This is a genomic window from Paenibacillus sp. ACRRY, from assembly GCF_022346995.1.
Lineage (GTDB): Bacteria > Bacillota > Bacilli > Paenibacillales > Paenibacillaceae > Paenibacillus.
This window is the reverse complement of record NZ_JAKRNM010000014.1, coordinates 1-57,671: the sequence shown is the minus strand read 5'-3', so window position 1 is coordinate 57,671 and position 57,671 is coordinate 1. Positions and strand designations below refer to the sequence as shown.

The 57,671-nt window shown below is 45.6% G+C and carries 51 protein-coding genes and 1 tRNA gene (1 of these 52 running past the window's edge); 13 read left to right on the top strand and 39 right to left on the bottom strand.

Going from position 1 to position 57,671, the window contains the following annotated elements; translation table 11 throughout:
* The 22 genes from MH144_RS27575 to rpsF form a co-directional block, all read right to left on the bottom strand.
* On the bottom strand, positions 1-939 hold the 5' portion of the coding sequence (locus MH144_RS27575) for a peptidoglycan DD-metalloendopeptidase family protein (protein WP_239305430.1). The gene continues 594 nt to the left of window position 1, outside the view; 939 of the gene's 1,533 nt are visible here — the first part of the coding sequence; the start codon lies at positions 937-939; its stop codon lies off the left edge, out of view.
* A gap of 536 nt (positions 940-1,475) precedes the next feature.
* Entirely contained in the window at positions 1,476-2,237 is a 762-nt protein-coding gene (locus MH144_RS27570) for a hypothetical protein (protein ID WP_239305429.1), read from the bottom strand.
* A gap of 173 nt (positions 2,238-2,410) precedes the next feature.
* Positions 2,411-3,697: an adenylosuccinate synthase gene (locus tag MH144_RS27565; RefSeq protein ID WP_127537596.1), complete on the bottom strand. Its 1,287-nt coding sequence runs from the start codon at positions 3,695-3,697 to the stop codon at positions 2,411-2,413.
* Between the two features lie 440 nt (positions 3,698-4,137).
* Positions 4,138-5,499, bottom strand: a complete 1,362-nt coding sequence (gene dnaB / locus MH144_RS27560; RefSeq protein ID WP_095362200.1) for a replicative DNA helicase — start codon at positions 5,497-5,499, stop codon at positions 4,138-4,140.
* A gap of 1 nt (position 5,500) precedes the next feature.
* On the bottom strand, positions 5,501-5,944 hold the full coding sequence (gene rplI, locus MH144_RS27555) for a 50S ribosomal protein L9 (RefSeq protein ID WP_239305428.1): 444 nt from the start codon (positions 5,942-5,944) through the stop codon (positions 5,501-5,503).
* Entirely contained in the window at positions 5,941-7,929 is a 1,989-nt protein-coding gene (locus tag MH144_RS27550) for a DHH family phosphoesterase (protein WP_239305427.1), read from the bottom strand. The genes rplI and MH144_RS27550 overlap by 4 nt, the downstream gene beginning before the upstream one ends.
* Positions 7,930-7,940: 11 nt before the next feature.
* The gene (locus tag MH144_RS27545) at positions 7,941-8,861 is read right to left on the bottom strand and encodes a DUF2232 domain-containing protein (protein WP_239305426.1); all 921 of its coding nucleotides are present in this window, start codon (positions 8,859-8,861) and stop codon (positions 7,941-7,943) included.
* Positions 8,858-9,160: a MazG-like family protein gene (locus tag MH144_RS27540; RefSeq protein WP_095290575.1), complete on the bottom strand. Its 303-nt coding sequence runs from the start codon at positions 9,158-9,160 to the stop codon at positions 8,858-8,860. The genes MH144_RS27545 and MH144_RS27540 overlap by 4 nt, the downstream gene beginning before the upstream one ends.
* 184 nt (positions 9,161-9,344) lie before the next feature.
* Positions 9,345-9,770, bottom strand: a complete 426-nt coding sequence (locus MH144_RS27535; protein ID WP_095362198.1) for a CBS domain-containing protein — start codon at positions 9,768-9,770, stop codon at positions 9,345-9,347.
* 179 nt (positions 9,771-9,949) lie between these two features.
* On the bottom strand, positions 9,950-10,984 hold the full coding sequence (locus MH144_RS27530) for an LCP family protein (RefSeq protein ID WP_239305425.1): 1,035 nt from the start codon (positions 10,982-10,984) through the stop codon (positions 9,950-9,952).
* Positions 10,985-11,241: 257 nt separating this feature from the next.
* Entirely contained in the window at positions 11,242-12,834 is a 1,593-nt protein-coding gene (locus MH144_RS27525) for an MFS transporter (protein ID WP_239305424.1), read from the bottom strand.
* Positions 12,835-13,118: 284 nt separating this feature from the next.
* Positions 13,119-15,548, bottom strand: a complete 2,430-nt coding sequence (locus MH144_RS27520; RefSeq protein WP_239305423.1) for a S9 family peptidase — start codon at positions 15,546-15,548, stop codon at positions 13,119-13,121.
* A gap of 105 nt (positions 15,549-15,653) precedes the next feature.
* Positions 15,654-16,547 carry a D-alanyl-D-alanine carboxypeptidase family protein gene (locus MH144_RS27515; protein ID WP_239305422.1) on the bottom strand — a complete coding sequence of 298 codons (894 nt, stop codon included), beginning with the start codon at positions 16,545-16,547 and terminating at the stop codon, positions 15,654-15,656.
* 301 nt (positions 16,548-16,848) lie between these two features.
* Positions 16,849-18,675: an oligopeptide ABC transporter substrate-binding protein gene (locus MH144_RS27510; protein WP_239305421.1), complete on the bottom strand. Its 1,827-nt coding sequence runs from the start codon at positions 18,673-18,675 to the stop codon at positions 16,849-16,851.
* Positions 18,676-18,692: 17 nt separating this feature from the next.
* A complete protein-coding gene (locus MH144_RS27505) occupies positions 18,693-19,598 on the bottom strand; it encodes an ABC transporter permease (RefSeq protein WP_239305420.1) in 906 nt (301 codons plus the stop codon).
* Positions 19,599-19,625: 27 nt separating this feature from the next.
* Positions 19,626-20,588, bottom strand: coding sequence for an oligopeptide ABC transporter permease (gene opp4B, locus MH144_RS27500; protein WP_239305419.1), 963 nt, complete (start codon positions 20,586-20,588; stop codon positions 19,626-19,628).
* 7 nt (positions 20,589-20,595) lie between these two features.
* Positions 20,596-21,528 carry an ABC transporter ATP-binding protein gene (locus tag MH144_RS27495; protein WP_275440333.1) on the bottom strand — a complete coding sequence of 311 codons (933 nt, stop codon included), beginning with the start codon at positions 21,526-21,528 and terminating at the stop codon, positions 20,596-20,598.
* A gap of 4 nt (positions 21,529-21,532) precedes the next feature.
* Complete coding sequence (locus tag MH144_RS27490) at positions 21,533-22,531, bottom strand: ABC transporter ATP-binding protein (RefSeq protein WP_275440332.1); 999 nt, start codon at positions 22,529-22,531, stop codon at positions 21,533-21,535.
* A 726-nt stretch (positions 22,532-23,257) separates the two neighbouring features.
* Positions 23,258-23,848: a M15 family metallopeptidase gene (locus MH144_RS27485; protein ID WP_481857399.1), complete on the bottom strand. Its 591-nt coding sequence runs from the start codon at positions 23,846-23,848 to the stop codon at positions 23,258-23,260.
* Between the two features lie 196 nt (positions 23,849-24,044).
* Positions 24,045-24,317, bottom strand: a complete 273-nt coding sequence (gene rpsR, locus MH144_RS27480; protein ID WP_062327715.1) for a 30S ribosomal protein S18 — start codon at positions 24,315-24,317, stop codon at positions 24,045-24,047.
* 54 nt (positions 24,318-24,371) lie between these two features.
* The gene (gene ssb / locus MH144_RS27475; RefSeq protein WP_024629535.1) at positions 24,372-24,857 is read right to left on the bottom strand and encodes a single-stranded DNA-binding protein; all 486 of its coding nucleotides are present in this window, start codon (positions 24,855-24,857) and stop codon (positions 24,372-24,374) included.
* A gap of 49 nt (positions 24,858-24,906) precedes the next feature.
* A complete protein-coding gene (gene rpsF, locus MH144_RS27470) occupies positions 24,907-25,200 on the bottom strand; it encodes a 30S ribosomal protein S6 (RefSeq protein WP_024629534.1) in 294 nt (97 codons plus the stop codon).
* 200 nt (positions 25,201-25,400) lie between these two features.
* Between rpsF and MH144_RS27465 the strand changes: the two genes are divergently transcribed.
* The gene (locus MH144_RS27465) at positions 25,401-25,595 is read left to right on the top strand and encodes a YjzC family protein (RefSeq protein ID WP_095362189.1); all 195 of its coding nucleotides are present in this window, start codon (positions 25,401-25,403) and stop codon (positions 25,593-25,595) included.
* A 408-nt stretch (positions 25,596-26,003) separates the two neighbouring features.
* On the opposite strand, the gene MH144_RS27460 is transcribed toward MH144_RS27465, so the two are convergent.
* From MH144_RS27460 to MH144_RS27445, 4 genes are all read right to left on the bottom strand, one after another.
* Positions 26,004-26,094 (bottom strand) — tRNA-Ser (locus MH144_RS27460).
* Positions 26,095-26,195: 101 nt separating this feature from the next.
* On the bottom strand, positions 26,196-26,405 hold the full coding sequence (locus tag MH144_RS27455) for a DUF951 domain-containing protein (protein ID WP_095362223.1): 210 nt from the start codon (positions 26,403-26,405) through the stop codon (positions 26,196-26,198).
* Positions 26,395-27,360: a mechanosensitive ion channel family protein gene (locus MH144_RS27450; RefSeq protein WP_239305417.1), complete on the bottom strand. Its 966-nt coding sequence runs from the start codon at positions 27,358-27,360 to the stop codon at positions 26,395-26,397. Before MH144_RS27450 ends, MH144_RS27455 begins: the two co-directional genes overlap by 11 nt.
* 15 nt (positions 27,361-27,375) lie before the next feature.
* Positions 27,376-27,639: a putative Se/S carrier protein gene (locus tag MH144_RS27445; protein WP_239305416.1), complete on the bottom strand. Its 264-nt coding sequence runs from the start codon at positions 27,637-27,639 to the stop codon at positions 27,376-27,378.
* A gap of 149 nt (positions 27,640-27,788) precedes the next feature.
* On the opposite strand from MH144_RS27445, the gene yyaC reads away from it, so the two are divergent.
* On the top strand, positions 27,789-28,394 hold the full coding sequence (yyaC, locus tag MH144_RS27440; protein ID WP_239305415.1) for a spore protease YyaC: 606 nt from the start codon (positions 27,789-27,791) through the stop codon (positions 28,392-28,394).
* Here the strand turns inward: yyaC and MH144_RS27435 are convergent.
* The 12 genes from MH144_RS27435 to rpmH all read right to left on the bottom strand — a co-directional run bounded on the left by MH144_RS27435 (position 28,369) and on the right by rpmH (position 40,269).
* Positions 28,369-28,869, bottom strand: coding sequence for a DUF4446 family protein (locus tag MH144_RS27435; RefSeq protein WP_239305414.1), 501 nt, complete (start codon positions 28,867-28,869; stop codon positions 28,369-28,371). The genes yyaC and MH144_RS27435 overlap by 26 nt on opposite strands.
* A gap of 186 nt (positions 28,870-29,055) precedes the next feature.
* The gene (locus MH144_RS27430; protein ID WP_239305413.1) at positions 29,056-30,210 is read right to left on the bottom strand and encodes an aminotransferase class V-fold PLP-dependent enzyme; all 1,155 of its coding nucleotides are present in this window, start codon (positions 30,208-30,210) and stop codon (positions 29,056-29,058) included.
* Positions 30,211-30,392: 182 nt separating this feature from the next.
* Positions 30,393-31,238 carry a ParB/RepB/Spo0J family partition protein gene (locus tag MH144_RS27425; protein ID WP_239305412.1) on the bottom strand — a complete coding sequence of 282 codons (846 nt, stop codon included), beginning with the start codon at positions 31,236-31,238 and terminating at the stop codon, positions 30,393-30,395.
* The gene (locus MH144_RS27420; RefSeq protein WP_095293506.1) at positions 31,231-31,992 is read right to left on the bottom strand and encodes a ParA family protein; all 762 of its coding nucleotides are present in this window, start codon (positions 31,990-31,992) and stop codon (positions 31,231-31,233) included. The genes MH144_RS27425 and MH144_RS27420 overlap by 8 nt, the downstream gene beginning before the upstream one ends.
* A gap of 186 nt (positions 31,993-32,178) precedes the next feature.
* A complete protein-coding gene (gene noc / locus MH144_RS27415; RefSeq protein ID WP_239305411.1) occupies positions 32,179-32,997 on the bottom strand; it encodes a nucleoid occlusion protein in 819 nt (272 codons plus the stop codon).
* Positions 32,998-33,498: 501 nt separating this feature from the next.
* Positions 33,499-34,224, bottom strand: coding sequence for a 16S rRNA (guanine(527)-N(7))-methyltransferase RsmG (rsmG, locus tag MH144_RS27410; protein WP_239305410.1), 726 nt, complete (start codon positions 34,222-34,224; stop codon positions 33,499-33,501).
* The gene (mnmG, locus tag MH144_RS27405; RefSeq protein ID WP_239305409.1) at positions 34,224-36,113 is read right to left on the bottom strand and encodes a tRNA uridine-5-carboxymethylaminomethyl(34) synthesis enzyme MnmG; all 1,890 of its coding nucleotides are present in this window, start codon (positions 36,111-36,113) and stop codon (positions 34,224-34,226) included. Before mnmG ends, rsmG begins: the two co-directional genes overlap by 1 nt.
* Positions 36,114-36,327: 214 nt before the next feature.
* Entirely contained in the window at positions 36,328-37,704 is a 1,377-nt protein-coding gene (gene mnmE / locus MH144_RS27400; RefSeq protein WP_239305408.1) for a tRNA uridine-5-carboxymethylaminomethyl(34) synthesis GTPase MnmE, read from the bottom strand.
* Positions 37,705-37,853: 149 nt separating this feature from the next.
* Positions 37,854-38,555, bottom strand: a complete 702-nt coding sequence (gene jag / locus MH144_RS27395) for an RNA-binding cell elongation regulator Jag/EloR (protein WP_239305407.1) — start codon at positions 38,553-38,555, stop codon at positions 37,854-37,856.
* A complete protein-coding gene (locus MH144_RS27390) occupies positions 38,552-39,430 on the bottom strand; it encodes a YidC/Oxa1 family membrane protein insertase (RefSeq protein ID WP_127537615.1) in 879 nt (292 codons plus the stop codon). Before MH144_RS27390 ends, jag begins: the two co-directional genes overlap by 4 nt.
* Positions 39,431-39,504: 74 nt before the next feature.
* A complete protein-coding gene (gene rnpA, locus MH144_RS27385; protein WP_175394208.1) occupies positions 39,505-39,855 on the bottom strand; it encodes a ribonuclease P protein component in 351 nt (116 codons plus the stop codon).
* Positions 39,856-40,134: 279 nt separating this feature from the next.
* Positions 40,135-40,269: a 50S ribosomal protein L34 gene (rpmH, locus tag MH144_RS27380; protein WP_024629517.1), complete on the bottom strand. Its 135-nt coding sequence runs from the start codon at positions 40,267-40,269 to the stop codon at positions 40,135-40,137.
* 803 nt (positions 40,270-41,072) lie between these two features.
* Here rpmH and MH144_RS27375 point away from each other — a divergent pair.
* From MH144_RS27375 to gyrB, 9 genes are all read left to right on the top strand, one after another.
* Positions 41,073-41,747, top strand: coding sequence for a GntR family transcriptional regulator (locus MH144_RS27375; RefSeq protein ID WP_239305406.1), 675 nt, complete (start codon positions 41,073-41,075; stop codon positions 41,745-41,747).
* 214 nt (positions 41,748-41,961) lie between these two features.
* Positions 41,962-43,323 carry a GntT/GntP/DsdX family permease gene (locus tag MH144_RS27370; RefSeq protein WP_239305405.1) on the top strand — a complete coding sequence of 454 codons (1,362 nt, stop codon included), beginning with the start codon at positions 41,962-41,964 and terminating at the stop codon, positions 43,321-43,323.
* A 66-nt stretch (positions 43,324-43,389) separates the two neighbouring features.
* A complete protein-coding gene (gene gntK / locus MH144_RS27365) occupies positions 43,390-44,937 on the top strand; it encodes a gluconokinase (protein ID WP_239305404.1) in 1,548 nt (515 codons plus the stop codon).
* A gap of 743 nt (positions 44,938-45,680) precedes the next feature.
* Positions 45,681-47,027, top strand: coding sequence for a chromosomal replication initiator protein DnaA (gene dnaA / locus MH144_RS27360; RefSeq protein WP_095362173.1), 1,347 nt, complete (start codon positions 45,681-45,683; stop codon positions 47,025-47,027).
* Positions 47,028-47,247: 220 nt separating this feature from the next.
* Positions 47,248-48,390: a DNA polymerase III subunit beta gene (dnaN, locus tag MH144_RS27355; protein WP_127537619.1), complete on the top strand. Its 1,143-nt coding sequence runs from the start codon at positions 47,248-47,250 to the stop codon at positions 48,388-48,390.
* A 16-nt stretch (positions 48,391-48,406) separates the two neighbouring features.
* On the top strand, positions 48,407-48,622 hold the full coding sequence (gene yaaA, locus MH144_RS27350) for a S4 domain-containing protein YaaA (protein ID WP_056697580.1): 216 nt from the start codon (positions 48,407-48,409) through the stop codon (positions 48,620-48,622).
* Positions 48,623-48,676: 54 nt separating this feature from the next.
* Positions 48,677-49,789 carry a DNA replication/repair protein RecF gene (recF, locus tag MH144_RS27345; protein WP_095293519.1) on the top strand — a complete coding sequence of 371 codons (1,113 nt, stop codon included), beginning with the start codon at positions 48,677-48,679 and terminating at the stop codon, positions 49,787-49,789.
* A 13-nt stretch (positions 49,790-49,802) separates the two neighbouring features.
* Positions 49,803-50,051 carry an extracellular matrix regulator RemB gene (remB, locus tag MH144_RS27340; protein WP_095293520.1) on the top strand — a complete coding sequence of 83 codons (249 nt, stop codon included), beginning with the start codon at positions 49,803-49,805 and terminating at the stop codon, positions 50,049-50,051.
* Positions 50,052-50,197: 146 nt separating this feature from the next.
* Positions 50,198-52,108, top strand: a complete 1,911-nt coding sequence (gyrB, locus tag MH144_RS27335) for a DNA topoisomerase (ATP-hydrolyzing) subunit B (protein ID WP_095293521.1) — start codon at positions 50,198-50,200, stop codon at positions 52,106-52,108.
* Positions 52,109-52,180: 72 nt separating this feature from the next.
* Here the strand turns inward: gyrB and MH144_RS27330 are convergent, their stop codons facing one another.
* Positions 52,181-53,116, bottom strand: a complete 936-nt coding sequence (locus MH144_RS27330) for a YheC/YheD family protein (RefSeq protein ID WP_239305403.1) — start codon at positions 53,114-53,116, stop codon at positions 52,181-52,183.
* Between the two features lie 423 nt (positions 53,117-53,539).
* Here MH144_RS27330 and gyrA point away from each other — a divergent pair, with 423 nt between their 5' ends.
* Both gyrA and MH144_RS27320 read left to right on the top strand, forming a co-directional pair.
* Positions 53,540-56,092, top strand: a complete 2,553-nt coding sequence (gyrA, locus tag MH144_RS27325; RefSeq protein ID WP_239305402.1) for a DNA gyrase subunit A — start codon at positions 53,540-53,542, stop codon at positions 56,090-56,092.
* A 225-nt stretch (positions 56,093-56,317) separates the two neighbouring features.
* Complete coding sequence (locus MH144_RS27320; RefSeq protein WP_239305401.1) at positions 56,318-57,424, top strand: HD-GYP domain-containing protein; 1,107 nt, start codon at positions 56,318-56,320, stop codon at positions 57,422-57,424.
* Positions 57,425-57,671 lie beyond the last annotated feature (247 nt).

Here is a 57,671-nt window from a genome sequence, read left to right as displayed (position 1 = left end):
AACCTGCTCAACCGACTTCACCGTAACTGCCGGTTTAGGTACTGTCAGCGTAAGCTCGTCCCCGATCTGCAGTGACGTTTCCTTGATACCTGGATTGTTCTTGCGAATCTCGCTTTGCGTAATCTCATATTTGGCGGCGATTGAAGAGATCGTATCTCCTTCACGCACCACGTAGGTTACAGGTGCATCTTTACCAACGGTTAATGCTTTAACCGCCTCGGACACATCCCATATTTTGTTCGGATCTGCCTTCACTGACTCTGTCGCCACATCTTCCTTGATGTCTACGGACTTCAGCGTTGTGCTTGGCCCTTCCGCTTTGCTTGACGAGTTAGCCGATACTGCCTTCGTTTTGAGCGAACTACGCACAGCTGATGCCGATATGTATTTGCTCTGCACTTGTTCCAGAATGGCATCAGCTGTTGCCTGATCCTTCACAATGCCAATCACTTCGCCATCCACTTTGAGTTCCACGCCTTTGGCATATGCCGTCAGCATGTCATCCAGCTTGTCCAGCGTTTCTTCGCTGTTCACTTCAGGTTTGTACGCTTTTACCGTTTCGGTCGTGATGCCATCCGTGTTCAGCACCATTTCCGCGTCAGGATATTTATTTTGGTATTCCTCGGTTTTGTCTGCAAATAGTTTTTGTAATTGCGCTTCATCCGTGATGCTGCCAATCTCATTCCCTTTTACCATGACCTTGTAATATGGAACGGTGTTTGCAGCAACGTATTGCTTGCCTGCGAATCCAACCGATGCAGCGATGAACACTCCGCATGCTGCTGTAATGATCCATTTACGCGAGGCCAGAACGCGCTTTTTATTTACACTGAAGTTGGACATGCTCATGTTGTTTTTGTCTTCGGCCGTCCGGTGTTCTCCGGATTGTTCGTGTACCCGGTTTTTGCCCGGTTGGCGTATGCCTCTGAAACCTTTCATGATTCTCTCCTTTTCAGTACTTCTCAGTTCGCATTTCTGTCAAGACACACCCATCGTGTCTGTCTCAAGTTTGTTGATATTTGGTTCTGGGTGTCCGCAAATCAGGACTTTAGCTGCGCTCTTAAAAGTGTCAAAATTTTAACCTTTTATCACACCCGTATACTTTAACACAGGTTTTACACTCATTTCAACTCCAGGCATCACAGCCCAAAGCCGCGCCCCGCTTGGTTTTCCTGTATTATCCATAACATGGCAGACGAATATTCTTAACCATTATGCCTCAGGTTCAGGTATACTATGTAGTTTCGGTCTAGTTTTAAGACTAGGTGCTAAGACCCACAACTATGCGAAATTATTTTCATAAAAACACAATCAAAAAATCCCTCGCCAGATGATCTCAGACAAGGGATGTTTATATGAATAGAACATGCTATCCTACTATATTTCTCGGTTGCTCTCAGGCTTTAAAGAGTGAAATCCTGAATCCATAGATATGTCAAGCACCTTACACTTCATGCGTATTTATAACCTGTTACTTATTCAGCCTGAAGCACTTCCATAAGATTGTCGTATTCCTCACTCGTCAGATATTTTGATATCACCTGTTCAATGTCACGTAATTCCTGTTCGGTCAGACCATCTTCCATCGCGCCCGAGATCTGCTGCATTTCATTTTGGGGAAGCTTCGCCATCAGCAGACTGAAGATCTTCTCTTTTTCCTCCAGAGGCAGCTTGTCCTTTGTTCCGGTAATATCATCTGGTGATACCACAATAGCATCATTACCTGAACCAGCAGAATGACCAGAGGCTCCAGCCGTACCATTGCCAGCTGCTGTCCCGTTTCCATTTCCGGCAGCACCTTCTGTAGCCTTATTGGGGTTTGTGTCTATGCTGCCTGTTTCACCATTGCTGCTCTCATCTCCACCAGCAGAACCCGTCTGGTCGGTTTCACCTGACCCGCTACCTGCATTGCCAGTACCATTATTAGAGCTTGTCTCCGATTGGTCTGTTCCATTCCCCATGACCGATATGGCGTCCTCTGGAACTTGTTCCTCTTCAGCACCAGCCGGATTATCTGTTGTTCCTGCCCCCGGTTTATTCTCCTCGCTCGCCTTACCACCGAGTGCTCCCTGGAACATGGATGTTAACCCCAGCGGTTGACCTTCCCACTCAATATTAAAGCTCGCCAGCAGCGATTTCACATATGACTGTACAATTAATCCGGTTGTCAGTAGGGTCAATGAACTAACCAGCATGACAGTAAGTACAATTTTGGCAAACCATTGAAGCAACTTCATCCCTGTTCTCCTCCTCCGATTATCCAACCTGTCTGTAGCAGTCAGCACATCAGGTCTGTGATTCTACTGTTATTCAGTATTGACGGAAATCTCGGGATTATATCAGGAGATAAGCGAAAAACCCCAGTCATCGCTTATGAGGCGATAACTGGGGGTCTATGATTCAACTTCAATTATACGTAGATTGGAAGAACTTGATTCGTTTGCTCACGGTTACGACCTACGGAGAAGATCGCAATTGGAATACCTGTCAGCTCAGAGACACGTTTCACATAGTTCTGTGTATTCACAGGCAGGTCTTCAAGTTTCTTCGCTCCCGTGATATCCTCGCTCCAGCCTGGCATCTCTTCGTATACCGCTTCACATTCTGCCAGCATTTTCAGACTAGCTGGGTAGTGTGTGATGATCTCTCCACGGTATTTGTATCCTGTACAAATTTTCACCGTTTCAAGACCTGTCATCACATCCAGAGAGTTCAGGGACAGTCCTGTAATGCCGCTGACACGACGAGCGTGACGCACGACAACACTGTCGAACCATCCCACACGACGCGGACGTCCGGTTACGGTACCATACTCATGTCCAGTCTCACGGATCTGATCACCAACTGCATCATGCAGCTCAGTAGGGAATGGGCCATCTCCTACACGTGTGGTGTAGGCTTTAGCTACTCCAATGACCTGTTGAATGCGAGCAGGACCAACGCCGGAACCGATACATACACCGCCCGCAGAAGGATTGGATGAAGTCACATATGGATATGTTCCTTGGTCAAGGTCCAACATCACACCTTGTGCACCTTCAAACAATACTTTTTTGTTCTCATCAATGGAATCATTGAGTACAACGGATGTATCACGCACGTAAGGACGCAGAATTTCTGCATATCCCAGGTAATCTTTCAGAATTTCTTCTACATCTACTGGCTGACCGCCATAGACTTGCTCAATCACACGGTTCTTCTCTTTTACCAGATGACGCAATTTGAGTTCGAACTCTTCCGCATCAAGCAGGTCAACCATCCGAATACCGATTCGAGCTGATTTATCCATGTAAGCTGGACCAATCCCTTTACCGGTCGTACCGATCTTGTTTGGACCTTTGCTCTCTTCTTCCAGTGCATCCAGAACCATGTGGTATGGCAGGATGATATGTGCGCGTTCACTGATAAACAGGTTTTTGGTCGTAAAATCATTATCATGAATATAGTTAATTTCTTCAATAAGTGCCTTCGGGTTGATAACCATACCGTTACCAATTACACAAGCTTTATCCGTGTAGAAAATGCCCGATGGAATCATCGTCAGTTTATATTTTTTGTTGTCGATCAGAATCGTGTGTCCTGCGTTGTTACCACCTTGGTAACGAGCGACCACGTCTGCGCTTTCAGCCAAATAATCCGTAATCTTACCTTTACCTTCGTCTCCCCATTGCGTTCCCACTACAACTACCGTTGACATCGTACATACCTCCGTGGGTGCCTTGCGCACCTTTGTATTGGTCTGTCCGTCCTCTATCTCGGCAGGAATTCGAAGTGAAAATACCGGCGGAGAAGCGTGCTAACGGACAGTGAAAATCCCCCTCGTGTTACATATCAAGGAAGGTTTTCGCTGCTTTAACGCAGCAATTCTAGTGTACCAGTCCCCTTTTTTAAAGTCAAATGAAATGGCGAACAATTGGTAATTACACTACTTTAATGTTCGGAATTAACCCCGTATTTCCACGCGAAAAACCGGGGCAGCCTATCAAAACTAGCTTGACGGCTAACCCCGGTTTAATTGCACGATAGAATTGCGGCTCTACATATCGTATTTAAAATCTATTTATAAGTTCATATTAACTAGTAGTTGATGAGCAACGAATCTTCTCTATTAACTAGCGAATATATCGTAACTATCATCTACATGGCAAAGGCATCATTATGGGCCCGCTCATAGTTAACGAACTTATTGAAGTTTTTGAGGAACACCAGCTCAACCGTACCTACCGGACCATTACGCTGCTTGGCGATAATAATCTCGATAATATTTTTCTTCTCGGTCTCCTGGTTATAGTAGTCATCCCGGTACAGGAAGGCTACGATATCCGCATCTTGCTCGATCGAACCTGATTCCCGCAAGTCACTCATCATCGGACGTTTATCCTGACGCTGCTCTACACCCCGGCTCAGCTGGGACAAGGCAATAACCGGAACCTCAAGTTCCCGGCCAATCTGTTTCAGTGTACGCGAGATCTCCGACACTTCCTGCTGACGGTTCTCGCCCGCTTTACCGCGGCCACTGATCAGCTGAAGGTAGTCGATCAGAATCATGCCAAGACCTTTTTCTTTTTTGAGACGACGGCATTTGGCACGAATATCGGCTACAGTAATCCCTGGCGTATCATCGATATAGATATCTGCTTCGTTTAATGCAGCGATCCCCATCGTCAGCTTCTGCCAGTCCTCATCACCTTTGAATTCACCAGTACGAAGAACCCCTGCATCTAGATTGGCCTCCGCACAGATCATACGTTGTACCAGCTGTGCGGCTGACATCTCCAGACTGAAGATGGCTACTGTCTCTTGCGCCCGAATACCAACATTCTGAGCAATATTCAAGGCAAAGGCTGTCTTACCTACCGAAGGACGCGCAGCTACAATAATCAAGTCACTACGCTGGAATCCGGCAGTCATCTTGTCCAGATCGATAAATCCGGACGGAATGCCCGTTGTGGTTCCTCGGTTCTGATGCAGCGTCTCGACCTTGTCGAACACCTCCATCAGTACATCCTGAATGGCGATAAAACCGCTACTGGAACGTCGGTTGGAAATTTCCAAAATGCGCCGCTCTGCTTCGCCGAGCATTGCAGCAACATCTTCGCCGCCAGTATAGCCTTCACTGACAATCTGCGTAGCTGTACGGATCAAGCGCCGCAGCATCGATTTTTCTTCGATAATCTGTGCGTAATAATCCACATTGGCAGCTGTAGGTACACCATGAGCAAGCTTCGCCAAATAACTGACGCCGCCAATGTCCTCAAGCTCGCCTTTATCCTTCAGACGCGAAGTCAGCGTGACAAGGTCAATCGGTTGATTTTCCTCTCCAAGCTGAATCATCGCTTCAAATATCAATTGATGGGGCTTATCATAGAAATCCTCGGTTTGCACCCGTTCCATCGCTGTAATCAGGGCTTCGCCCTGCAACAGGATTGCACCCAGCACAGCCTGTTCGGCTTCCAGGTTCTGTGGGGGAATCCGGTCGAATAACATTTCGCCGCCCATCTTACTCCTCCGTTACCTGTACCTTCAAGGTAGCCTTCACTTCAGGGTGAACCTTGACGGTTACTTGCGTTACGCCGAGTGTGCGAATAGGCTCGTCCAGCTCAATTTTGCGTTTGTCGACTTTCAGACCTTTTGCAGCCAGAGCTTCAGCGATTTGTTTGCTGGTAATTGCACCGAACAATCGGCCGCCTTCGCCGGATTTTGCTTTCAGTTCAGTTACTTCTGCTTCCAGTTTTTTGCAGAGTACTTCCGCTTCAGCTTTCTCTTCCTGCTTGCGTCTTTCCTCAGCTGCATTCTGGTTATCCAGAGTCTTCATGTTACCGTCTGTTGCCAAGCGTGCCATTCCCCGTGGCAGAAGGAAATTATGTGCGTATCCCTCGGATACTTCCTTCACTTGTCCTTTTTTCCCTTGACCTTTTACATCTTTTATAAAAATGACTTTCATTCGAACAGCCCCTCTTCCTTTTCGATTTCAGCCAGTACGTTCATCAGCCGTTTTTCTGCCTCTCCAAGCGTTCCTTCCAATTGCACGGCAGCATTCGTCAAATGTCCGCCACCGCCCAGTCTTTCCATGACGACCTGAACATTCATGCGGCCCAGTGACCTTGCACTAATGCCAATCAGTCCATCCGGACGCTCACTAATAACAAAAGAAGCGACCACATCCGTCATATTCAGCAATGTGTCTGCCACCTGGGCAATCATCATCTGTGAAATCTTGCTGCCGGGATCCGTGACCGCCAGCGCAATATTCCCATATACCATTTTAGCATGCTTTATGATTTCTGCCTTAGCAATATATTCTGACAAATCCTCTTTCATGAGACGCTGGATCATAATGGTGTCTGCACCACTGCGGCGCAGGAAACCTGCGGCTTCGAATGTCCTTGAACCTGTATGCAGTGCAAAATGCTTCGTATCCAGCGTAATCCCGGCCAGCAGGGCCGTTGCTTCAAGCGGAGTGAATTGTACCTTGTCGTGAATATATTGCAGGAGCTCAGTCACTAGCTCTGCAGCCGATGAAGCATATGGTTCCAGATAGATCAGTACCGCATCGTTAATAAATTCCTCTCCGCGGCGGTGGTGATCCACCACCACGACACGATTTGCCGATAGTACAAGCTTCGGTTCCATCGTCATCGATGCCTTATGGGTATCCACCACAACGAGCAACGTATGCTCCGTCATCATTTGTGTCGCTTGTTCAGGTGAGACGAAGGCCTTGGATAATTTCTCATCCTTGTTCACCTGCTCCATTAATCGTTCGATGGACGGGTTGATTCCATCCAGCACGATTCTTGCTTCTACATTGTATAAACTTGCTGCCTTCCATACGCCGATTGAAGCTCCGATTGCATCCATGTCAGGCATCTTGTGACCCATGATCAGCACTCGGTCGCTCTCCTGCATCAAATCACGCAAGGCGTGTGCAATTACCCGGGCTCTGACCCGTGTACGTTTCTCCACAGCATTGGATTTTCCGCCATAGAAGGACAGGCGTTGTCCGGACTTCACAGCAGCCTGATCCCCGCCGCGTCCAAGTGCCATATCCAAACTTGACTGTGCCAGTTCACCCATCTCACTGATCGTATCCGAACCAAATGCGAGTCCAATACTGAGTGTCATCGGAACTTTAAGATCTGCCGTCATCTCTCGCACTTCATCCAGGATGACGAAACGGCTCTGTTCGAGCTCCTGCAGAGACTTATGATTCAGCATCATCAGATAGCGGTCAGAAGAGAGACGGCGTAAGTAAACTTCATATCTCTTCGCCCAGGATGTAATCTCGCTTGTTACCCGCGCAATGAGCGCAGTCCGCTGCTGATCGTCCATCCCTTGTGCTGCCTCATCCAGATTATCCAACACCAGAATACCCAGTGCAATGCGTTCATTCTCATATTTATCGCGCAGAATGGCAAGCTCTGTAATCTCGTAAACATATACATACCGCTCCTGCGGATTATGAATAACGCCATAGAACCGGTCATCCAACTGGAACTCATCATGAAGTTCCTTGGCCGGTTCTTTGGTTCCATCCTTTTTTTCTTTCGGCTGAGGCAGTTTCGGAAAAAGGTTAAGCAGTGGATTGCCCACCATCGTCTTTTCCTGAAACATCTCCCCGACGAAGCGGTTGTGCCACTCTACCGTACGATCCTCGCTGTACAGCACAATCCCGAATGGGAGCATGCTGATTGCTTCGCCCTCCATTCGTTTGATACGAATGGACAGGCCGTTAATATAGTCGTTAAGCTCGCGGCGGAACGCCATCTCCGCCTTAATCATGACAATTCCCAGCGCTGAGGCCAGTATCAGACTAATCAAACCAAGCGCCCAGTTATAGATGGTCACGAACATAACAAGCAGAAGCAGCAGTATGAACGCCCATACGGTATAGTAGCCGTGCCAGCGTTTCTTCAGAAATTTAGGCATGACTCATCACCCTAACGTTTTGGTTTCGATATTGCCTCGCGAAGCGGGAACGCCAGATCGATAATCCCGATAATCCGAAGCGGCCCAATGAAGAAGACCGCAACCGCCAGCAAATACGGTATAACCGGATTCCACTTCTTCGCATGTGCCAAGAAGAAGAAGAAACCGATGGCTTGAATCATGAAGCCCAGATTAATCAAAGGCGACAAGTTCATCGCAATCATGGTCCAGTATGTCCCATCGCTCTGTCTGGAAATGACCTCGAAGAGCAGTGCCAGGAAGTAATACCAGATCAAGGCACGTGGCATACGCCATTCGCGCGCTGGTGGCAGCTTCGAGACGGATACACCCATCACATTCAAAATAGGACGAGCAATCACGTGTGTGATAAGCGACATCACCATGGATGTCACGACCAAAGCGAATGGAATCATGAGCTGTGTCTGCCTTGCGACATCCTGAGTCATTTCAGGTGTCCATGCAAATCCATTTACCATTTGATTAGACGTATTCGTTAGTGGTTCAATGGTTAATCTCACCACATCATCAATATAACTCGACAGATCGAATTGGAAGATGACACTTCCAATCAGCAAGAGCAGCAAGTATTCTGCGAGCATGGCTCCAGTTCCCGCCAATAAGGCGAACAGGGCCGACTTCCTTTTCTTGTAGGCATTACCCATAATGATCGCAGGCAGCGTGAACAGCAGCAGCAGTAATAGATAGATCGGATGAAACAAGACTAATATGACCGCTACCGGAACAAGGTGCCATATAAATGATTTTACAGATAAGGAAGCAAACAAAATAACTCCGGGTACCATCATGAAAAATATGGCGAGAACCGATAAAGGAGTTAACAGCGAAAGCAGCAAGAGCAGGTATACTGCGCTCCAGACGGCTGACTTCAAGCTAAATTTCAACAAATTCACCTCTTACGCATATGATCTTCTAGCGCGGATATATCCTGGTACCAGTCTTCAAGCTGGTGACCTTCCGATTTGTGCTTTCTCAACTTCTCAATTAACAATGCATCCAGATCCTTGAAAGGAATACCGAGCCTGCGGCCCAATATGTAACTACTCATCATCAGACTGGCGAGACTGTCCCCGATTCGGGAGGTACTGCCTTCCCATAACGCTTTGAACAATCGGGATACTTGGTCAAGTACTTCGGTTTTCAGCCATTCAATCACTTTAGCGCGTTTGGCTACATCCAGTTCTTTAGGCATATTGGCGAAAGTCACTCTCCCCGAAAAAGCTTTATTCTCCATTATAGCATAAAAAGGGGGTCCACAAAATCATCCCCCATGGCAGGAAAATGCCCGCTCTTCTTATGCTTCCTCATGCTTAACATGATACTGAGAGGCTCTGATTATCCGCGTTCACTGAAGCTTAATACCAGCTAATTATTTCTTACTTGGCTTTCATGGACTCTTTGGAGACAATGCCTTCACAGTATTCAATGATCTGACTGCGCCTTACAATACCAATAAAACGTTCCATATCATCGACTACAGGCACAAAGTTCTGTACCTTGGCGAGATTGATGAGGTCTTCCATATTGGCATCAATGGATACGGGCTTAATATCGAGGCGAAGAGGTACATCTTTGAGCAGAAATTTTGAAGCGTTTTCAAATGAAATCTTTCCCTCAGCGTTTTTCATATACCACAATAGATCACCTTCGGTGACCGTGCCTATATATTTGCCTTCCTTATTCAAAATGGGTACCGCCGTAAACCGGTGATATTCCATCCGTTCCAACGTTTGCCGCAGAGTAGAATCCGACGTTACACAGGTAACCTCTTGCTTAGGCAGCAAAAAAAATGCGATGTTCATACCCTTACGTATCCTCCTTGTGTATTCCTACTTCAAGTTACGCCTCAACTTATATTATACGGATCAAAACGCAAGATGTTCCAAAAGGTTGAAATCGCCCTCCAATGAAAAAAATCAGCAGCCCGCTCATTAACGTACTGCTGATTGTTGTCATACATACTTTGCCTGTATGGAATTCATTAGTCGATCGCTTGCCGGTCTGGAACCATCACTTCACCGGCTGGGGTCGATTCATCCATCCAGTTGTTAATCAGCTCTTTGGCATATTGGACATCCTTCTCATCCGCTTGACCATAGTAGATACCGTCTTTGCGCATCCCTTCGCCGAGAATGGTGAAGCTCGAGATTTGCGGTTTATCCTGAGTCATGACCTGTTTGGCCAGATCGGTAATAAATGATGGCTGCATGTCTGTCTGGAAGTTCTCACCCATAATCTGAATCAATTCCGGGATTTTAGCAATCTGATTCAAACTCAGCATTTCATTCGCCATGGCGTTCAGGAAAATCTGCTGCCGTTTGGTACGATTAAAATCGCTATCCTCGCGGTATCTTACATAATAAAGGGCTTCCTGGCCATCATAGATCGGCTTGCCGCCTTCGATCGTGAATTGCACGTGATTGGGATCCTTGTTCACGATATCTTCTTCAATGGGCAGCTTCACACCACCAAGCGCATCAACGACCTTTTTGATTCCGTCAAAATTAATCGTTGCATAATAGCCTACATCCGCATCCAGAAACTTCTCCACCGTATTGATGGACATATTCTCCCCTCCGAAAGCGTAGGCATGCGCAAGCTTGTCATAATCATCTACGCCATCCTTGTCGGCATCACGTCCAACAATCTGAACATAAGTATCACGGGGGATGGATACGAGCAATACACGTGACTCCTTCGGTCTGACCACCGCATAAATGACCGTATCCGAGCGACCACGCGTTTTCTCGTAAGCACGTTTGTCAGAACCAAGTAGCAGCACAGAAAACGGCTCTTTGCGATAGACGGTCGGGTCAGGCGTTTTATTGCCCTCCTGCGGAACATACGATTTGGACAATTGGCCCTCTACAGAGCCTGCCAGGAACAGATCAAAGGCAGCTACAGCGAGCTGCTGGCGAAACAAATACCCGCCAATCAACAAAACAACGAGCGACACGAGAGTTATATATATGCCTTTTCTTCTTTTCTTCTTCTTTTCTTTAGTTCTGCTTTTCATTCATCGATTCCTTCTTCACTGTCAAAATGAAATTCGATACTACATATCATTAAACGTCTGAAACTGCTTATGACACGGTGCTCTCTGAACTTTTCTTTATCTCGGACAGGAACAACGCTCACGCTCGTTCTATTTTAAACATTGCTACAGGACGAAAAGTTACAATACGGTTAAATTGAAAAGAACAGCACTTCCTTTTGGTTCGTTCAAAGGTTAGGCTGTTCTCTTCAAATTATACGTATATCTATTCCATAAGGTCAATTGGTGGATACTGTATCCAAACGTTTGTTTTTCTCTCTTGTACGCAAACGTCCAGTAATCAGGGCAGCTGCCAGAGTCAGCACACTGAAGATAACGGCAGACCAGAACAGCCCGTTGTAACCTTGACCCGTCGTTTGATGAACGGCTTGAAGCAGCACATCCCGAATACCCGGGTCAGGAATTTGGGACAATCCTTCCGTCAGACTCGCGACATCACTTCCCGATGCTCCCCCTGCTCCTGATGCATACTGTTGAAGCACTTCTGGAGGAACCTGAATCCCTTGATCATCGAGCCCTGCCTGAATATTGGAGCCCAAGTTGGAGAACGAACGCGCGAGAAATCCTGCAAAGATAGTAGGCGCAATGGCCATCGCCATCTGGCGGAACAAGGAACTGGTTGCTACGGCAATCCCCTTGTTATTTTCACCAGCCTGTTCCGTGACGAGCACGTTTACCGGTGCCCCCAGCATCATGCCGAAACCGATCCCCACAAGTACACTCGCAATGACGAACTGCCAGATATGCTCTACCCATAGCGGGAACAGCAGGAATCCAATCGCAGACAGCAAGCCGGCGACGGATAAGGTCCAGATCGGTCCTTTGCGGTCAACCAGGTAACCACCACCACCTGCACCAATTCCTGATGCCAAGGCCAGCGGGGTAAACCAGTAACCTGAAGCTGTACTGGATACACCCAGATATTGCTCCACGAAGCCTGGAATGAAGATCACGGATGCCAGAATGGCTCCCGAGAAAAAGGCAATCAGCAGCGTCCACCGAAAGGAAGCAATGCCAAGAAGCTCAGTCGATACGACAGGTTCACGCTGTGAGCCTTCCAGCCTCTTTTCCAAAAAGTAAAAGAGCACCAGAATAACCACACCTGCCAGGAAGAAACCATAGAACATTGGCGAACCGAGGCTCTGCAGCATATCGACACCGTCCAGATTACTGAAGCTGTACATCAAACTCAGTACTCCTAGAGTGAGAACGGCAATACCACTCCAGTCCACAGCAGCGCGGTTCAACTCCTGTTCTTCATGGATGAATCGAATGCCCGCGATAAATAAGAGAATGGCAATCGGTACATTAATGAGGAATAACCAGTGCCAGTTTCCCGTAATATCCAAAATAAAAGCACCAATGTTTGGTCCCAGAATCGCAGCAACACCATTCATGCCTCCAAGCAAGCCCAAGGCTGTACCCTGACGTTCAGCAGGAAACTTGCTCAGCACATACGAACTGGCAATGATAAAGATCCCGCCACCGCCCAGCGCCTGGATGACACGCGCAACCAGGAAGAAAGTAAATGATGGACTCATTGCGACAAGCAATGAACCTATTCCGAACAACGCGACTTCAATCAAAAACAGCTTTTTGCGGCCATAACGGTCAGACAGCTTCCCTGCAATCGGTACACTCACCGCAAGACCAAGTGTATAGAGGGTAATTGTCCATGCTCCCCACGTCGGAGATACTCCAAACGAAGCATTTAGCGTCGTCAGCGATGACGTGATAATACCATTATCAAGTGCAGCCATGAATACCCCTATCGCAAATAAAATGAGCGGCCATTTCATTTGTTTTTGCATCTCTACTTACCTCCCCGATCAGATCACAATTGCCCAGCCTATGCCAGGATGCTACATATATATTAAACAAATTAGAACAATAATGACTCACTGGTCATTTTAAAACAAATGGATTTCATATGTCAATTCATTAATATGGATTTACACGGGATATTAGTATGTTTTTAATGAAAAAAGCTGTCCCCAGATTGTGTGTGAATCTAACCTGAGGGACAGCGCGCTGCCTTATGAAGATTACCTATGGCTGCTTCATTTAGCGAAACAGATAACTTGGATGTACACTATTACTGCATCAGGTGACGATTGAGGAATTTCTCAATCGCCCGATACAGATCAAGCTGATTCTCGATATTAGCGAAACCATGCCCTTCGTTTGCTTTTAACATGTAAGGGACATCGACACCACGGTCGCGCAGTGCTTCCACGATCTGATCAGACTCTGCCTGTTTAACCCGCGGATCATTCGCACCTTGTACGACAAATAGTGGCGCCTTCATCTGATCGATATGGAACAATGGTGAGGCTTCAGTCAGCAGCTCCTTATCTTTCACCGGATCACCCATGCGCTCATAGAACATGTTCCGCTCAGACTCCCAATAGGGTGGAAGGGAATCCAGCAGGGTGAACAGATTGGAAGGTCCCACGTAGCTGATTCCGGCAGCATACACGTCCGGTGTGAATGCCAGTCCGGCTAGCGCTGCGTAACCTCCATATGATCCACCATAAATGGCTACACGTTCTGGATCGACTGTTCCCTCTTTAACCAGCCAGTTTACGCCATCCGTAAGATCGTTCTGCATCGCTTTGCCCCACTCTTTGTTCCCTGCATCCAGGAACGCTTTTCCATATCCTGTGGAGCCACGGAAGTTCACCTGCAGTACAGCATACCCGCGGCTGGCAAGGAACTGGATTTCCGGACTGAAGCCCCATGAGTCACGAGCCCATGGCCCGCCGTGCGGGACAACAACGAGTGGTAGCCCGGAAGCTTCCGCCCCGTTAGGTAGTGTCAGATAACCATGAAGGGTTAAACCATCACGTGACGTAAAGGTCACAGGTTTCATGTCCGACATCTTGCTCTCATCAATCCATGGTGCAGCGTCAGCCAATTTATCCAGCTTGCCTGTCTTCGAATCGTAGAAATAATAGGTACCCATCGACTTGTCACTATAAGCGGCAAACAGGACCTGACCTTCTTCGGTCATGTTGGAGATGCTAACTTCCTTACCGGGCACTTTGGCTTGAAGATCCTGCATTAATTTTTTGAACTCGTCATCGAAGAATTCATAGTTTACCTTGTCTGTTTCATAAACTGCTGCAAGAATTGTCCCCTTCTCTTTCGAAGGTATGAAGCTGGTTACATCCACATCCTTGTTTTCATAAATGGTTCTCGTTACCTTCTTGGTGCTAAGGCTAAATTCCACAATAGCTGTTTTATCCCGATCCAGGTTAGACGCAACATAGATATTTTTGTTGTCATAGGTGAACATCAGTGGAACAAACGTCTCTCCCAGCTCTGTGGTTAGCAATGGCTCAAACGTTTTATCCTCCGAATCACGATACATTAACGAGGATACGTTGCCATCACTGGATACGGCTACACGAATCTTACCTTCGTGGTCTGTTAACCAGCCCGAGATATTACCTGGATTCTCGGCAGCAAGCACAGCTTCGCCTGTCTTAATATTGATGCGGTATACGTCGAAGATCCGAGGATCGCGTTTGTTCATGCCCACCAGAATTTCATCTGGAATGCTCTCCAGCGGATCAACCAACATGGCTCTTGTATTGGGGTATGGGGTAAGATCCTTGCTGTTCTTACCATCAATATCCGTAACATAAATATGATAATTCTCGTCCCCGGCTTCATCCTTCACATAGAGCAATTTATCATCGGTAGCCCATACAAAGGCAGCAATACTGCGATCGGTTTCACTCGTGATCCGGATCGGCTTGCCTGTACCACCATTTTCCTTAACCACAACGTTCATACGGTTATTCCATGGTTCCAGATAGGCCATATGTTTGCCGTCCGGTGACATCTGGAATCCAGCCTGAGCAGGCTGCTTGAAGAAATCCTCCAGCGGTGTAAGTCCCTCCGCTGCTACATCAAGCCCTAGTGCCAGATACAATGCTTCGGCAAATTCACCATGCGTTACTGTACCCTTGGCATTAAATGCACTGCCTTCAATGATAAAATGCTGCTTGAGGCGAACCGCATCCTCGGCATGCACTTCGGGAATCTGTTTCATATCACTGTATACGACCTGAATTCCGTTATCCTTCAATTCAAATGCCCGGGTAAATAATGAGGCCATCTGTGCCCGCGTGAGTGGTGCATCCGGTGCATAACCTTTGGCTTGTCCCTGAATGAGACCACTCTGCTTCAATGCATAGATTGCGGGTGCGGCTTCATCTTTAGCCAGAACATCAGCGAAGCCTGTAAGAGAAGCAGGTGTATCGAGTTTAAGTACACGTTGCAGGATGATTGCTGCTTGAGCACGCGTTATCGGTGTCTGTGTTTGTTGCATTCCATCTGTTGTACCATCTATGTATCCCAGTTGCTTGAGCGTCTGTGCTGCCTTTGAAGTTATGGCTTCAGCAACGGCTGCTGTAGGCTTGCTTGCTTCTGCTGCCTGAACTGCAGGCTGAATCAGAGCAATCGACATGGCCATGGTTAGCGTTACAGCATATACCTTTTTGCTAATTGCGTTCAATATTAAGTCCCCCTTATAAGTGAATTACAGAATAATTTGGAATTATCCGTAAATCATTTTACCATGATAATCCATAAGTTTACAGTTGGGGGAATACGGCAACATTTAATTCTTTGAGCCAGAGAAACCATAATTGAGCAGTTTGCGTGTTTCGTTAAAACGGCTTTCACGGCTTTCTGTACCGAATACGACCGAGATCAGTCTTTTGCCATCGCGCTCTGCTGTTCCTACAAAGTGGTAGCCTGTAAGTGGATCATAGCCAGTCTTCAATCCGTCATTGCCATCGTAAGCGTAAGGTCCTCCAATGGCGGATAGCATCCAGTTCGTGTTGCTCATATAAATTCCTTTTTGATGCATGGAGACCTGAGTTTGGCTGGAGACCTTGAGTACTTCGGGGTATTTTTCAATTAGATATTGTGCAAGTTTGCATGCATCCGTAGCTGTCATGACGGTCTGTCCCTGAATTACATCAGGACGGTTAGGACCCAGCTGTTTCTCACTCAGTCCTGTTGAGTTCCTGAAGACTGTATCCGTTGACATGCCAATCTCCGAGGATTTCTCGTTCATCTTCTGTACAAACGACTGCTCCGTACCACCAATATGCTCTGCAAGTGCAACAGCTGCATCATTAGCGGAATATACCGCCATCGTCTGAAAAAGCTCCTGTACTGTAAATTTCTCCCCTTGCTTGAGTGCAAGCTGAGTACCCCCCACCGAACTGGCGTACAGGCTAACATTAACCGCATCATCCCAGCGTGCCTCGCCATTCATGACGGCTTCCATGACGAGCAGCTCTGTCATCAATTTGCTGATACCCGCAGGGGCCATTTCCATTGAACCATTATAATCCATCAAGATCTTGCCTGTACTCAAATCCATCAATACCGCAGATTCCGCCTTGATTCCCGGTTTGCCTATCAGTATGTCCGGTTTAACACCCACATATATAATGACCAGCAGAGCCAGCAGCATTCCTGCCCGTTTCCACCATCTTCTCATCAGTGAATCACCTCTTATAGATATAGACGAATGAAAGAGGCATTTGGTCTGCACTTTTTTGCAAAAAAGTTAAATTTTTTTTATTTTTTTGTCATCAAAAAAAACATGGACTCTATTCACCCCATGCCAGAGTGATAGAATCCATGTTTCAATTGACACTTTTTATCGTACCCAGAGGAATTCATTACCGATCCAGCAACCGACTTCGTCAAAGGACCCCAATCCTTATGGTTGCTCATAGATTCAAAAGTAACCTTTCCTTGAGAACAAGGCACTGATAGTTAGAATAAGAAAAGTATAATTACTCAGCCACTACTGGTTTATCTGCGTTAACGGCCAGATCGTTCAGGTAGATACCTGTTCCATCACCAATAGCGTAGTTCATCACACGTTTGTTAACCGGTGCTACTACAGCACGGTACAGTGTCGGGAATACAGGAACTTCATCAACCATGTACTGCTGCCATTCATTGTAGATTTCTTTACGTTTGTCTACATCAAAGGCTTCAGCAGAGACACCTTTTGCAAGCAACTCATCATTTTTCTCACTTGAGAATCTGGAGAAGTTATACAGTGCATCGCGACCATACAAACCTGCTGGATCTACGTCAATACCAACGCCCCATGCGGCTTGATATACATCGATGTTTGGATCATCCTTACCCGTGTTACCAACGCGGTCATAGAAGCTGTTAAACTCAACCATTTCGAGGTTCACTTTCAGACCGATTGCTGCCCAGGATTGAACATAATAACGTGCCAGTGGTTCAGCTGTGTCGCCACCTGTCATGGAAACGAAGTTGATCTCCAGTGGTGATCCGTCTGGATTGGTACGGAATTCTCCGTCCAATTTGTAGCCAGCTTCATCAAGCAGTGCTTTTGCTGCTTCAGGATCATAGGCTGCACCCGGATTGTTGGAATCATGGAATTCAGGGTGAGACGGCGGAATCAATGTTGTTGCGTTCCAACGCAGACCGTTGTAGAAACGTTTACCGACTTGGTCGTTGTCTACAGCCATCCACATCGCTTTACGCAAGTTTTTGTCAGCCATTTTTGCATCAGGATTCGTTACAACTTTTCCGTTTTCTTCATCCCATGTACCCAGTTTGAAACCGATGTACGTATAAGCACGGTCGATTGCACCCAGGAATTCCACATTGGACATATCTGCATTGTCTTTATATTGATCTGTAGGGAATGCATCCACGAGGTCTACCCCGCCAGATTTCAATTCTTGAACAACCGTTGTTGGGTTGATAACTTTCAAAGTCACTTTATCCAGTTTTGGAGCTCCACGCCAGTAGTCTTCATTTTTCACAAATGTTACAGACTCACCTGGAGTGATGGTTTCCACTTTAAATGGACCAAAACCGATTGGAGTTTCACGCACTTCTTTGGAAGAGGACATTTTTGCTACATCCATATCACCGAAGATATGTTTAGCCAGCGGATATGTCCATACGCCACCTGTCAGCAGGGACGGTGTAGATTCTTTGTAAGTGATGCTGATTTGTTTGTCACTCAGCACTTTGATACCAGAGATCGTTTTTGCAGTTCCAGCATGGTATTCATCCATACCTACTACACTTGTGAAGTTGGAATCATAACGAGGACCATCATAAGCCTTGTTACCGATAACTTCATAAGCAAATTGCAAATCTTCTGCTGTTACCGGCTTACCATCATGCCAGTTTACATTATCACGAATAGTCAGTGTGAACGTTTTTCCATCTTCGGATGTTTCATACGTTGCAGCACCATCGTTGGTATATACATAGTCTTTATCCCAAGTCAGCAAACCTTCATCGAACCAACCCAGAACCATCGCATCCGGATTACCGGAGTAAAAGTTAAAGTTCAATGTTCCTTCAAACGCTGTGTCGGACACGAGTCCGTAAGTGATGGATCCACCTTCAATGGCGGTGCCTTCGTTGGTTTTAACATTGTTAAAGTCCTCAATGGAATATACGCCCTCTTCATTAGCAGGCTTCTCCTCTGTCTTCGTCTCCCCTGTGTTCGAAGAAGGCGTTGGTGTTGCTGCCTCTTTCTCCGAGCACGCCGCAAGCGCCAGTACGAAGACCAACATCATCGTGAAAAATAGTCCCCGTGAAAAAAATCTCTTTTTCATGAACCTTTCCTCCCTTTTTAACCTCTTCTTTGTCTTGCATCAGTCGCACGCTTAAGGGCTTGACCGACATTATTTATACTCAACATCAATACCAGAATAAGTACTGACGCAGGTAGCCATATCCACCATCTGGATTCCAGGGTTTGCGGATTACGTGCATAACTTACGAGTGTTCCAAGACTAGGTGTGCTCTCAGGGAATCCAAATCCCAAGAAAGACAACCCGGATTCAAGGCCAATATTGGCAGCAAGGTTCAATGTCATCGTTACGATGATGATGGAGCTCAGATTAGGTAGAACCTGTGAAAGCATGATTTTCAGATGAGAAGAACCCAACGTTTTTGATGCCTTTACATATTCTAGTTCGCGCTCTTGTAATGCCTTAGACCGAATCAATCTGGCAATTCCCATCCATAGGAAAGCTGTCATGATTAGCGAGAACGAAGTAATATTATATTTGGGTACTGCTGTAACAAACGCGATAACGATCATCATGAAAGGAAGAACCATGAAGAAATCCACTATACGCATGAATATATTATCAATTAATCCTCCGAAGTAACCGGACAATAAACCAATCACGATTCCCAAGAAACCTGTCATTACCGTAACAAGAATGGCAATGGATAACGAGTTCCGAGTACCTATGACTAATTGTCCGAATACATCTCGACCCCCGTAATCTGTTCCTAACCAATATTGTGCGGAAGGCGGCTCATACAAGGCGAATAGATCTACTTTAACAATTTCATCCTGATCCAGAACCAAAGCAGTTCCGTAGACTAGTAATAAAACTAATCCTAAAAATATGAGCGAGACTAGCGCCACTTTATCCCGGACTAGCTCCCTCCATAAGATACTCAAGCTAGAGGGGCTCTTATCTATCTTCTGTGAAGTTATAACGACATCATTGGCCTTGCTCATTTTATTCACCCCGAAATCTTCAAGTTCTTACTTGATCCGTATACGTGGATCTACCAATCCAAGAATAATGTCAGATAACAGCGAGCCCAGAATTGTGGCGATACCAAATATCAGGACAAGCGCAGTCACAACACTAAAATCCCGAAGAGAGATTGAGTTAAGAAACAGCTGACCCATGCCCGGATAACTGAATATACTCTCAATGATAATGGTACCTCCGATAAGTCCAGTGATCTCATAACCAAAGAATGCGGCAATCGGAAGTAGAGAGTTTCTTAGAATATGCCTGTTGTAAACTCGTGATTCCGAGGCTCCCTTGGCCCTCGCAGTGAGAACAAATTCCTTGTGCTTAATATCGATAATTTCACTACGCAGGTATTGAACAGTGGATACCGTAGCAATCAACGCCATAGATAAAGCTGGTAATAACAGATGATAGAACTTGCTTGCAACGTAACTAAATGTTCCTGGTGTAAGTCCAGGTGCTACGCTACCTCCAGTTGGGAATAACCCAAAGTGGAACCCAAAAATCCATAACATAACGAGTGCAAAAATAAATAAAGGTGCTGCAAAACCTAAATAGGTGTAACCCGTAATTAAACGGTCAGACCATGTATCATTGTAACGACCACTGATAATACCGAGTGGAATCGCGATCAAGTATGTGAACACAAGCGTTGCGACAGCCAGCCAGAATGTATTTGAGATTCGTTGACCAATCAAGTCCATAACTGGCATTTTAAATCGGAAAGATTGCCCGAAGTCGCCTTGTGCTGCATTTCTGATCCAGTCCCAATACTGTACATACCATGGATTGTTGAGTCCAAGTCGTTCTCTTTGTTCATCCAGAGCCTTAGGGTCAATGCTCGGGTCAAGTAAGCCTGTTAGTGCGTCGCCGGGCATTGCCTTGGCCATCAAGAACACCAAGAGACTAAGCAAAAAGATCTGAGGGATCATAATCATGATTCTTCGTAGTATTATATTCCACATATGGCCTTCAACCTTTCTGAGGTAGAGCTACTCGGTGAGTATTGGAAATGGATTGGAGCGAATAAGCAAGCCCTTCCTCATCGAAGAAATTTCGGTATGAGTTTTCATACTCGGATTTGATCTGCTGACGGAAAGCCATCATTTCCTCACGTTTGGTTGGGTCCATATCCGGAATAGCTGCTATGAGACGCTTGGTATAGATATGCTGTGGGTTCTCAAAAATATCATCGGTCGTTCCTTGCTCGACATAACGACCTTTATACATAATTCCAATCTGATCACACATATGTCTTATAATTCCGAGATCATGACTGATGAACAGATAGGTCAGATTTAACTCCTTTTGAATCTCCTGCATGAAATTAAGCACTTGTGCCTGTACGGATACATCCAGAGCCGATACGGGTTCATCTGCAATGATTAGTTTCGGCTTCAGTGCAATTGCCCGGGCAATTCCGATCCGCTGTCGCTGTCCTCCGGAAAATTCATGAGGATACTTATAGATGGACTCCGGACTTAGACCTACTTTTTCTAGCAAATCTCTGACTTGTCTCTTCTCTTCCGTAGCTGTCAGCCGCTCATAGTTGCGTAGAGGTTCAGCAATAATGTCGATAACCCTCTTCTTGGGATTCAGTGAAGAGTAGGGGTCTTGAAAGATCATTTGCACATCACGCTGGAGTTGTCTGTCCTTACGCCGCTCTTTGGCAAGATCCTTGCCGTTAAATAGAATTCTTCCGGCTGTCACATGGTTGAGTCCGATGACGGCTCTCCCTGTCGTTGTTTTGCCTGAGCCTGACTCGCCAACGAGTCCGTAAGTCTGTCCCTGCTCAATGGAGAAGCTTACATCATCGACTGCCTTGATACTTCCAATTTCACGTTTGATCAGTCCACCGCGAATCGGAAAGTGTATTTTGAGTCCTTCAACTTCGAGTAGTGCCATTATGTTATTCCTCCTCAGCTTGATCAGGGAAATGAAAGTGCTGGTAACAGGTGCAACGTACAAAGTGACCTGGAGCAATTTCATGCATCTGCGGGTTCTCTTCATGGGCCGAATCACTGATCCATGGGATTCGGGCCTTGAAGCGGCACCCTTTGCGAGGAAGATTCTTTAATGAAGGTACAATGCCTTGAATGACATGAAGCTTTGATTTTTCTTCGGTAATCGTAGGAATAGAGTTCAATAGAGATCTTGTGTATGGATGCTTCGCATTAGTCATTAACGTATAGATATCTGCAATCTCAACGATTTCACCGGCGTACATAACGGCAACGCGATCCGCCATCTCAGCAACCACCCCAAGATCATGCGTAATCAGGATGATGCCGGCATTAATCTCGTTCTTCAAATCTCGGATAAGTTCAAGAATCTGCAGCTGAATCGTAACGTCAAGTGCTGTTGTAGGCTCATCGGCAATCAGCAGTTCCGGTTTATTCGCAATGGCAATTGCGATAACAACCCGCTGCCTCATACCGCCAGATAGTTCGTGGGGATACTGCTTATAAATCTGTTCGGGACGTGGAATCCCTACTTGGTTAAGCAGATCAATAACCTTGTCTTTCTTATCTTTAGAAGACATTTTAGGTTGATGTAGTGTCAGAATCTCATCGATCTGGTCACCAATAATCATCAGAGGATTTAATGCGGAAAGTGGGTCCTGAAAGATCATTCCCATCTCTTTACCGCGGAGCTTGTTTAATTTGTTAGGAGGGATATTCGCAATATCCTGTCCTTTATATAGAATCTGGCCATCAATTTTGGCTTTGTTGTGAAGACCCATAATTGAAAATGCGAATGCACTTTTGCCTGATCCTGATTCTCCTACAATTGCTAGTACTTCGTTCTTCTTAACCGTGAGGTTAACGTGATCAACTGCTGCATAATAGTCATCTTCAATTCTGAATGATGTAGTTAGATTTCTGACTTCCAATAGCTCTGTGTTCAAATCAATCACCCTAACCCCAAAATTTCTGCAGACTGTATTCATATATATAAGAATGCATCCACTGTATATTTCCATGTTCTTGAAGAAGACGAACAAAAGTTTATACAAAATACTAATTCATTAGGAGAAACGAGTTTCGACATTGCTGTTTAGACCATTGGTCAATTAATGTTGATAATTCCTAGCGGGATTATACACGAAAATAATTAATGTAATCATACGTGTAAATTTAGGTGACGTCAATGATTATTTTGAGATTTTTGGTATAAATGTTTTTATATCATAGTTTTGGGTATTAGTTATATTTTTAAGGTACATATCAAGGGGATTTCGATACTATTTCGACTTATTTTGCGAGAGGTTCTTAAGTAGGAGAGTGAAATTTTTAAAATATATAACATGTACTTTACATAAATTATATAATTACATGTCGGTATACTTTTGTTTTGAAATATATATGTTAGGTTTGTGGTAAATATACAATTTAATTTGATTACTCTATGTCAGCTGTATTTTTAGCAAATTTATGCCTATGCGATTATATTTATGCTATTCATTAAGTCTGTGTTAAAATTCTAGTTATTATAGTATAGTTTTATTTATTTGCTGCTGTAAAGGACTAATTGTAATCTTTTATCATTTTTTTTACAAAAGAATGAAAAAAGCCCTGCAAAATGCAAGGCATTCCCGATATTTATACATTATAATGTATTTTAATTACAGTCCTTATGGTGAATCTGGCGGGCGTTTGCCACGTTTTAAATCATTGATGCTTAAGCCAAAATCCATCTGCAGGTGAGGATAATCCGGAAAGTTAGCCCAGTCACCTCCCCATGTAAATCCTAACTCCTTGGCCAGATCGACAACTTCCATCCAGTCTGCTTGTCCATTGCCGTTATCATCACGCTCCATATCCCATACTACATCACCATCGGGCGTTCGAAGTGCAAAATCTATAGCCAGTCCATAATTATGATAAGACTCCCCACCCCTGGCATTCGTAACGATATTCCCAGTTGTGGAGCGACCTTGATTAAATAGCTCATCCTGCTCTTCTATACTTCGATAACCATGGGTGATAACAATATCTATACCACGGCGGGCTGCTTTACGTACCAGTATCTGCTCACTCTCTGCCACGATAGGATGGAGCCCTGTGATTGGTGCAACCTCTCTCGTATAATCTGGCCAGATTTCGTAAGTATCCTCTTTCTGTTGCAGCCACAGATATAAAACTGAAATCAGCAGCGTAGCTATTAGCCAAAGACGCAAACTTTTCTTTTGCTTCTGCTGCCTTTTTTTCCTCATTTTCTTCATATGCACTCCTGATGTTTTGATCTGTCATAACTGGAATACGGATTACTTACTCAAAATCATAATCTATTCTATTATAAATCATTTGCATTCCAATTACTTCTCTACGATCCATTCGACCAGGAGGTTCCCGTTCTTTTCAAAACACAAAAAAGCAGCCGGCTATAAGCCGGCTGCTTCGTATGCAAGCTGAGTAAGACTACTCAGTTGTGTATGGCAGCAATGCGATTTGACGGGAGCGTTTGATCGCGATCGTCAGCATGCGTTGATATTTAGCGCTAGTACCTGTTACACGGCGTGGCAAAATTTTTCCACGTTCGCTGATAAATTTACGAAGCAAGTCCGTATCTTTATAATCGATGTGAGTAATTTTGTTAGCTGTGAAGAAGCACACTTTACGACGTTTGTTACGGCCGCCACGGCGAGCCGGTCTTTTATCGTTGTCTCCGCCTTCTCTTTGCTTGAAGCTCATGCTTTTCAGTCCTTTCCTATCGTTAAGCCAATCACTCTAGAGTGTCGGTTCACGTTAAAATGGCAAATCATCATCCGATATATCAATCGGTTTTCCGTCATCGGAAAAAGGATCCTGATTGTTGCTACGCGAATTATTGTTATTGTTCGCGCGTCCGCCGCCTCCATAAGAAGGCTCTTCACGCATCGGTTGCCCACCGCCGCCACCGTTATTATCACGGTTAGCTGACTCCAAGAAACGGACATTATCGGCAATGACTTCGGTCACGTATACACGTTTTCCTTCGTTATTCTCGTAGTTCCGTACTTGAATGCGTCCTTCGACTGCAGCTAGGCGTCCTTTGCGCAAATAGTTTGCACAAGTCTCAGCAAGCTGTCTCCAGGTAACGACCGGAATGAAATCCGCTTCCCGCTCTCCCCCTTGGCTTGTAAACGGTCTGTCCACCGCCAAAGTAAATTGCGTAACTGCTACTCCTGCTGGAGTGTAACGCAACTCAGGATCCCGGGTTAACCGGCCGATCAGAATGACACGGTTCAACAATGTAATCCCCTCCTTCAGAGCGTAATTGGTGCGTTAATCACGAGTTGTCTTAGGCAGACTTAACATCGTTCGTAATGAGATAACGAATTACTTCGTCAGAAATCTTCATGAGACGCTCAAGCTCAGTAACTACTGCTGGTTCAGCAGTGAAGTGTACCAGAACATAAACACCATCACGGAATTTCTTGATCTCATACGCAAGACGGCGTTTACCCATAACGTCGTGAGCTGTAACTTCACCACCGCCGTTGGAGATGATGCCTTGGAATTTATCGACTGTAGCTTGAACAACTTCTTGCTCAACGTCAGGACGAATAATGTACATCACTTCATATTTGCGCATAATTTTCACCTCCTTATGGACTCTGGCCCTCAATCTAGGTTGAGAGCAAGGAACGAGCACAAACTCGAACTATATTAATATAACAAAAATAAGACAGCAATGCAAGCAAACGTTCCCTGTTTGTATTGGCACATGTTCATTCGAGTTCTGGAGCACACTATGGATGTAATAATAAGAAAAACATCTAAGGAGGTCTTACCATGGGTGAACAAACCGAGTTTGAAAAAGGTGACAAAGCACCGAATGATGGAGAGTACACGGAAGTCGGAGAAAAAAGCTTCCATACCGAAATTCAGAATCCTAAACGGATAACCCTTAAAAAGGGGGAATCCTTCCCTGAAACGAGCAACCAAAACCGGAAGTGGAAGAGATTAACGAAAGCTCGTGTTCATTAAAAAATATTATTTTATATAACACATGTATATAAAACGTAATAATGCACATAATACAATCAGGCGGTACACGAGAGAGGTGTGGTTCCGTTGGACAACGCAGCCGATCGTGTAATGTTGGAGATTCATCACGTAATCTAAGAAGCAAGTGGTAGTGTGTAAGGCCCTTCGTCTGAGCACGAGTATTGCATGAGCAGTACGCCAAGTTTCTGATCTTACGACCGATTGTTTCCTAACTAACCGATGTATCGCCTACAAGGAGCCCTTCGGGGCTCTTTTGTTTTGTGTCATTAAACTTTATTGTTGTTGTCTCAGAAAAATAAAAAAACCTTCCACTCAGGAAGGACCAATCGCTTTATAAAATTCAATGTAACTGAGTTCATTAAAATGTCATTGCACAAATGCTGTAAGTGGCGGAAAGGGTGGGATTCGAACCCACGCACGCTGTGACACGCCTAGCTGATTTCGAGTCAGCCCCCTTGGGCCTCTTGGGTACCTTTCCGCAGCAATACTGATTATAGCATGATCATTTACAGAACGCAACATCTTTGCTGCACTTCATGAAAACGTTATTATGGTACGCATTTTGCCGCAGACTTTCATTTAAGATTCCGCAGCATCTTCTGCCGAGCGAAGTACCTTTTTCATGTTTTTTTCAAACTTCGCTCTTGGAATTAGTACACTATGTTTGCAGCCCACACATTTAATTCGAATATCCATCCCCATCCGAATAATCTCCATCTCATTACTTCCACAGGGATGCTGCTTCTTCATCTGTACAATGTCTCCAAGCTGGAAACTTTTACGCTCCACCAGTACCATCCCCTTCATCCTTCTCCTGCCCAGCTGCCTGTTCTAATGCAGCAAGCTTACCCATCTCATGATACTCCAGGGTTTTCTTCACATCACTCTGGATTTGGCGTTCTACAGAGGCTCTGGAGTTTGGCATACATTCAGAGACAATCCGAACGACATACTCCGAAGTGGACATCGATTGAATACCCAGTACATCCGGAACCTTCACAATGTTGAGATCACGTTCTTCAATTCCAGCCAGTGCCTGTTTGACCAAACGAACAGATTCATCCAAGGTTTGATCACCCTTCATCGGAATATCCACCACAGCAAGCGAATTGGACATGGAGAAGTTTGTCACACTGGCAATCGTACCATTCGGAATAATATGAACTTCACCTTGCCAGCTAACCAGCTTGGTTGTTCTCAAGCCGATAACTTCAACGGTTCCTTTGTAGGTACCTGTCTGAATAACGTCCCCTACAGCGAACTGGTCCTCTAATATAATGAAGAAACCCGTAATAACATCCTTCACCAGTCCCTGTGCACCAAAACCGATGGCAAGCCCAAGAACACCTGCACTGGCCAGTAGGGGGCCAACTTGTATGTTGATCTCTGATAACAGTAACAGAATCATAATGAAATTACATGTTATGGAGGTCGCATTTTTGAGCAATTCACCTACCGTGACAAACCTGCGCGGGTTTACGCGGACTTTTCCTTCCTGCTTCCGTTCCAGGCTGCGATCAATAATGCGGTACACAATCTTGATTACGATACGGGTGATAATGAAAATAATAACAATGCGAATCGAGCTGAACAGAATGTTTAACCACATATCCGCATCGGTGACGGAATTCCATAACTTATCAGTCCAGCTAATAGCACTTTTAACAGTACCTTCTAAGGTATTAGTATCATCCCCTGCACCCGGTTCAGCAAGAGCTGCAGCGAAAAATTTAAAAGGCAGCATCAATTCCAACCTCCTCTACATGGGTATGTTATCATAGCTGTCTTCGGTTTTGAAATAGAGGCCCCGGATCTCTACAAACTCGTTCCGAATGATCTGCTGCACTCTTGCAAGATCCTCTTTGGGAAACTGTATACAGAGGGCACAGCCTGCCGTAATCTCTTTCGGGGTAGGAAACAAATCAATTTCAATCTCAGCAAATTCAAGCAGCATCTCCGCCCGCAAAGCCTGCTGGGTAGAATCAAAGGCAATCAGCATCCAATCATCTATCCACTCTTCCATATCCGGCTCCTTTCCGACTACCAAGCATCATCCATCGGTTGTTCCTCTCAGTATAATCCTTTAGGAAAAAGCTTGTCCTTACGAAGTATAAAACCTTCTATCCTTCCATATACTGTTACTACCATTCTCAAGGGGAAAGGATAGATCCTATGAATCCCAATTCGCGTTCTTATTCGTCCCAAGATATGACCAGTTTGAAGATACCACATACCGACCCAGGCATACACTCCGCCATAATACATCGTTTAATGTTTCATCTCTATAAGGCTCATTCTCTGCAAAATGTCGTCATTGTCTGCATTGGTACTGATCGCTCCACAGGAGACTGTCTTGGTCCTTTGGTGGGCTCTTCGCTTGCCAAGTGGGACAGCCCCCTATTTCATCTCTATGGCACATTGGATGAACCAGTGCATGCGATGAATCTTCAGGACACCCTGAACACCATTCGAACTGCACATCATAATCCTTATGTGATTGGAATTGATGCTTGCCTAGGGCAATCCTCCAGTGTGGGCTGTATTCAGGTGGTCAATGGGCCGCTCAAGCCTGGTGCGGGTGTAAATAAAGAATTACCGCCGGTCGGCGATATCCATCTTACAGGTATCGTCAACGTCGGCGGCTTTATGGAATACTTTGTTTTGCAAAACACACGGCTAAGTCTTGTCATGCGCATGTCTGAAATTATAGCGAGCAGTCTTTACTCAGCCATTCGCGAATGGCATACACGCTCTACTCTCCTTGCTGTGCCAGAGTAATTGCTTCCTTCTCTTCAGGGGATAGTGTATAAGATGACTCTCCCCCTTTAAGAGGCTTGGCATACACATAAGATCCATCACGATTATAGATCCCTGTGAGGATCATCCCATCGTCATTATCGTTAATCATGGCCATGGAGAAACTCAGATCACTGCCTCTTTCTCCATAGGCATTATAACGCTTCACACCGACTTTACCCTGGATGCGGGTCAGTTTTTGCATGACTGCCTGGATCTGACTAGTCTGCAATTTGTGCTCGTCCTCAATGCTGTCCATCTGAATTTTCAGATTGATCAGCAACGATTCCAGATCCTCTACTCCGCTGCCAGCCATCATCGCTTCGTATTTCCGTTTGAACTTGCGTAACTTTGCGCCTTGGGCAATACTCACAATCAGTAAGATTACCAATAATAATGCCATTCCGCCAATAATCCATAGCAGCTGTTCCAGAATCAGCTCGTTTAATTCAGCCATGTAGTGCAACTACCCCTCTGTTTGTTTGTTCATTAATCTGTCCGTCCACTTTTGCCAACGAATTATCCTACATTCGTTAGACCTTCCCCTTATAATAAACCCTTTATCTATAGTAACTAATCAACTTTTTTTCCAATTTTAATAGATATCTCTCTAATCCGCTATCCTTTAATACCGATCGCCATATTACCGCGGTGTTGTTAGTTCTTTTACTGCATGAATTAGAGTATCTATCTCCTGACTAGTTGTTGAATATCCTACACTGGCTCTGACTGCTCCGCTCAATGTGGTTCCAGCAGATTCATGAGCAAGAGGAGTACAGTGAAAACCGGAACGCACAGCAATCCCATAACGGCGATCCAGTTGAAAAGCTAGCTGGGCTGAATCATATCCCTCTACTGTATAGGATACCAACCCGGTACGTGGTTGTCCAAGCTCTGGCCCAAGTATCCGAATTCCTGCTACAGATGATAACCCTTGCATCATATATTGCGTCAGTTCCCACTCATGCTTATAGATTGCTTCAGGAGTCATTCCCATCACATGTCTCACGCCGGCGGCCAGCCCTGCCATACCCACGGTATTTGGAGTTCCTGCCTCATATCGGTCTGGACGAACAAGTGGCTGCTGAGTGGCTTCAGACTGGCTGCCTGTTCCTCCATGAAGAAGCGGTTCGAGATCAAGTTCCGGAGCGATATAGAGACCTCCCGTTCCCTGTGGACCGAGAAGGCCCTTATGTCCTGGAAAGGCCAACAGATCGATACCCAGCTGCTGTACATCCACTGGCAGTATACCAGCACTCTGAGCTGCATCTACGAGAAATGTCGCCCCATGTTTACGACAGATCAGCGATATTTCGCCAACAGGTAAAATGCTGCCAAGCAGGTTGGAACTATGTGTACATACAACCAATCTAGTGTTTGGACGAAACAAACGTTCCAGATGAACCAAATCAATAGCACCTGCAGCATTCACTGGTACATAATCCACTTCTACATTCCGGACTCTTCGCATGTATTCCAGAGGCCGCCTGACTGAGTTATGCTCCGCCATTGTAGCAATGACATGATCACCTGCTCGCAAGCTGCCTTGGATTGCAAGATTCAACGCTTCTGTCGTATTGGAACCAAGTGCAATATCATTGGCATTACTTATACCAAAAAGATTGGATAGTACCTTTCTCGTGTCAAATAGCACACGGCTTGCTTGAACAGCCATTCGATGACTGCCTCTGCCCGGGTTGGCTCCGGCGACATCAAGGGCATGCAGCATGGCTTCACCAACAGCAGGCGGCTTAGGCCATGATGTCGCAGCATGATCCAGATAAATAACTTCCTTCACTTCTCAACCACCTTTATTCTCTTCATTGAACATTCCGCGTAAATCCACTTATAAGCAAAGTACAGAATAGGAAAGCAGTATATTCACAGAAAAAAATGACATATCGTTTCTCCATCGTACAGAGGCGATATGTCATCAGATGAAAAAAGCCCCGCGTGTTGTAAGTTGATCTACAGGATTGTCTATTGAAGCAGTTCCAGCAATCGCTCCAGATCCTGTTTGCTGTAGTAGTTGAGCTCGATTTTACCTTTATCTTTGTTGTGCTTTATCTTCACTGTTGTTTTGAAACGCTCACGCAAGGATTCCTCCACCGTGTCAATGAATGGGTCCTTTTTCTTAAGTTTGGATTTGGCCTTGGCTTCACCCAACTTGGAACGATCGAGCTGCTGTACCGCTTCTTCCAGTTCACGTACACTCCATTGTTGGTCAATGGTTTGTTTGGCCAGCTGCTTCACCATATCCTGGTCCTTCACACCGACTATGGCGCGTGCATGTCCCATGGACAATGTTCCACGTGAAACATGATCTTTCACTTCTTCTGGTAACGAAAGCAATCGCAAGAAGTTCGCGATGTGAGAACGCGATTTTCCCACTTTGACAGACAACTCTTCCTGTGTCAGCGAGAACTGATCCATCAAGCCTTGGTAGGCTACAGCAACTTCCATCGCGTTGAGATTCTCACGTTGCAAATTCTCAATCAGGGCGATTTCCATGACTTGCTGATCGCTAAAATTACGAACGACTGCAGGCACTGTTGCATTACCGCAATATTGAGAAGCTCTAAATCGCCGTTCCCCGGCAATGATTTCATAACCTCTCAGTACAGTACGTACGATAATTGGCTGTATGACGCCATGTTGACGTATCGATTCTGCCAGTTCATGAATCGCATCCTCATCAAATACCTTCCTTGGCTGATAAGGGTTTGCCCGCAACTGGGCAATTGGAATTTCTACAACCTTGTCATCGTCATTTATTGAAAGCGATGGAATGAGGGCATCGAGACCTTTTCCGAGCCGCTTACTCATACGATATCACTTCCTTTGCGAGCTCTAAATACACTTCTGCTCCTCGTGAACGGGGATCATACGTAATAATGGACTGCCCATGCGAAGGGGCTTCACTAAGTCGCACATTACGCGGAATAATCGTTTGATACACCTTTTGTTGAAAATACTTCTTCACTTCTTCAATCACCTGGATCCCAAGGTTCGTACGGGCATCAAACATGGTGAGCAGCACTCCCTCTATTTGCAGAGAGGTATTCAAATGTTTCTGCACGAGGCGGACCGTGTTAAGCAGTTGGCTCAGCCCTTCAAGTGCGTAGTACTCACACTGGATCGGAATGATCACCGAGTCGGAAGCGGTCAACGAGTTGATCGTTAACATGCCAAGAGATGGTGGGCAATCGATCAGTATGTAATCATAGTTTTTTTTCACCATGGCGAGTGATTTTTTCAATCGAACTTCACGTGATATGGTGGATACCAACTCAATCTCGGCTCCGGCAAGTTGAATCGTTGCAGGTATGATATGAAGCCCTTCAATTTGAGTTTCCACAATGGCTTCTTGAGGATGTACTTCATTAATGATGACATCATATATACAATTGGCCACATCTGCTTTGTTGATTCCGACTCCACTAGTCGTATTCCCCTGAGGGTCAATATCGACAAGCAGTACCCTTTTCCCGAGTGAAGCCAGTCCTGCACCCAAGTTAACAGATGTCGTCGTTTTCCCCACACCGCCCTTTTGATTTGCTACGGCCATAATCTTAGACAATTACTTCACCTCAAATAAAATAGGAGTCTTTTCTTGTAGGTTGTGAGATACAGTTAACTAAAAGCAGGTGGCTATCGTCCACACAAACAACAACTACCGTTCCGTTCTTCAAGCACGTTCTTCAATACAGACTTTAACCAGCTCTATAGACAGAAAAAGCGGCCCCATTGCCGCCTTAAGCTTCAACTATTTGCGTTTCGGAATATGAATGACGATCTCATAATGATCTTCGTGATCTGCTTCTTTGGTTTTGATATCCATACCAGAACCAGATACCATATCAATCGATTGGCGAATCGTATTTAGAGCCAGTCTGACATCTTTGGTAAACGAGATGCGTTTGGACTTTTTGATTTTGGAAGCTTCCTTGTAAAAGGCAACCCTTGCTTCAGTTTGTTTCACGTTCAGCTCTTTTTCAATAATCTCGCCGAGCAATTTCATTTGCAGTTCTTCCGAGTCCAGTGAAAGCAATGCTCTTGCGTGACGCTCGGATATTTTCCGTTCCATCAACGCAGTCTTAATTCCTTCCGGGAGTTGTAACAACCGAATTTTATTGGCAATGGTTGATTGGCTTTTGCCTAATCGCTGCGCAAGACTCTCTTGCGTCAATTGGTGAAGATCAATTAACTTTTGATAAGCAACCGCCTCTTCAATAGCCGTGAGCCCTTCACGCTGCAGGTTCTCAATCAAGGCAATGGAAGCGGCCTGAGAGTCATTAAACTCGCGCACAATGGCTGGAATATGCTCTAGTCCCAGTTTTCGAACCGCACGCCAGCGACGTTCCCCGGCAATAATCTCATATGATCCATTCCGCACACGGACAACAATGGGTTGAATGACTCCATGGGTTTTGATTGTCTGCAACAACTCATCAATTTTATCATCGTCAAAAATCGTACGAGGTTGATAAGGGCTGCTTACTATTTCACCTACCGGAATTTGTTTCACTTCATCTCCGTTATTGCGCTCCGCCAAACCAAACAACTTCGAAAATTGTTCTTTCATTCCGTATATTACCACCTAGTTTCGTAATAGCTCCTGCAACAGTGCAGGTGCTTCCTATTCTATATGCGACCCCTCATATGTTGTCGTTCTTCGAATAAGTTTTGCTTTCTACATCACGTTCTGATGAAATGTCTATACTTCTTGCTAAATCTATTTAGATATAATCTATAATCTATGATCTCTGATACACAGGATCGGCTACTTCTATTCTATCATCTTTTCTATCATAATCCTATTCTAACCTATTCTTTAAACCCTCCTAATTTTCCTGCTTTTTTCCGAGCATCTTGTCGGTTTTACCCTCGTTTTCTCCTTTTATTCACCTGTTTTGTTTTTGAATTGTTACGCGCTTTGCAATATGTATCTGAAAATAAAAAAGAGGATGTTTCACGTGAAACATCCTCTTCAATATTTTCTAGTCTGGCTTTACAAATGACACGAGTAAGTTTCTATAATCCGTCCATAAAGTAAGCAAAGTTTATTGGTTTACCCAACAATGACTTACTGTACCAATGGTGTTTTGAGTGGAGTCCCCGGTTTACGAGGATATTTGTGCGGCGTTTTATCAAACTTTTGAATCAAGATGATATGACGCGCTGACTCTTCCACTGGCAGCTGGAATGGATGAACGGCTTTTACCCGTGCTCTCAGCTGATTGAAGCTAAATTCTGCTTCCTTCATTTCTTCACGAGGATCTCCGCCTTTCATTGCGGCAAACATCCCACCTTTGCGAACGAAAGGTAAACAGAATTCATTCAGCACTGCCAGCTTCGCCACTGCACGCGCAGTAACCAGATCGTAGCTGTCCCGATATCCTTCTTTGCGCCCCAGCTCTTCCGCGCGGCCATGAATTAACTCCACTCCGGTTAGACCGAGTGTATCCACGACATGCTGCAGAAAGCCTATGCGTTTGTTGAGGGAATCAATAATGGTCAGCTGGATATGCGGGAAGCATATCTTGAGCGGAATACCAGGAAAGCCTGCCCCAGATCCAATATCCGCAAGCTTTTCCACTTTGGTCATATCCGTATAGAAGGCCAGGGATACCGAGTCATAAAAATGCTTTGTATACACCTGTTCCCGTTCCGTTATACCTGTCAGGTTCATCTTCTCATTCCAGGATACCAGCTCCTGAAAATACAGCTCGAACTGTTCCAGCTGATGTTCATCAAGTTCCAAACCATGCTCTTTCAGTCGAAGCTGCAATTGCTGTTGAATATCGTCCATTATTGTCCCCTTGCTGCGGTTACACGGTTATAATGCTCCAAGTAGACGAGCAGAATGGAAATGTCCGCAGGAGTTACCCCAGCAATCCGGGAAGCTTGCCCAATTGAAATAGGACGGATCGTGGATAGTTTTTGCTTCGCTTCCATAGCCAGACCATGAACATCATTGTACTCAATCGTATCCGGAATTTTCTTTTTCTCCATCTTTTGCAAACGTTCCACGTGGATCAATTGTTTCTCAATATAACCTGCATATTTAATTTGGATCTCTACTTGTTCCTTCATATCTGCTGTCAGTTCTACCTCAGAAGGTGAAACCTGGTCAATCCAGTCATACGTAATTTCCGGACGACGCAATAGGGTAAGCAGTGTGCTTCCATCTTGAATTGGAGTCGAGCCAAACTCTTCAAGCTTCGGATTCACTTCCACAGGGCGCGCTTTAGCCGCTTTTAGACGTTCAACCTCTGCATCCACTTTGGCTTTTTTGTCGAGGAATTTAGCATAACGTTCTTCTGAAACCAGGCCAATATCATGTCCAATCTCGGTCAAACGCAGATCTGCATTATCATGACGGAGCAGCAAACGATACTCGGCACGTGAAGTGAGCAAACGATATGGCTCATTTGTTCCCTTTGTCACCAGATCATCAATCAATACGCCAATATAGCCTTGGGAACGATCCAGAATAACTGGCTCTTGGCCTTGTACTTTGCGTGCTGCGTTAATCCCGGCCATGATCCCTTGTCCTGCCGCTTCTTCATAACCGGATGTACCATTGATTTGTCCGGCTGTGAACAGACCTGGCAGACGCTTCGTTTCAAGTGAAGGCCAGAGCTGTGTAGGTACCATCGCATCGTATTCAATGGCATAGCCATTACGCATCATTTCCACTTTTTCCATTCCGGGAATGGAGCGAAGAACAGCAAGTTGAACATCCTCCGGCAGACTGGTAGATAGTCCTTGTACATAGTACTCGGAAGTATTTTTACCTTCTGGCTCCAGGAAGATCTGATGTTTCGGCTTATCGCTGAAACGAACAATTTTGTCTTCAATGGATGGACAGTAACGTGGTCCCGTACCTTCAATGACACCCGAGAACATCGGTGCACGATGCAGGTTATCATTGATGATCTGATGGGTTTCAACCGAAGTGTAGGTCAACCAGCATGGCAGCTGTTCATTTTCCGAAGATTCTGTCTCATACGAAAAGAACTTCGGCTCATCATCACCAGGCTGAATTTCCGTTTTGCTGAAATCGATCGTATCCTTGTGCACACGAGGAGGTGTACCTGTTTTGAAACGAACAAGGTCGAATCCAAGCTCCCGCAAGTGCTCGGACAATTTGAGTGAAGGCTGTTGGTTGTTCGGTCCACTTTCGTACATCAATTCACCCATAATAACTTTACCGCGCAAATAGGTGCCTGTAGTCAAAACAACTGCCTTAGCACGGTACTCTGTACCCGTCTGAGTCACTACCCCCACACATTTCCCGTCTTCGACGATCAAGCGATCCACCATGCCTTGACGCATGGTGAGGTTGCGCTCATTCTCCATCGTTTCTTTCATTTTATGCTGATAAGAAAACTTGTCAGCCTGAGCACGCAGAGCGTGTACTGCAGGACCTTTCCCTGTGTTGAGCATTCTCATCTGAATAAACGTCTTATCGATATTCCGTCCCATCTCACCGCCAAGCGCATCAATCTCGCGTACAACATGTCCTTTTGCCGGTCCCCCAATGGATGGGTTACACGGCATGAAGGCCACCATATCCAGATTTATTGTAATCATCAGTGTTTTGGAACCCATACGGGCTGCGGCCAGAGCCGATTCTACACCCGCATGTCCAGCACCAACGACAATTACATCATAGCTGCCGCCATCAAAAGCCATTCTTGTTTACCTCCTTATGCCGCAGCACGTTTGAATCCCCTGCCCACGGTCTATTGTAAAAAAATTGAATGCTCTCCCTATTCAGCTGGGGACATTCCGATCTATATCAAACCATCAAGTCTGTGATCCTACAGACGTCATTGCCATGCTGACCATTCACAAGAAATGGACTACATTATCATACTACTTTTCACAGGAAGTATGTTTGCTCATTTTACTTTCCTAGACAGAACTGGGAGAAAATCTGGTCAATCAATGCATCATGTGCCGTATCGCCCACAATCTCACCAAGGTGCTCCCACGCCAGACGTACATCAATCTGAATCATATCGATTGGAATGAGCTGTTCAGCGGCTTCATAAGCGTCAATTAAGGACTGTTTTGCTTTTTTGAGCAAAGCAATATGGCGCACATTGCTGACATACGTCAAGTCCGCCGATTCCAGCTTGCCGCTGAAGAACAAGGTGGAAATGGCATCTTCCAAACGATCAACACCCAGATCATCCTTCACAGACATTGGAACAAGGCGCTCTTCCGGGATGTAGCGAAGCAAAATGTCGCGGTCTGCCTGCGGAGCTAAGTCCATTTTATTCATAATGATAATTGATTGTCTACCGCGGATTTGTTCCAATAATTCGATCTCGTCCTCATGCAGCGGTTCTGCAGCATTGATCACCATCAACAACAGATCTGCCTCTGCTACTGCGGAGCGGGAACGTTCTACCCCGATTCTCTCGACAACATCCATCGTTTCCCGAATGCCGGCTGTATCCAGCAGCTTGAGTGGAATGTTGTTAATCGTTACAAATTCCTCAATAACGTCACGTGTTGTTCCCGGAATGTCCGTTACAATAGCCCGATTATCCTGAGCGAGTGCATTGAGCAAAGAGGATTTCCCTACGTTTGGCCGCCCTACAATTGCCGTCGTAATTCCTTCACGTAGAATCTTGCCCTGTTCTGCCGTTACCAGCAATTTATCAATTTCAGTCATGACCAGACTGGATTTTTCTTTGATAAAATCAGCAGTTAAGGACTCAACATCATGCTCGGGATAGTCAATGTTCACTTCGATATGAGCCAGAGTTTCCACCAATGTATGCCTCAGATCACGCAGTTTGGACGAGAGCTTTCCCTCAACTTGTTTGAGTGCCACCGAAAATGCTCTATCCGACTTGGAGCGAATGAGATCCATAACGCCCTCAGCCTGTGACAGATCGATCCGTCCATTCAGGAAAGCACGCTTCGTGAATTCACCCGGTTCCGCAAGGCGAATATCTAGCTGAAGCAGTAAATCCAGAACCCGCTTCACCGAGACTACTCCACCATGAGCACTAATCTCAACCACATCCTCAGTCGTAAACGAACGAGGTGCCCGCATTACCGTAACCAGTACTTCTTCAATCTTCTCCCCACTGCCAGGTTCAATGATATGACCGTAGTGAACTGTATGAGATGCTGCTTGGGTCAAAGGGGTTTTACTGCGGAAAATTTTCTCCGTTTCCGATACTGCATCCGGACCGCTGACCCGGATAACGGCTATACCCGCTTCCCCAACAGCCGTGGATATCGCTGTGATCGTATCACTGATCATCGTTATCTCTCCCTGCTCTATTTTAAAATGGTTGTCCTTACGGACCGACATATGAATTTCACTTTTTAAGTTCTCACCAATATACTTATTTACGAAAAAAGCAATGGCTTCTGCACCGGGCAGGAAGCCATTGCGTCTTCAATTTCGTGTTATTTCGTCATGATGACCACGCGCCGATTGGGCTCTTCGCCCTTGCTGTACGTCTTAATCTGCGGGTGGTTTTGCAGTTTCGCATGAATGACTTTGCGTTCGAGTGGAGGCATCGGCTCCAGAACAACTTCCTTGCCAGAACGGATCGCTTGTCCAGCCAGACGTTCAGCTAGATCCTCAAGCGTCTTCCGGCGGCGTTGGCGGAAATTCTCCGCATCCAGTACAATTCGAACGAAACTTTCCGAATAACGGTTAGCTACAATGTTCGTTAGATATTGAAGTGCATCGAGCGTCTGTCCACGTCTGCCAATAATCATGCCAAGATCTTCACCGGCAATATTGAAGATATGTCCATCCCGCTGCTTTTTGATATCCACTTCAACATCCAGTCCCATACCTGCTGCTACTTCTTTTAAGAAAGCAGCCGCTTCCTCATAGGGATTTTTAGCTGCGACATCCTCAAGTTTAGCTTCAACCTGAGGTATATGTGCGGCCGGCTCGACCCGCTGTGGTACAGCTTCGGGCACAGGCAGAAGTTTCACTTCAACTTTTGCCGCCTTTACCCCGATCAAACCCAGGAATCCTTTTGACGGCTGCTCTAACACTTGTATCTCGACCTTGTCCCGGCTCACGCCAAGCTCAGCCAATCCTTGGTTTACAGCATCTTCAACGGTTTTTCCTGACGCAATGACTTTGGTCATTTCGATTTTTTGGCCCCTTTCGACCCTTTTCCAGAGACGGTTGCCTTGCCACCGTTTTTGCGTTTAGCTCCATTTTTGGAGGAACTATTCTGCTTCACGTTGACTTCAGCCACGACTTTATCATTATTCCGGTAAAGGAAATAGTTTTGCACGATCGTGTAGATGTTACTGTAGAACCAGTACAGCGGCAACGCTGACGGGAACTGGTAAGACATCACGAAAATCAAGATTGGGTACACCCATAGCATGAACTGCATTGGTCCAACCTGTTGTGCAGGATTCATGCGCATCATCATCCATGTTTGTACGAATGTTGTGATGGCAGCCAGCACAGGCAATATAAACAGGTGATCCGGCGCTCCGAGCTGGAGCCACAAGAAGTCATGTGTTCTCAGACTGGAGTTACCGTAAATTGAGTTATAAAGTGCGATGTAAATCGGCATCTGAATCAGAAGTGGTAGACAACCCGCCATCGGATTAACTTTATTCTCCTGAAACAACTTCATGGTTTCTTGCTGAACTTTCTCAGGTGTATCTTTATACTTGGCTTGAATCTCCTTCAACTGCGGCTGAATTGCCTGCATGGCTTTGGAGCTGCGGACCTGCTTCATTGTTAGTGGCAAAATTAACGTCCGCACAATCAGCACCATGACTAGGACAGCTAGTCCATATTCACCGTTAAACCAGTTGGCGAATGTATCGAGCGCCAGTGAGAACCAGTAAACAACATTGCTTTGCCAGAATGAGTCACTGTTTTTCAGATCTTCCGTCGTAACCCCGGATCCCTGCGGAGTACACCCCGCTAGTACGGTGACCATTGCAATGACTGCAATGAGGAGAATCCACTTCCCCTTTGATGTCTTCAATCGCGACACTTCATAACCCCTCTCTTAACCATTCCATTCCACCGTAAATCATACCATAATTAGGAGGACAAATAAACCGAAGCTTACCGTTTATTAGGCTTAAGAAGAGCCGCTTTGCGCATGACGTGCAGCAGACTTTTCTCCATTTCCTGATAGGTCATGTCCAGGGCACCTTTTCTTACGATGAAGATCAGGTCCATTTGTGTGACAATCTCTTTCTCACGGTGCCTTATAATTTCCTTAATCATGCGTCTCATCCGGTTTCGTACGACAGCGTTTCCGATTTTCTTGCTGCATGATACACCTACCCGGAATTGCTCCGTATCTTTACGGCGGCAGCCATACACCACAAATTGATGATTGGCAAAAGATTTCCCATACCGGTATACGCGGCTAAAGTCCGCCCGGTTTCGCAAACGCAGTCTTTTATACACGGCGCTTCTCCTTGCTGTTCTCCACCATCCATATTGACGGAGGCCTCATTACTGATTTAGTATAGGCTTTCTTGAATAACGGTAAACTGTTCTGACGACAACTTCATTATATATAAGGAAACTTTTTTATAAATTTCGTGACTGATTGATCCTTCTTCAATAAAGAAATAGACACTTTCGCCCTTTTTCGCAGCCAATTCAGACCCGATCTATATCAGCATCCAGTCTGAAATGACTCATTTAAGAAAAAAAAGACCACCTCGGTGGTCTTCTCATGCATTAAGCACTCAGGACTTTACGGCCTTTCAGGCGACGTGCAGCCAAAACTTTACGGCCGTTGCTCGTGCTCATTCTTTTCCGGAAACCATGAACTTTTTTACGTTTGCTTACGTTCGGTTTGAATGTAGGTCTCAATGTATTGCACCTCCTTACAAGGAAATACTTATGTGATGAATCATTTTCATCTTCACAGAAAACACCTTTATACATTTAACCACGTACACCTGGAAAAGTCAACTCTAACCCACTTCACTTCTCCCTCTTTTTAAAGCCCTTTCCAGCCTGCCCCTCAGAGCCCGTAATACTAACGTAGAATCTGATTCGAATAAAATAAATTTTCAAGCGAAAAAAGTTATCCCCAACGGGCTTTGCACTGCCAACTCATCCATCAATTCACCGGTTATCCACACCCCAAGTTAGACCTCTCGGTCATCACTCACCTTCCAATTCAATAACCAGAAGTTATTCACATGTGGATAACGAATTTAACTTCGTTTTATTGATATTGGCACATTCCTCTTATACATTATTTCCTTTCAACTGTAGGCAAGAACTCTGTTATTATTTCCTCAACTTATGTAGGACATTTATTGAATATTGGGCCTTGGTTAAAATTTGATGTATCCGCTTTAATTTGAAGGTTTACAAGCTTTCAAGAAAGGTGTAGGATAAAAATCACATCTTGTATACAAGTATACTTATGTATTCATTAAGAGAATACCCGCATTTCCTTCACTCTTTTTGATTTACAAACGTACTGAACTTCGGCTCCTTGAAAAACGGTTTGCGGAATAATAAGTTATGGTCTTCCGCTCCCTAATCAGACAGTATGCAAACTGCAAAAAGGTTATGCTATGATCAGTGTACAGGTCCACCTGAGATGGATTACCGAATCCTGGACCTAGAGAATGATTATTTGAATAGGAGCGTTAGCCATTATGTTGTTTCCTTCTTCTTGGCTGCAGGGAGCTTCCCGCGGGGAAGCCATCGCCTGCGAATTAAGGCTGCGCATCATCAGTGGAACGCTGCGTCCTGGAGAGATTTTGTCTGAAAATCGAATTGCCGCTGATTTTGACAGCAGTCGTTCACCTGTCCGCGAAGCACTGAGAACACTGTCTAATGAAGGACTGATTCGACTTGAACGGATGGGTGTGGTTGTCCTTGGATTGAAAATCAAGGATGTTGAAGAGTTGTACGACGTCCGTTTTCTAATTGAAAGCTTTGTCCAGCAGCGACTAGCCGGGTCTGTTCCCGAGCCATTGATTACTTCGCTTCGTAATATACTGGACAAAATGGAGCTGGCAGGTCGGCATCAGGATGCCGTCGAGTTTGCTTTTCAGGATCTGACTTTCCATGAGACCATTATTGAGGCAGCCGAGCATTCCCGTATATCACATTTATGGAGAAGCATTCGTTATGTTGTCATGACGGTTATGCTATTAACAACCCGCAGGGTATTTGTTCAGGGCGATCCAAAAGTAAGCGCTGTAATTCAAAAACATCGATTGCTGATTGAAGCACTAGAGTCAGGTGACAAAGCATCCATTCAGGCCGGCGTGCGTACGTACTTTCAGGATTCCGGCAAAACCCTGCATGAGAGCTTCGACTCCTGATAATGAACTCAGAAAGTTTATATTTTTCGGCTTTGGTTTAAAAACTGACCACCGTCCGCAATCACATCCGAGTGGATGGATTGTCATTTAACTTGTCGACAAGTATACAAAATGCGATTTAGTTTCAATTTTTGGGCATATTAAAGGGAGACAAACTTCCCTGACGGCGAATTCACTTGTAAGCGTTTATATTCAAAACAAAGGAGCATACATCATGAGCACTCTTTTTGGACTATCCCATAATGCAACATTGTTGGTATGGACATTGATTGCGATCGTATTTCTGATCGTGTTGATCTCCAAATATAAATGGAACCCCTTCGTTACCCTTTTATTATCCGCTTTAATGCTTGGTTTGCTTGCTGGTATGAAACCCGCTGATGTGATCTCTTCCATAACAGGTGGACTCGGCGGTACGCTTGGAACCATAGCCATTGTCATCGGGCTTGGCACGATGCTGGGTAAAATGATGGCCGAATCAGGCGGTGCCGAGCGCATTGCAACCACACTGGTCGATCGCTTTGGCGTTAAACGTGTACACTGGGCCATGATGATCGTTGGTTTTATCGTGGGTATCCCGGTCTTCTTCGAAGTTGGCGTGATTCTGCTGATTCCGATCATTTTCACCGTTGCACGTAAAACCAATATGTCACTCCTGCAGATCGGGATTCCGATTTTGGCCGGTCTGTCGACTGTACATGGTCTGGTTCCACCACATCCGGCTCCAATGATCGCTATTGATGCATTCAATGCCGATTTGGGGAAAACCATTTTGTACTCCCTCATTGTTGGTATTCCGACAGCGATTATCGCAGGTCCTTTGTTTGGTAAGTTTATTGGCAAAAGAATACACACTGAACCGCCAGCCGAGCTGGCAGAGCAGTTCGCAACGAAGAAAAACACCGATCTTCCAGGGTTCGGCATTACCCTGTTTACGATTTTGCTGCCAGTCATCCTTATGCTAATTGGCTCCATTGCTAATATCGTAGATCCCAATGCCACAAGCGGCTTTACAGTCTTCAGTGAGTTTATCGGGCATGAGATTATTGCCCTGTTGATATCTGTTGTGTTCGCCCTCTTTTCGCTCGGCTTCGCACGCGGATTTACCAAACACGAAATTTCTCGTTTCACCAGTGAATGTCTGGCGCCTACGGCGACCATCATCCTCATTATTGGTGGGGGCGGTGCGTTTAAACAGGTCTTGATTAATAGTGGTGTCGGCAATGCGATTGCTGAAGTTGCCACTCACGCCAATATCAACGTCATCCTTTTTGCTTGGCTGGTTGCGGCACTGATCCGGGTAGCTACAGGCTCAGCAACAGTTGCCATGACTACGGCAGCTGGTATCGTTGCTCCGGTTCTTGCATTGACTCCAGGAGCCAATATTGAGCTGGTTGTACTTGCTACTGGTGCTGGATCACTTGTTTTGTCCCACGTGAATGACGCAGGCTTCTGGATGATTAAGGAGTTCTTTAATATGAGCGTCTCTCAAACACTGAAAACGTGGACCGTTATGGAAACACTATTATCCGTCGTCGGACTGATCTTTATTTTGCTGCTGAGTACTGTGATCTAAGACTAGATTGCATCTAATTAGAAGATAAAATTTCACCGTATCAAAGGGAAAGAAGGATTACACCAGATGAAAAAATATATGATTGGCATAGATATCGGGACCACCAGCACCAAATCCGTATTATTTACGGAGCAAGGTGAGGTTGTAAGCACTTCAACTCAGGAATATCCTCTATATACTCCTGCTCCTGATGTAGCTGAGCAGGATCCCGAAGAAATTGTACAAGCAGCTATTCGATCTGTACGTGGAGTCATGGATCAGAGCCGTGTAAGTGCAGGACAAATCATGTTTTTGTCCTGCAGCTCTGCCATGCACAGTGTGATTGCCATGGGCCAAGATCATAAGCCGCTCACTCGCTGCATCACATGGGCTGATAACCGCAGTGCAGCCTGGTCAGCTCAATTACAGGAGAGTGGGCAAGGTCATCGGATCTATTTGCGCACGGGCACACCGATTCATCCCATGTCTCCCCTAACCAAACTCATGTGGCTGCGTCATGATGAACCAGACCTTTTTCAGCGCACAGCCAAGTTCATCTCCATTAAAGAATATTTGTTCTTCCGTTTGTTCGGACAATATATAGTAGATCATTCTATCGCCTCCTGTACCGGTCTTCTCAACCTGGAACAGCTGGATTGGGATACGGAAGCACTCGAGGTTGCAGGAATCACACCTGATCATCTCTCAAAGCTTGTTCCAACGACATATACTATAGAGGGAATGGACACTGAATGTGCAGAGAAAATGGGACTGTCCCCCTCTACTCCCTTTGTGATCGGGGCAAGTGACGGAGTGTTATCCAATCTCGGCGTAAACGCCATCGAGCCTGGAGTCGTGGCAGCAACCATTGGTACCAGTGGTGCCATTCGTACAGTCGTTGATCGCCCCGTTACCGATCCCAAAGGACGGACCTTCTGTTATGCCCTCACAGAGGACCTTTGGGTCGTGGGTGGGCCTGTGAATAACGGTGGCATGTTATTTCGCTGGGTACGTGATGAATTTGCAGCATCTGAAGTAGAAACAGCCAAAAGGCTAGGCATCAATTCATATGACGTGCTTACCAAAATCGCTGAGCGAGTCAGTCCAGGCTCTGAAGGACTACTGTTTCATCCTTATTTGTCAGGAGAGCGTGCCCCATTATGGAATCCGGATGCCCGTGGTTCTTTCTTTGGTTTAACCCTCCATCACCAGAAAGAACACATGATTCGTGCTGTCCTGGAAGGGGTCATTTTCAACCTCTATACGGTCTTGCTGGCCATGGAAGAACAGATCGGACAACCAACCTCCATTCAGGCTACCGGTGGGTTCGCACGTTCCCCTCTCTGGCGTCAGATGATGTCTGATATATTCAATCAGGAAGTCGTCGTCCCCGAGAGCTTCGAAAGCTCCTGTCTGGGTGCTGTAGTCCTCGGTCTGTATGCCACAGGGCGAATCAAGTCACTTCATGCCGTCTCTTATATGGTGGGGACAACGCACAGACATACCCCCGTTAGAGAAAACGCAGCAATTTACCGGGAACTGCTCCCGATTTTCATTCGCATCTCGCGCAAACTTGAAGAGGAATATGCGGATATTGCTGAATTCCAGCGCAAAATGTCCTTAAAAACCAAGTAACTGTTTCCTCATTCAAACACCAAAAAAGAGGTTGTTCACTTAGACCACGCGCTGGCCTTAAGTAACAACCTCTTTTTTGTCCATTTATTTGATTCAATCTATTGCTCCCCATCCGGCATTTACGCCAAATTTCATGACTACCTTCCCCTATCCAGCCATGGCTTTAACTGTCCCCTTTTTAGTGTTAATCAGCTTGTTCGCTTCTATTATCATTGCAGCGAACCTCTGCTTCTTGCATACAACCCCAAATGAGGTTAAAGAGGCTGAATACAACAGATCCCCAAAACCGCCATTTTGAATACACGGTTATCCACAGACACGTTATTCACAACTCAGGAGTCATTTTACACACAATTTAGCGATTTTCGACGAACAACCTGTGTATAAAACATTTTGGCTTTTTGGGTCATCCTGTCGAAAATTAAACAATTTATAAACAATATATTGTGTTGTGATTAAAAATTATACACAAGTTATTGAATTTGTGGATAAAATCTCGCGATACGTTGAAATGCGGGGCTTCTTTTGCTATGATTGTATTACTTTTGGATGTGAATATGTGATCTGACCCATAATATTATCAACAGCCTGTGGATAAAGTTGTGAACAATTTTCCGTTGTTCATTCTTTTTTTGTTTTCGACCTGCGGGGGTTTGGGGATAAATTCCGGCAATATATCTCGTATTTCGACACTGCATCATGGCTTAAGCCACACTTGGAACATGTAAAAGGAGTGACAGTCTGTGGACAGCCATACTTCTGATTTATGGCAGCAAATTTTATCAATCATACAAAACAAACTCAGCAAACCCAGCTTCGATACCTGGTTCAAAGCAACCAAAGCAACGAAGCTGAATGACAGTTCAATCGTCATTTCCGCGCCGACTACGTTTGCCGTCGAATGGCTGGAGAGCCGTTACACCAAATTGGTTGGCTCGACAGTATATGAACTGCTAGGCAAACAAGTCGATGTGAAATTTGTCATCGAAGAGAACAAGCCTGCTGAACCGGATCCGCAGCTGCCGGCGCCAACGCCTACGGTAGTTCAGGAAGAAGCGGTTCTCAGCATGCTGAATCCAAAATATACATTCGATACATTTGTCATTGGACCAGGCAACCGTTTTGCCCATGCCGCATCGCTGGCGGTCGCTGAAGCGCCCGCCAAAGCATACAATCCTTTGTTTTTATATGGGGGAGTTGGACTCGGCAAAACCCACTTAATGCATGCCATTGGCCATTACGTTTTGGAGCATGATCCGGGGAGCAAGGTTGTTTATTTGTCATCTGAGAAATTCACGAATGAATTCATTAACTCTATCCGTGACAACCGCGGGGAGAGCTTCCGTAACAAATACCGGAATGTCGATATTCTGCTTATAGATGATATTCAGTTTTTGGCGGGAAAAGAATCAACACAAGAGGAATTTTTCCATACGTTTAATGCGCTGCATGAGGAACGGAAACAGATCATTATCTCCAGCGACAGACCACCGAAGGAAATTCCGACTCTGGAAGAGCGGCTTCGTTCCCGCTTCGAATGGGGACTAATTACGGATATCCAGCCTCCGGATCTCGAGACACGGATCGCCATTTTGCGGAAAAAGGCGCGTGCGGAAAACCTCGATATTCCTAACGAAGCAATGATGTACATCGCCAACCAGATTGACACCAATATTCGTGAACTGGAAGGCGCACTAATTCGGGTGGTAGCCTACTCTTCACTGACGAATCAAGACGTAACGACTCATCTGGCTGCAGAAGCATTGAAGGATATCATTCCTTCCAGCCGTCCTAAAATGATCACTATTCAAGACATCCAACAAAAGGTCGGCGAGTATTACAGCCTTAAGCTTGAAGATTTCAAAGCACGGAAGCGGACCAAAGCCGTTGCTTTCCCTAGACAGATTGCCATGTATCTATCACGTGAACTGACCGATTTCTCCCTGCCCAAAATTGGGGAAGCATTCGGAGGACGAGATCATACGACTGTAATTCATGCGCACGAAAAAATCTCCCAATCGATCAAATCCGATCAGGAGCTCTACAAAGTTATCAACAACTTAACCGAAAAAATTAAGAATCCAACCTGAACAAGTCCCAAGCCTATGCACAACGTGTACACATGTGGATAGGCTTAATTTTATGGGTTTATACCCACTTATCCACATATTCAGTGCCCCTATTACTATTATTACTAAAAAGATCTAAAAGATATCATCTCCAAATACGCCGTTTACAGCTCGGCCTTCGGCCTTTTGTTTAACACCTTTTAACACCCAAACACCCAAAAAATCCGCTAGGAGTGAAACCATGAAAATAAGCATAATGAAAAGCTACTTGAACGAATCCATCCAGCATGTATCCAAAGCCATCTCCAGCCGTACGACAATCCCCATCTTGAGCGGGATTAAATTCGACGTTAATCATCAAGGTGTGACGTTGACAGCAAGTGACACGGATATATCGATTCAATCCTTTATCCCGCTTGAAGAGGGAGATAAAAGCGTAGTTCAGGTTGAACAACCAGGTAGTGTTGTACTGCCAGCCAAGTTTTTTGTCGAGATCATCAAAAAACTGCCTTCCCAGGAAATTCACATGGAGGTTAAAGACAATTTCAACACCTTCATCTCGGCAGGTGCTACCGAAATTCAACTGGTAGGTTTGGATCCGGAGGAATTCCCGGTATTGCCAAGCATTGAAGAGAACCAAACGGTATCCATCCCAGGTGATCTGCTTAAAAACATGGTGAAGCAAACGGTATTCTCCATTTCCACCCATGAGACAACTCCAATCCTGACAGGTGTGCTCTGGAGCCTTGCTGACAATGAGTTGAAATTTGTGGCAACAGACCGCCACCGTCTTGCTACTCGTTCAGCAATGCTGGATAATGCAGAGGGAGTGCGTTTCAACAATGTCGTCATTTCAGGTAAAACGCTGAATGAACTCAGCAAAATTGTGCCTGATCAAAATACGCTTGTGGATATCGTCGTCGCTGATAACCAGGTCCTGTTCAAAATTGACCGTGTCCTGTTCTATTCACGCATTTTGGACGGAACATATCCGGATACTTCTAGAATTATTCCGACTTCGTACAAAACAGAACTTGTTTTGGATACTAAAAAATTAAGTGAGTCGATTGACCGGGCTTATTTACTGTCGCGTGAAGAGAAAACCAACATTGTGCGCATGCAAACGATGGAATCCGGAACGATCGAAATTTCATCAAGCTCTTCTGAGCTGGGAAAAGTAAGAGAAGAAATTGAACCTGCCGAGTTTACTGGCGATCCGCTGAAAATCTCGTTCAACTCCAAATATATGCTGGATGTGCTGAAAGTGGTGGAGAGTGAGCAGCTGATGATCGCTTTTACCGGCGTCATGAGTCCGATCATTTTGAAACCGCTGGACGACAGTCACAGCCTTTACGTCATCTTGCCTTACCGGACGACCAACTAACGAAAGGAAGATTCCAGTGAACCGAGTAACGATTCGTACGGAATATATTAAGCTTGACCAATTTTTGAAACTGGCAGATTGCATCCCGACCGGAGGCATGGCAAAAGCCCTGCTTCAGGAAGGACTTGTACGTGTGAATAAAGAGCCAGAGGAACGCCGGGGACGCAAGTTATACCCTGGGGATATCGTTGAGGTGGACGGAGAAGGCGCGTTCGAAGTTGCCGCAGAATAAACAGTTTGATCCCTGCTGCCTCCTGACGGACGGGATAAAAGGGAGGTTAACCGCTTGTTTGTCAACAGCATTGATCTGCAGCAGTTCCGCAATTATGAACATCTGAAACTGGAATCTTTCGGTCCAGTGAATCTGTTAATCGGGCAAAATGCCCAAGGTAAGACTAATCTTGCAGAGGCCATCTTTGTTCTTGCACTCACCAAGAGTCACCGTACATCCCGCGACAAGGAGCTGATTCGTTTTGGCGAGGAACGTGCCAGGCTTGCAGCAGAAGTCGACAAAAAGTATGGAACCGTCAATCTGGAGCTGTCTTTGTCGCAACAAGGGAAGAAGGCCAAGATTAACGGACTTGAGCAGCGAAAGTTAAGCGATTTTGTCGGCGCACTCAATGTGGTCATGTTTGCACCGGAAGATCTGGAGATTGTCAAAGGCACACCGGGGGTACGCCGCCGGTTTCTTGACATGGAGATCGGTCAGGTGGCACCAGGCTACCTGTATCATCTTCAGCAGTATCAGAAAGTGCTGGTCCAGCGAAACAATCTGCTGAAGCAGTTATGGGGCAAGGATGCATCTGCCCAGACAATGCTTGAGATCTGGAATGAGCAACTGGCTGAACACGGTGTTAAAATCGTCAAAAAAAGGAAACAATTCATAAAGAAACTGCAAAAGTGGGCCGAAACGATTCATCAGGGTATCACCGGAGGCGGAGAAGTGCTGCGTCTGGCCTATCTTCCATCCTTCAGCGAAGCCGCTGAGGAAGATGAAGCTGTTTTAATGGACCAATTTATGATAAAATTATCACAAATGAAAGAGCAGGAGATTCGCCGGGGCACAACCCTTAGTGGGCCGCACCGGGATGACCTGTCCTTTTTCATTAACGACCGGGAAGTACAAACGTATGGTTCGCAGGGGCAGCAACGCACAACGGCGTTGTCTCTTAAACTTGCGGAGATTGAACTGATCCACGAAGAAATCGGAGAATATCCGGTCCTGCTGCTTGACGATGTGTTGTCCGAGCTGGATCCTTTTCGTCAGACGCAGCTGATCGAAACGTTCCAGAGCAAGGTGCAAACCTTTATTACAGCTACGGGAATCGAGAGCCTGAACGTTGACAAGCTCAAAGATGCCAGTATTTATCATGTTCATGCCGGACAGGTTGAACGCTAAGGAGTGAGGGGACATGTACATTCATCTGGGCGGCGAGAAAATTATCCGTTCTTCCGAATTGGTCGCTATTTTTGATATATCGATTGAAAAATCCTCTAAAATCTCCAAGCAGTATGTCACGCATGCCGAACAGGAAAAAACAGTGGAACGCATTGGTGAAGAGGAAGCCAAGTCTATTGTCGTGACCAAGAATATTGTGTACTATTCACCTATTTCCTCAGCCACACTTAAGAAGCGTGCTCACATTTTCCCTGATCTTTAGAGCTTTACAGGTAAGGTATAGTATGCCTTCTGCTGCTTGTCTTTAGTTTGGACTACTTGCTGAAAGAAAGAAAAGATGATCATTCAGCATGCATTCTTAGTTAACGCATATTTACGATATTGAATCTATAGAAGTAGGTGAAAGGCATGTCTATGAATCAACCGTCATATGATGCGAATGAAATTCAAGTCCTTGAAGGACTGGAAGCCGTACGGAAGCGTCCGGGGATGTACATCGGTTCCACCAGTGCCAAAGGTCTGCATCATCTGGTCTGGGAAGTAGTGGACAACAGTATCGATGAGGCGCTTGCGGGTTACTGTGACCATATTGAGATCAGTATTCACGAAGATAACAGCGTCACTGTCGTCGATAACGGACGGGGTATCCCTGTCGGCGAGCATGCCAAAATGAAACGTCCTGCACTTGAGGTTGTTATGACCGTGCTCCATGCAGGCGGTAAATTTGGCGGCGGCGGATACAAGGTATCCGGTGGTTTGCACGGGGTCGGTGTCTCTGTTGTGAATGCCCTCTCCGAAAAAGTGGTCGTTACCGTTAAACGTGACGGACATGTGTATCAACAGGAATACCGCCGTGGTGCTCCGCAGTATGACCTGAAAACACTAGGAACAACGGATGAAACGGGAACAACGGTTACGTTCCACCCGGACCCGGAAATTTTCACGGAGACAACCGTATATGATTACGAAACGTTGCTTACACGTGTGCGTGAGCTCGCATTCCTCAACAAGGGTATTGGTCTTACGCTGACAGATGAGCGCACAGGGGCAACGAACTCGTTTATGTACGAAGGCGGTATTATCGAATACGTCTCCTTCCTGAACCAAAAGCGTGAAGTATTGCATGAAACTCCGATCTACGTTGAAGGGTCTAGAGATAATATCCAGGTGGAAGTTGCCCTGCAATACAACGACAATTACACCGAGAATATTTATTCTTTCGCCAACAACATCAATACGCATGAGGGCGGAACGCATGAATCGGGCTTCAAGAGTGCATTGACCCGGATTATTAATGACTATGCCCGCAAAGCGGGTGTAATCAAGGACAGCACAGGTAACTTGTCTGGGGATGACGTACGTGAAGGTCTCACGGCGATTATCTCCGTCAAGATTCCTGAGCCGCAGTTTGAAGGACAGACCAAGACGAAGCTGGGTAACAGCGAAGTGCGCGGAATTGTAGAGTCCCTGTTTGCCGAGAAGCTTCAGGAGTTCCTTGAAGAGAATCCTTCGGTATCGCGTCGCATTCTGGAAAAGGGATTGCAAGCGGCTCGTGCACGTGAAGCAGCACGTAAGGCCCGGGAATTGACAAGACGTAAGGGGGCACTTGAAGTGAGCTCCCTGCCAGGTAAACTGGCTGACTGTTCCTCCAAGGATGCTTCGATCAGTGAACTGTACATCGTCGAAGGTGACTCTGCAGGTGGTTCTGCGAAACAGGGCCGTGATCGTCATTTCCAGGCGATTTTGCCGCTTCGCGGTAAAATTCTGAACGTGGAAAAAGCTCGTCTTGACCGTATCCTTGGGAATGCGGAGATCAGAGCGATTATCACTGCAATGGGTACGGGGATTGGAGACGACTTCGACATTTCAAAAGCCCGTTATCACAAAATCATTTTGATGACCGATGCCGATGTCGATGGAGCCCATATCCGAACACTGCTGCTGACATTCCTGTATCGTTATATGCGCAAAATCATTGAGGCAGGCTATGTGTACATTGCACAACCGCCATTGTTCAAAATTGAGCGTAACAAAGTGATTCGCTATGCAGGTTCCGAGAAGGAACGTGATGAAATTATTGCGAGTCTCGGCGAAAATGCGAAGTTCAATGTCCAGCGTTACAAAGGTCTCGGCGAGATGAATGCCGGACAACTGTGGGAAACCACGATGGACCCTGAAAGCCGGACGATGCTGCAAGTATCGATCAGTGATGCAATGCTTGCGGACGCGATGTTTGATACCCTGATGGGAGATAATGTTGAACCTCGTCGTGACTTTATTCAGGAAAATGCGAAATATGTGAAAAACCTCGATATCTGATGATACGAGAAGAGGCGCCTGCTGGGCGCCTTTTTACTTTCGAGGGCCGTTGAAACCCGGAAAATCCAAAGGTTAACGTGCCCGACTTTTCACTTTAGAAGAGGATGCTTGTGGTTTGGCAGCATTGCGTGATGTTTTCTTTTTTTTGGAGGGTAACCTGCCGTAGGCAATTGCATATCGTTTAATTTTGCGATAGGCCTCTTTGTCAGGCAGTAAGCCAAAGGCATAGATACCAGGCAGTGTGTTGACCTCCAGGATCCAGGGGCGGCCTGTTTCATCGAGGGCGATATCAATACCGATCTCTTTGAGTCTTGGAAACGACTTTTGCAATTGAACGGCAGTATGAACACCAAGTCGATAAAGCTCATTGCGCAGCTTCTGTAATCCGGTTGCATGAAGATGGGGCAGAACCAATTCCTCGAATGTGGCCAGCCGTCCGCCACCATGAATATTGGTTATGATTTTTCCCGGTGCAGCAATTCTGCCGAGAATACCTGTCGTCTCCCAGTTGTTCTTCAGATTCTTTTGCGTGAGCACGCGTAAGTCAAATGGCAAATCTTCGTGTTTTAGGAGAGGGATTCCCTGCTGAATAAGGTAAACGTGTCCCTGAATTCGTTCTTCCAGAGCTTGATGGAGCTTCTCTAGAGACGAATATGACTCCTGTTTCGTGCCATATTGGAGCTGATAGGATGTTACCCGGAGTGAGGAAGTCTCCAGCTCCTGTGAGTTGGATTCGGTAAGGGAGGGGTCATCAGTAATGTCCTCCTCTGCATTGGAGTGATCCGAGGTAGGAGGTTCACTGAAGGAATGGATAGTTTTTACTCGCATTACCCCATTACCGTAGGTCCCATGGTCAGGCTTAATATAATTGAGTTCAAACAGTTCGGTCATCCGTTCAAGAGTTTGGCGATTGTATTGCCTCGTGACAGGGATATATTCATTCACAGTACGGCTGCGCTGCAACACAACCGTTTTGGTCCATTTGCTGGAGACGCGCTGGATACTCAAGAAGCCACCAGTCCTTTCTTGTTTTTATCAGAGTTCCCTAAGAGCAGCAGTACGGAGAAATCAAAGGACAAGAGATGATATCAGTGGTATAATAGAGAAATATGACGTTTTGTGCGTTTGGCTGCACAATTGCTAGTTTGGACGTAGAACGGGAACGGCACCAGCCTTAATACACGCAGTACATATGCCGCTTTTCTAGCATTGTATGTGTAAACGGAGAGGAAGGCAGGGCTAATCCCCAGACTGCTTAAAGTTCCCGGAAGAAAGGCTATTACCCAGCGGACGTTTAATTGTGTAACTTTTGTGAAAGTAATATAATAAAGAGTAGCGTTCTTGCGCGGTTTTAGCCTTGTTAGGCTTTTCACATATACTATTTTAATGACTGAATGGAACGTTTGTTGAAGGACAAGAAGGAGGTCCAGCATGGCGGAAGAAATGAACTCGCAGATTAAAGATCGGGATATTGGCGTCGAGATGCGTGAATCGTTTATGGATTATGCGATGAGCATCATTGTTAGCCGTGCCCTGCCTGACGTACGTGACGGATTGAAGCCGGTTCACCGGCGTATTTTGTACGCAATGTCCGAGCTAGGCATGACACCCGATAAACCACATAAAAAATCAGCCAGAATCGTCGGCGAAGTTATCGGTAAGTATCACCCGCACGGTGACTCTGCCGTGTACGAAACGATGGTACGGATGGCACAGGATTTCTCCCTGCGTTACATGCATGTTGATGGACATGGTAACTTTGGATCCGTCGATGGCGACATGGCAGCAGCCATGCGTTATACGGAGGCACGTTTGTCCAAGATTGCCATGGAGATGCTCAGAGATATCAACAAGGATACGATCGATTTCCAACCGAACTATGACGGTGAAGAGAGCGAACCAGTTGTTTTACCTGCTCGTTTTCCTAACTTGCTTGTAAATGGTGTCGGCGGGATTGCGGTAGGTATGGCAACGAACATCCCTCCTCATAATTTGGGAGAGGTGATTGACGGCGTTCAGGCCATGATTAAAAATCCGGATATTACATCCATGGAATTGATGGATTACATTCATGGTCCAGACTTCCCAACGGCCGGTTATATTCTGGGACGCTCCGGAATTCGTCAGGCTTACCAGACAGGCCGTGGCTCTGTTACAATGCGGGCCAAAACGAACATCGAGGAAAACAACAACAAGGCACGTATCGTTGTTACCGAGATTCCTTACCAGGTCAATAAGGCAAGACTGGTGGAGAAGATTGCTGAGTTGGTTCGCGACAAGAAAATTGATGGTATTACGGATCTTCGGGATGAATCCGACCGTACCGGAATGCGCATTGTCATTGAGCTTCGCAGAGATGTGAACCCGGGTGTTGTACTGAACAATCTGTACAAGCACACAGCAATGCAGTCAACTTTCGGTATCAATATGCTTGCAATTGTGAACAAGGAACCAAAAATCCTGAACCTGCGTGAAGTGTTGTATCACTACTTGCAGCATCAGATTGAGGTTATTCGCAGACGTACACAATTCGAATTGAGAAAAGCGGAAGCCCGTGCACATATTCTGGAAGGCTTGCGCATTGCACTGGATCATATCGATGAGATTATTGCGTTGATTCGTTCCTCCAGTAATACAGACGCAGCCAGAGAAGGGTTGATTGAGCGGTTCTCGCTTAGTCATGATCAGGCTCAAGCGATTCTGGATATGCGTTTGCAGCGCCTTACAGGTCTGGAACGGGAACGCATTGAAAATGAATATAACGAGCTTATGGTCAAAATTGCGGAGTATCGCGAGATTCTGGCCAATGAGCATCTGGTACTCGAAATTATCAGTGAAGAGCTGCAAGAAATTCGTGAGCGCTTCGGTGATGATCGCCGTACAGAAATCACTATTGGCGAAGAAAGTATCCTGGATGAGGATCTGATTCCGCGTGAAGAGGTCATCATTACCATTACACACACGGGCTATGTGAAGCGTCTGCCGGTATCGACATACCGCAGTCAGAAGCGTGGCGGACGTGGAGTCGTGGGCATGGATACCAAGGATACCGACTTTGTCGAGCATCTATTTGTAACCAACTCTCACAACTACCTCATGTTCTTTACGGACAAGGGTAAGGTATACCGTCTAAAAGCTTATGAGATTCCAGAGCTTGGACGTACAGCTCGTGGAACACCGATTATCAACCTGATTCAGATTGAACAGGGAGAGTCGGTTAACGCCGTGATTCCGGTGCAGGAATTCGAGAGCGACAAGTATCTGTTCTTCGCTACCCGTCAGGGTGTGGTGAAGAAGACACCGCTTGAGGATTACACCAACATTCGCAAAGGTGGTCTGATCGGGATCTCCTTGCGTGATGATGATGCTCTCATAGAGGTTAAGCTCACAGATGGTCAGCAAGAGATCATCATGGGTACTTCACACGGAATGTCTATTCGCTTCTCGGAAGGTAATGTTCGTTCCATGGGACGGAGTGCAACCGGGGTAAAAGGGATCACGCTGGATGAGGGCGATGTTGTCATTGGTATGGACGTTGTCGATCAGGAGCTTGACGTTCTGATTGTTACAGCCAAAGGCTATGGTAAACGTACCCCTGTCAGCGATTATCGTATGCAGACTCGTGGCGGTAAAGGGATTAAAACCATTAACGTTACAGAGAAGAATGGTGGGGTAGTCAGTCTCAAAATGGTTAAAACGGAAGAGGATCTGATGATTATCACGTCGAGTGGTACATTGATCCGCATGAGTATGGAGGGCATATCCACAATGGGTCGATACACGCAAGGTGTGAAGCTGATCCATATTCGTGATGAAGATGCCGTAGCCACAGTCAGCCGGATTGACAAAAATGAAGAAGAACCAGATGAAGAGTTACTGGAAGGACTGGAAGCAGAAGATGCAGAAGGTACAGCAGTAAGCCCAAGTGAAGACGCAGGTATAGAAGCGGAAGCTGAAGGCGACGATTCTGATTCTGAGGTTTAAAATACCTTTACAACATGACCTAGTCACGAAGTATTAGAAGTTAGATATGAAGAAAAGAGGGGTTCCCATTCGGGAACTCCTTTTTTATTGGCTCTCCATGTTATAAAAATATAGGAATATAGGATGTACAGCCTGATTTATGAGTAATATAATGGGAAATATCGTGAAAACCGGGACTATGGTCTTGTTTACCATTGAGAAGAACGAAGAGTGAGGAGAATTAACATGGGATTAATAACCCTGTCTGAAGTCAAACCTGGCCTTAAACTGGGGAATGACGTACATACGGTGCGCGGTAACGTTTTATTTCAGAAAGGCAAGGTTATTTTGCCTAAGGATGTAGAAGTTCTAAGAGCATTTATGATTCACCAGATTGATATCGAACAAGAAAGAGTCGGAACGAATGGTGCAGGTACGAAGGCGGCCACCTCATCAAGTGGTGAGAAAAATGGGGATCGGACTGGTAAAGGTAGTATTGCTGTATCAGCCCCTGCAGTGTCTTCCTTACACGAAGAGTATGAGAAGATGGTGGGATTGACCAAGAATGCCTTTCAATCCTCCCTGGCAGCTGAGTTACCTGTATATGAGCTGCGTACTCAGCTCGAAGCCTTGTTTGTACATCTCAAACAATATAATGTACTGACTTTTAGTCCAAGGGTGATGCAGGAGCATGATTACGTCTATCATCATGCTGTACTGAGTGCAATGACATCGTATCAGTTGGCTCAGTGGATGGAATTACCCTCCAAGGACTGGATGCAAGTTGCTTTTGCAGGATTGTTCCATGATATCGGTAACAGCAAAGTAGATCCACAGATTCTCCATAAACCTGCTGCATTAACTGCTTCTGAACAGGAAGAGATTCGACAACATACGAAGTATGGCTATCAGGTCTTGAAACAAGCCAAGGCCATTAATGAAGGAGCAAGACTGGCAGCACTGCAGCATCATGAGAAAGTGGATGGTTCAGGTTACCCATTACAGCTGAGCGGTACGCAGATCCATGTCTATGCCAAAATTGTTGCCATCGCTGATATTTTCCACGCCATGACACTGGAGAAGATTTATCGTAAAGCACAATCTCCATATCTCGTGCTGGAACAAATCAAAAGCGAGGCGTTCGGTAAATTGGATCCAGCTATCGTAAATGTATTTATACAGCGTTCCACACAAATTCATAATGGTATTCGAGTAAAACTTAGCAATAATCAAATTGGTGAGATCATTTTCTCAGATCGGGATCATCCAACTCGTCCAATGGTTTCCGTGGAGGGGACGATCATTAACCTTATGCAACAGCGGCAGTTATATATCCAAGAAGTTATAGGATAAGTCTTATTCTGTATATAGGGGAGAGCCATTCTATTAAGAGTGGTTCTATCTTTATAACTTTTTTGAAAAAGTACTTGCATAAAAAATCTGTACATGGTATATTCTAATTCCGGCCAAGAAAACACGAGAAACACGGTGCGGTAAGCAAATTGAAAAGCTTCGAAAGAAACTTAAAAAAAGTGCTTGCTAAATTGGTTCGGATGTGATAAGATATAAAAGTTGCTGAAGAGAACAACGCTCGGATGCA

Bases quoted from the DNA above. Each gene is read 5' to 3' on its own strand.
- MH144_RS27570 (WP_239305429.1), bottom strand. From the start codon at position 2,237: ATGAAGTTGCTTCAATGGTTTGCCAAAATTGTACTTACTGTCATGCTG.
- MH144_RS27565 (WP_127537596.1), bottom strand. From the start codon at position 3,697: ATGTCAACGGTAGTTGTAGTGGGAACGCAATGGGGAGACGAAGGTAAA.
- dnaB (WP_095362200.1), bottom strand. From the start codon at position 5,499: ATGGGCGGCGAAATGTTATTCGACCGGATTCCCCCACAGAACCTGGAA.
- rplI (WP_239305428.1), bottom strand. From the start codon at position 5,944: ATGAAAGTCATTTTTATAAAAGATGTAAAAGGTCAAGGGAAAAAAGGA.
- MH144_RS27550 (WP_239305427.1), bottom strand. From the start codon at position 7,929: ATGCCTAAATTTCTGAAGAAACGCTGGCACGGCTACTATACCGTATGG.
- MH144_RS27540 (WP_095290575.1), bottom strand. From the start codon at position 9,160: ATGCCTAAAGAACTGGATGTAGCCAAACGCGCTAAAGTGATTGAATGG.
- MH144_RS27535 (WP_095362198.1), bottom strand. From the start codon at position 9,770: ATGAACATCGCATTTTTTTTGCTGCCTAAGCAAGAGGTTACCTGTGTA.
- MH144_RS27530 (WP_239305425.1), bottom strand. From the start codon at position 10,984: ATGAAAAGCAGAACTAAAGAAAAGAAGAAGAAAAGAAGAAAAGGCATA.
- MH144_RS27525 (WP_239305424.1), bottom strand. From the start codon at position 12,834: ATGCAAAAACAAATGAAATGGCCGCTCATTTTATTTGCGATAGGGGTA.
- MH144_RS27515 (WP_239305422.1), bottom strand. From the start codon at position 16,547: ATGAGAAGATGGTGGAAACGGGCAGGAATGCTGCTGGCTCTGCTGGTC.
- MH144_RS27510 (WP_239305421.1), bottom strand. From the start codon at position 18,675: ATGAAAAAGAGATTTTTTTCACGGGGACTATTTTTCACGATGATGTTG.
- MH144_RS27505 (WP_239305420.1), bottom strand. From the start codon at position 19,598: ATGAGCAAGGCCAATGATGTCGTTATAACTTCACAGAAGATAGATAAG.
- opp4B (WP_239305419.1), bottom strand. From the start codon at position 20,588: ATGTGGAATATAATACTACGAAGAATCATGATTATGATCCCTCAGATC.
- MH144_RS27495 (WP_275440333.1), bottom strand. From the start codon at position 21,528: ATGGCACTACTCGAAGTTGAAGGACTCAAAATACACTTTCCGATTCGC.
- MH144_RS27485 (WP_481857399.1), bottom strand. From the start codon at position 23,848: ATGAAGAAAATGAGGAAAAAAAGGCAGCAGAAGCAAAAGAAAAGTTTG.
- rpsR (WP_062327715.1), bottom strand. From the start codon at position 24,317: ATGAGCTTCAAGCAAAGAGAAGGCGGAGACAACGATAAAAGACCGGCT.
- rpsF (WP_024629534.1), bottom strand. From the start codon at position 25,200: ATGCGCAAATATGAAGTGATGTACATTATTCGTCCTGACGTTGAGCAA.
- MH144_RS27465 (WP_095362189.1), top strand. From the start codon at position 25,401: ATGGGTGAACAAACCGAGTTTGAAAAAGGTGACAAAGCACCGAATGAT.
- MH144_RS27450 (WP_239305417.1), bottom strand. From the start codon at position 27,360: ATGCTGCCTTTTAAATTTTTCGCTGCAGCTCTTGCTGAACCGGGTGCA.
- MH144_RS27445 (WP_239305416.1), bottom strand. From the start codon at position 27,639: ATGGAAGAGTGGATAGATGATTGGATGCTGATTGCCTTTGATTCTACC.
- yyaC (WP_239305415.1), top strand. From the start codon at position 27,789: ATGAATCCCAATTCGCGTTCTTATTCGTCCCAAGATATGACCAGTTTG.
- MH144_RS27435 (WP_239305414.1), bottom strand. From the start codon at position 28,869: ATGGCTGAATTAAACGAGCTGATTCTGGAACAGCTGCTATGGATTATT.
- MH144_RS27425 (WP_239305412.1), bottom strand. From the start codon at position 31,238: ATGAGTAAGCGGCTCGGAAAAGGTCTCGATGCCCTCATTCCATCGCTT.
- noc (WP_239305411.1), bottom strand. From the start codon at position 32,997: ATGAAAGAACAATTTTCGAAGTTGTTTGGTTTGGCGGAGCGCAATAAC.
- rsmG (WP_239305410.1), bottom strand. From the start codon at position 34,224: ATGGACGATATTCAACAGCAATTGCAGCTTCGACTGAAAGAGCATGGT.
- mnmG (WP_239305409.1), bottom strand. From the start codon at position 36,113: ATGGCTTTTGATGGCGGCAGCTATGATGTAATTGTCGTTGGTGCTGGA.
- mnmE (WP_239305408.1), bottom strand. From the start codon at position 37,704: ATGATCAGTGATACGATCACAGCGATATCCACGGCTGTTGGGGAAGCG.
- jag (WP_239305407.1), bottom strand. From the start codon at position 38,555: ATGACCAAAGTCATTGCGTCAGGAAAAACCGTTGAAGATGCTGTAAAC.
- MH144_RS27375 (WP_239305406.1), top strand. From the start codon at position 41,073: ATGTTGTTTCCTTCTTCTTGGCTGCAGGGAGCTTCCCGCGGGGAAGCC.
- MH144_RS27370 (WP_239305405.1), top strand. From the start codon at position 41,962: ATGAGCACTCTTTTTGGACTATCCCATAATGCAACATTGTTGGTATGG.
- gntK (WP_239305404.1), top strand. From the start codon at position 43,390: ATGAAAAAATATATGATTGGCATAGATATCGGGACCACCAGCACCAAA.
- dnaN (WP_127537619.1), top strand. From the start codon at position 47,248: ATGAAAATAAGCATAATGAAAAGCTACTTGAACGAATCCATCCAGCAT.
- remB (WP_095293520.1), top strand. From the start codon at position 49,803: ATGTACATTCATCTGGGCGGCGAGAAAATTATCCGTTCTTCCGAATTG.
- gyrB (WP_095293521.1), top strand. From the start codon at position 50,198: ATGTCTATGAATCAACCGTCATATGATGCGAATGAAATTCAAGTCCTT.
- gyrA (WP_239305402.1), top strand. From the start codon at position 53,540: ATGGCGGAAGAAATGAACTCGCAGATTAAAGATCGGGATATTGGCGTC.
- MH144_RS27320 (WP_239305401.1), top strand. From the start codon at position 56,318: ATGGGATTAATAACCCTGTCTGAAGTCAAACCTGGCCTTAAACTGGGG.